The 57,671-nt window shown below is 52.3% G+C and carries 47 protein-coding genes, 3 tRNA genes, 1 pseudogene and 1 CRISPR repeat array; of the genes and pseudogenes, 33 read left to right on the top strand and 18 right to left on the bottom strand.

What is annotated here, in order from left to right; all coding sequences use genetic code 11:
- Positions 1-74 precede the first annotated feature (74 nt).
- A complete protein-coding gene (locus H6F94_RS33355; RefSeq protein WP_313949400.1) occupies positions 75-311 on the bottom strand; it encodes a phosphatidylglycerol lysyltransferase domain-containing protein in 237 nt (78 codons plus the stop codon).
- Entirely contained in the window at positions 269-1,447 is a 1,179-nt protein-coding gene (locus H6F94_RS25410) for a phosphatidylglycerol lysyltransferase domain-containing protein (protein ID WP_242041420.1), read from the bottom strand. Before H6F94_RS25410 ends, H6F94_RS33355 begins: the two co-directional genes overlap by 43 nt.
- 504 nt (positions 1,448-1,951) lie before the next feature.
- Here H6F94_RS25410 and H6F94_RS25405 point away from each other — a divergent pair.
- The 3 genes from H6F94_RS25405 to H6F94_RS25395 all read left to right on the top strand — a co-directional run bounded on the left by H6F94_RS25405 (position 1,952) and on the right by H6F94_RS25395 (position 4,831).
- Entirely contained in the window at positions 1,952-2,329 is a 378-nt protein-coding gene (locus H6F94_RS25405) for a rhodanese-like domain-containing protein (protein WP_190805080.1), read from the top strand.
- 113 nt (positions 2,330-2,442) lie between these two features.
- The gene (locus H6F94_RS25400; RefSeq protein ID WP_190805079.1) at positions 2,443-3,462 is read left to right on the top strand and encodes a sulfate/molybdate ABC transporter ATP-binding protein; all 1,020 of its coding nucleotides are present in this window, start codon (positions 2,443-2,445) and stop codon (positions 3,460-3,462) included.
- A gap of 124 nt (positions 3,463-3,586) precedes the next feature.
- A complete protein-coding gene (locus tag H6F94_RS25395) occupies positions 3,587-4,831 on the top strand; it encodes an esterase-like activity of phytase family protein (protein WP_190805078.1) in 1,245 nt (414 codons plus the stop codon).
- A 245-nt stretch (positions 4,832-5,076) separates the two neighbouring features.
- Here the strand turns inward: H6F94_RS25395 and H6F94_RS25390 are convergent, their stop codons facing one another.
- Positions 5,077-5,631 (bottom strand): response regulator, encoded by a 555-nt coding sequence (locus tag H6F94_RS25390; RefSeq protein WP_190805077.1) that lies wholly within the window; start codon positions 5,629-5,631, stop codon positions 5,077-5,079.
- Positions 5,632-5,922: 291 nt separating this feature from the next.
- Here H6F94_RS25390 and lipA point away from each other — a divergent pair, with 291 nt between their 5' ends.
- Positions 5,923-6,804 carry a lipoyl synthase gene (gene lipA / locus H6F94_RS25385; RefSeq protein ID WP_190805076.1) on the top strand — a complete coding sequence of 294 codons (882 nt, stop codon included), beginning with the start codon at positions 5,923-5,925 and terminating at the stop codon, positions 6,802-6,804.
- A 58-nt stretch (positions 6,805-6,862) separates the two neighbouring features.
- Entirely contained in the window at positions 6,863-8,239 is a 1,377-nt protein-coding gene (locus H6F94_RS25380) for an efflux RND transporter periplasmic adaptor subunit (protein WP_190805075.1), read from the top strand.
- 28 nt (positions 8,240-8,267) lie between these two features.
- Here the strand turns inward: H6F94_RS25380 and H6F94_RS25375 are convergent, their stop codons facing one another.
- On the bottom strand, positions 8,268-8,942 hold the full coding sequence (locus H6F94_RS25375; protein WP_242041419.1) for a polysaccharide deacetylase family protein: 675 nt from the start codon (positions 8,940-8,942) through the stop codon (positions 8,268-8,270).
- A gap of 192 nt (positions 8,943-9,134) precedes the next feature.
- Between H6F94_RS25375 and H6F94_RS25370 the strand changes: the two genes are divergently transcribed.
- Positions 9,135-9,656 (top strand): DUF2062 domain-containing protein, encoded by a 522-nt coding sequence (locus H6F94_RS25370; RefSeq protein WP_313949374.1) that lies wholly within the window; start codon positions 9,135-9,137, stop codon positions 9,654-9,656.
- 142 nt (positions 9,657-9,798) lie between these two features.
- On the opposite strand, the gene H6F94_RS25365 is transcribed toward H6F94_RS25370, so the two are convergent.
- Positions 9,799-10,524, bottom strand: coding sequence for a chromophore lyase CpcT/CpeT (locus H6F94_RS25365; protein ID WP_190805072.1), 726 nt, complete (start codon positions 10,522-10,524; stop codon positions 9,799-9,801).
- A gap of 319 nt (positions 10,525-10,843) precedes the next feature.
- Here H6F94_RS25365 and H6F94_RS25360 point away from each other — a divergent pair, with 319 nt between their 5' ends.
- The 3 genes from H6F94_RS25360 (at position 10,844) to H6F94_RS25350 (ending at position 13,519) form a co-directional block, all read left to right on the top strand.
- Positions 10,844-11,281 (top strand): urease accessory protein UreE, encoded by a 438-nt coding sequence (locus H6F94_RS25360; RefSeq protein ID WP_190805071.1) that lies wholly within the window; start codon positions 10,844-10,846, stop codon positions 11,279-11,281.
- Between the two features lie 112 nt (positions 11,282-11,393).
- Complete coding sequence (locus tag H6F94_RS25355) at positions 11,394-12,218, top strand: Tab2/Atab2 family RNA-binding protein (RefSeq protein WP_190805070.1); 825 nt, start codon at positions 11,394-11,396, stop codon at positions 12,216-12,218.
- The gene (locus tag H6F94_RS25350) at positions 12,215-13,519 is read left to right on the top strand and encodes a TldD/PmbA family protein (protein ID WP_190805069.1); all 1,305 of its coding nucleotides are present in this window, start codon (positions 12,215-12,217) and stop codon (positions 13,517-13,519) included. Before H6F94_RS25355 ends, H6F94_RS25350 begins: the two co-directional genes overlap by 4 nt.
- A gap of 297 nt (positions 13,520-13,816) precedes the next feature.
- Here the strand turns inward: H6F94_RS25350 and H6F94_RS25345 are convergent, their stop codons facing one another.
- A complete protein-coding gene (locus H6F94_RS25345; RefSeq protein WP_190805068.1) occupies positions 13,817-14,458 on the bottom strand; it encodes a TetR/AcrR family transcriptional regulator in 642 nt (213 codons plus the stop codon).
- Between the two features lie 292 nt (positions 14,459-14,750).
- On the opposite strand from H6F94_RS25345, the gene H6F94_RS25340 reads away from it, so the two are divergent.
- Both H6F94_RS25340 and trmD read left to right on the top strand, forming a co-directional pair.
- Positions 14,751-15,191, top strand: a complete 441-nt coding sequence (locus H6F94_RS25340) for a hypothetical protein (RefSeq protein WP_190805067.1) — start codon at positions 14,751-14,753, stop codon at positions 15,189-15,191.
- Between the two features lie 29 nt (positions 15,192-15,220).
- Positions 15,221-15,925, top strand: a complete 705-nt coding sequence (gene trmD, locus H6F94_RS25335; RefSeq protein WP_190805066.1) for a tRNA (guanosine(37)-N1)-methyltransferase TrmD — start codon at positions 15,221-15,223, stop codon at positions 15,923-15,925.
- An 83-nt stretch (positions 15,926-16,008) separates the two neighbouring features.
- Here the strand turns inward: trmD and H6F94_RS25330 are convergent, their stop codons facing one another.
- Complete coding sequence (locus tag H6F94_RS25330) at positions 16,009-16,830, bottom strand: acyl-CoA desaturase (protein ID WP_190805065.1); 822 nt, start codon at positions 16,828-16,830, stop codon at positions 16,009-16,011.
- A gap of 72 nt (positions 16,831-16,902) precedes the next feature.
- On the opposite strand from H6F94_RS25330, the gene H6F94_RS25325 reads away from it, so the two are divergent.
- On the top strand, positions 16,903-18,132 hold the full coding sequence (locus H6F94_RS25325; protein WP_190805064.1) for a methionine gamma-lyase family protein: 1,230 nt from the start codon (positions 16,903-16,905) through the stop codon (positions 18,130-18,132).
- 9 nt (positions 18,133-18,141) lie between these two features.
- A complete protein-coding gene (locus tag H6F94_RS25320) occupies positions 18,142-19,251 on the top strand; it encodes a Gfo/Idh/MocA family protein (RefSeq protein ID WP_190805063.1) in 1,110 nt (369 codons plus the stop codon).
- 42 nt (positions 19,252-19,293) lie between these two features.
- Here H6F94_RS25320 and H6F94_RS25315 read toward each other — a convergent pair whose 3' ends face one another.
- Positions 19,294-19,836: a DUF2854 domain-containing protein gene (locus H6F94_RS25315; protein WP_190805062.1), complete on the bottom strand. Its 543-nt coding sequence runs from the start codon at positions 19,834-19,836 to the stop codon at positions 19,294-19,296.
- A 695-nt stretch (positions 19,837-20,531) separates the two neighbouring features.
- On the opposite strand from H6F94_RS25315, the gene rpoD reads away from it, so the two are divergent.
- Positions 20,532-21,680 (top strand): RNA polymerase sigma factor RpoD, encoded by a 1,149-nt coding sequence (gene rpoD, locus H6F94_RS25310; RefSeq protein WP_190805061.1) that lies wholly within the window; start codon positions 20,532-20,534, stop codon positions 21,678-21,680.
- A gap of 190 nt (positions 21,681-21,870) precedes the next feature.
- Here the strand turns inward: rpoD and H6F94_RS25305 are convergent, their stop codons facing one another.
- Complete coding sequence (locus H6F94_RS25305; RefSeq protein WP_190805060.1) at positions 21,871-22,023, bottom strand: CAB/ELIP/HLIP family chlorophyll-binding protein; 153 nt, start codon at positions 22,021-22,023, stop codon at positions 21,871-21,873.
- Positions 22,024-22,113: 90 nt separating this feature from the next.
- The gene (locus H6F94_RS25300) at positions 22,114-22,599 is read right to left on the bottom strand and encodes a hypothetical protein (protein ID WP_190805059.1); all 486 of its coding nucleotides are present in this window, start codon (positions 22,597-22,599) and stop codon (positions 22,114-22,116) included.
- A gap of 69 nt (positions 22,600-22,668) precedes the next feature.
- Between H6F94_RS25300 and H6F94_RS25295 the strand changes: the two genes are divergently transcribed.
- Positions 22,669-24,105: a phospholipid carrier-dependent glycosyltransferase gene (locus H6F94_RS25295; protein ID WP_190805058.1), complete on the top strand. Its 1,437-nt coding sequence runs from the start codon at positions 22,669-22,671 to the stop codon at positions 24,103-24,105.
- Positions 24,106-24,147: 42 nt separating this feature from the next.
- On the opposite strand, the gene H6F94_RS25290 is transcribed toward H6F94_RS25295, so the two are convergent.
- The gene (locus H6F94_RS25290) at positions 24,148-25,437 is read right to left on the bottom strand and encodes a Glu/Leu/Phe/Val family dehydrogenase (protein WP_190805057.1); all 1,290 of its coding nucleotides are present in this window, start codon (positions 25,435-25,437) and stop codon (positions 24,148-24,150) included.
- A gap of 677 nt (positions 25,438-26,114) precedes the next feature.
- On the opposite strand from H6F94_RS25290, the gene H6F94_RS25285 reads away from it, so the two are divergent.
- Entirely contained in the window at positions 26,115-26,597 is a 483-nt protein-coding gene (locus H6F94_RS25285) for an RNA recognition motif domain-containing protein (RefSeq protein WP_190805056.1), read from the top strand.
- Positions 26,598-26,630: 33 nt separating this feature from the next.
- On the opposite strand, the gene H6F94_RS25280 is transcribed toward H6F94_RS25285, so the two are convergent.
- The gene (locus H6F94_RS25280) at positions 26,631-29,273 is read right to left on the bottom strand and encodes a CBS domain-containing protein (RefSeq protein ID WP_190805055.1); all 2,643 of its coding nucleotides are present in this window, start codon (positions 29,271-29,273) and stop codon (positions 26,631-26,633) included.
- A gap of 84 nt (positions 29,274-29,357) precedes the next feature.
- Between H6F94_RS25280 and psbZ the strand changes: the two genes are divergently transcribed.
- From psbZ to H6F94_RS25265, 3 genes are all read left to right on the top strand, one after another.
- Complete coding sequence (gene psbZ, locus H6F94_RS25275; protein ID WP_190805054.1) at positions 29,358-29,546, top strand: photosystem II reaction center protein PsbZ; 189 nt, start codon at positions 29,358-29,360, stop codon at positions 29,544-29,546.
- Between the two features lie 9 nt (positions 29,547-29,555).
- Positions 29,556-30,128, top strand: a complete 573-nt coding sequence (ribH, locus tag H6F94_RS25270; protein ID WP_190805053.1) for a 6,7-dimethyl-8-ribityllumazine synthase — start codon at positions 29,556-29,558, stop codon at positions 30,126-30,128.
- Positions 30,129-30,175: 47 nt separating this feature from the next.
- Positions 30,176-30,247, top strand: a tRNA-Gly gene (locus H6F94_RS25265).
- On the opposite strand, the gene H6F94_RS25260 is transcribed toward H6F94_RS25265, so the two are convergent.
- Both H6F94_RS25260 and H6F94_RS25255 read right to left on the bottom strand, forming a co-directional pair.
- Entirely contained in the window at positions 30,239-30,859 is a 621-nt protein-coding gene (locus H6F94_RS25260; RefSeq protein WP_190805052.1) for a cytochrome b N-terminal domain-containing protein, read from the bottom strand. The genes H6F94_RS25265 and H6F94_RS25260 overlap by 9 nt on opposite strands.
- An 82-nt stretch (positions 30,860-30,941) precedes the next feature.
- The gene (locus H6F94_RS25255; protein WP_190805051.1) at positions 30,942-32,492 is read right to left on the bottom strand and encodes a YcjF family protein; all 1,551 of its coding nucleotides are present in this window, start codon (positions 32,490-32,492) and stop codon (positions 30,942-30,944) included.
- 173 nt (positions 32,493-32,665) lie between these two features.
- On the opposite strand from H6F94_RS25255, the gene H6F94_RS25250 reads away from it, so the two are divergent.
- From H6F94_RS25250 to H6F94_RS25235, 4 genes are all read left to right on the top strand, one after another.
- Positions 32,666-32,738: transfer RNA gene (locus tag H6F94_RS25250), tRNA-Ala, on the top strand.
- 54 nt (positions 32,739-32,792) lie between these two features.
- Positions 32,793-33,797, top strand: a complete 1,005-nt coding sequence (locus tag H6F94_RS25245) for an esterase-like activity of phytase family protein (protein ID WP_190805050.1) — start codon at positions 32,793-32,795, stop codon at positions 33,795-33,797.
- Between the two features lie 97 nt (positions 33,798-33,894).
- Positions 33,895-35,691: a M61 family metallopeptidase gene (locus H6F94_RS25240; RefSeq protein WP_190805049.1), complete on the top strand. Its 1,797-nt coding sequence runs from the start codon at positions 33,895-33,897 to the stop codon at positions 35,689-35,691.
- A gap of 186 nt (positions 35,692-35,877) precedes the next feature.
- Positions 35,878-35,959: transfer RNA gene (locus H6F94_RS25235), tRNA-Leu, on the top strand.
- 105 nt (positions 35,960-36,064) lie between these two features.
- Here H6F94_RS25235 and H6F94_RS25230 read toward each other — a convergent pair.
- Positions 36,065-36,409: a DUF1815 family protein gene (locus tag H6F94_RS25230; RefSeq protein ID WP_190805048.1), complete on the bottom strand. Its 345-nt coding sequence runs from the start codon at positions 36,407-36,409 to the stop codon at positions 36,065-36,067.
- A 623-nt stretch (positions 36,410-37,032) separates the two neighbouring features.
- Complete coding sequence (gene metK, locus H6F94_RS25225) at positions 37,033-38,295, bottom strand: methionine adenosyltransferase (RefSeq protein WP_190805047.1); 1,263 nt, start codon at positions 38,293-38,295, stop codon at positions 37,033-37,035.
- A 235-nt stretch (positions 38,296-38,530) separates the two neighbouring features.
- Between metK and H6F94_RS25220 the strand changes: the two genes are divergently transcribed.
- Together H6F94_RS25220 and H6F94_RS25215 are read left to right on the top strand one after the other, a co-directional pair.
- Positions 38,531-38,740 (top strand): DDE transposase family protein, encoded by a 210-nt coding sequence (locus H6F94_RS25220; protein WP_190805046.1) that lies wholly within the window; start codon positions 38,531-38,533, stop codon positions 38,738-38,740.
- Between the two features lie 447 nt (positions 38,741-39,187).
- Positions 39,188-41,605, top strand: a complete 2,418-nt coding sequence (locus H6F94_RS25215; protein ID WP_190805045.1) for a sucrose synthase — start codon at positions 39,188-39,190, stop codon at positions 41,603-41,605.
- Between the two features lie 97 nt (positions 41,606-41,702).
- Here the strand turns inward: H6F94_RS25215 and H6F94_RS25210 are convergent, their stop codons facing one another.
- On the bottom strand, positions 41,703-42,959 hold the full coding sequence (locus H6F94_RS25210; protein WP_190805044.1) for a HEAT repeat domain-containing protein: 1,257 nt from the start codon (positions 42,957-42,959) through the stop codon (positions 41,703-41,705).
- Positions 42,960-43,344: 385 nt separating this feature from the next.
- On the opposite strand from H6F94_RS25210, the gene H6F94_RS25205 reads away from it, so the two are divergent.
- From H6F94_RS25205 to H6F94_RS25170, 8 genes are all read left to right on the top strand, one after another.
- A complete protein-coding gene (locus tag H6F94_RS25205; protein WP_190805043.1) occupies positions 43,345-44,865 on the top strand; it encodes a ferredoxin--nitrite reductase in 1,521 nt (506 codons plus the stop codon).
- A 213-nt stretch (positions 44,866-45,078) separates the two neighbouring features.
- Positions 45,079-46,392: a CmpA/NrtA family ABC transporter substrate-binding protein gene (locus tag H6F94_RS25200; RefSeq protein ID WP_190805042.1), complete on the top strand. Its 1,314-nt coding sequence runs from the start codon at positions 45,079-45,081 to the stop codon at positions 46,390-46,392.
- Positions 46,393-46,468: 76 nt separating this feature from the next.
- The gene (gene ntrB / locus H6F94_RS25195; RefSeq protein WP_190805041.1) at positions 46,469-47,308 is read left to right on the top strand and encodes a nitrate ABC transporter permease; all 840 of its coding nucleotides are present in this window, start codon (positions 46,469-46,471) and stop codon (positions 47,306-47,308) included.
- Between the two features lie 68 nt (positions 47,309-47,376).
- On the top strand, positions 47,377-49,389 hold the full coding sequence (locus H6F94_RS25190) for an ABC transporter ATP-binding/substrate-binding protein (RefSeq protein ID WP_190805040.1): 2,013 nt from the start codon (positions 47,377-47,379) through the stop codon (positions 49,387-49,389).
- 85 nt (positions 49,390-49,474) lie between these two features.
- The gene (locus H6F94_RS25185; protein WP_190805039.1) at positions 49,475-50,314 is read left to right on the top strand and encodes a nitrate ABC transporter ATP-binding protein; all 840 of its coding nucleotides are present in this window, start codon (positions 49,475-49,477) and stop codon (positions 50,312-50,314) included.
- 135 nt (positions 50,315-50,449) lie between these two features.
- Positions 50,450-52,654: a molybdopterin oxidoreductase family protein gene (locus H6F94_RS25180; RefSeq protein WP_199320659.1), complete on the top strand. Its 2,205-nt coding sequence runs from the start codon at positions 50,450-50,452 to the stop codon at positions 52,652-52,654.
- A 365-nt stretch (positions 52,655-53,019) separates the two neighbouring features.
- Positions 53,020-54,696, top strand: coding sequence for a ferredoxin--nitrite reductase (locus H6F94_RS25175; RefSeq protein ID WP_190805038.1), 1,677 nt, complete (start codon positions 53,020-53,022; stop codon positions 54,694-54,696).
- 281 nt (positions 54,697-54,977) lie between these two features.
- Entirely contained in the window at positions 54,978-55,430 is a 453-nt protein-coding gene (locus tag H6F94_RS25170) for a nitrate reductase associated protein (RefSeq protein WP_190805037.1), read from the top strand.
- Between the two features lie 68 nt (positions 55,431-55,498).
- A CRISPR array of direct repeats spans positions 55,499-57,558; the repeat unit is 37 nt; unit sequence GTTTCAATCCCTCAAAGGGATTTGCTGTTTTTGCGAC.
- A gap of 7 nt (positions 57,559-57,565) precedes the next feature.
- On the opposite strand, the pseudogene H6F94_RS25165 reads toward H6F94_RS25170, so the two are convergent.
- Positions 57,566-57,671: pseudogene (locus H6F94_RS25165) on the bottom strand (IS630 family transposase); the annotation flags it as partial.

Genomic DNA, 57,671 nt, shown 5'->3' with positions numbered 1-57,671 from the left:
AAATGACTGGCGAGCAGCACACCAAACAAAACAATCAGCCCAATGAGTACAGCTCGGCGCTAGGTGATCATTGGTTAGGAGCCTGGTTTAAAGTAATCAAGTAGCCGATCGCCTGAATCAGCCCGCACCAGCCCAACCACGACATCTGGTAACGCAACCAGGCTAGGATAAACGAGATAGCGAGGCTGCCATTGGGGATGAAATTTTTCTTTAAAGGCATGTAGCCCTTTGAAATTGTAGAACCGGTTTAAATGTTCATAGAGATATTTTAGGACTCTTTCAACTTGGGGGGCTTCCTTCGTGTTACCAATCCCTCTAAACTTAGCCGTGATAACAGCGCATCTGAGATCGGTGGCTCATGAAATTTAATCTCATGACCTAGTTTCTTAAGTCGATTTAAAGGGGTTCTTAAACCCTTGCCTGCTTTGCCCTCTAAAGTAAACTCTTTGAGGTTAACAACCGCTTCTTCCCCAATCTGAAGAGTTTGGAAGCCTAACTCTCGGTATAGGTCCAAATCATCAGGTAGAGTCTGATAAAACGCAGGGTACCAATCGTTGCGCTCACAAAACTGTTGAAAGCCAATAATCGTTTCTCGGCGATCTTCTTCAGGGCCAATGGGATCACCTAAAGCAATGGCACCACGCCCTTTCGGAACATAAGCAATCAGGCTGTGGCCCGCTGGGCTGAAATAATAAGTCTTATCTTCAAATAGAGTCATACGGGCTAAGGAAGAAGGCCTAGACTGCTCCACAATTGCTTGGGCTTGTTGTCTTTCCCCTAGACTGACGACATCACGCCAAAGCACCGGGCGCAATAACATAACCAGCACATAGAGGAACGTTACGCCACCGATCGCGTAGATAGAATCAGCAAAAAACTGCCCAAAACGTGTCGTCGGTACAAGCCCACCACTATCATCAGTGAAGAACATTGCTATTGTTTGAACGATAGCTGCTTGCAGACCGAAATTGACTTTGTAATGGTTATCTAGAAAATAAAAACCGGCTGTTCCGTAGGCTAAGGTAAACAGCAAGGCTCCGATTACGGTTCGGATGCCCTGCGCAACTGAGGGGCGGTCGGAGCGAGCGGTAAAGACCTGGCGCAGGAGCAGCAGTTGAATCAGGAGTACCGTAGAGAGCAGACTTTCCTCGTAATCCAGTCCTTTGAGTAAGTGGCTAACGATTGAGACGACGAGCAGCACAACCGCTAGCCACCAAGCAACTCGTTTGCGCCGCAGAATATTAGTCGCTAAGGTTAGCAATACAAAGCCAGTAATCGCCGCAAACAAGTGTCCACCGGCTCGCACCTCGAATGGCAGAAATTCCCTTAGCCACTCGCTTCGGTTATGTAGGTTGGGGGTCGCTGCCGAGAATAGATTGACCACACCCACTAAGCCAGTTAACAGAGCTGTTAGCCGGAGCCCAAGGCGAGTACGCGGTGTCAACATAGATTCGGGTACGCCGTCTAATAAAGAACACTATCGGTTACTGACTGGAGGTTCGGGACGGAGGTTCAGGCCAGAGGTTCAAAGCTCGCAATTGTGAATTAACATAACGAACTCGAATATCCTCCTCAGCCTTTGAGGCCAGATATCTTGTCCGATCCTCCTCCAGGCAAAAATTGCAGTTAGAAAATTACGGTTGCTCAAAAACCAGGCGAGTGTCTGTCATTAGGGAAAGCCTCATTCGCTATTCATTAGAGCCTAAGGTTTGCCTGTTGCATTACTATGCTGGGCTTGTGGCATGGGTGTGTAGTCTCTGGGCTGTGTAATCTCTATGCTGACGGCAACCACTAATGGCAACCGAGAAGATCTAGCTCAAGGACCAACTTCTGACTGTGCGTTCGTCGTTAAATCAGGCTTAATCTCGGTAGGATCTAGAGTATTGCAGCGAGATGGAGCTCATTCATTGAGTTCAGTCATCTCAGTTCAGTCATTTCAATTCAGTTATCTATGGCCCCCCAACACTCTCCCGCCTTCCTGGCCCTGGTTGAAGATGCTAAAAGCCGGATTCAGGAATGCAGCATTCAGCAGATCCGCGAGCGTCAGCTCCAGGGCGACCCATTCCACTTGGTGGATGTCCGCGAAGAGTCGGAGTGGCAATCAGGTCATATCCCTGGTGCCAACCATTTGGGTAAGGGGGTCATTGAGCGTGATATCGAGGCAGCTATTCCTGATAAAGACAGCCAGATTGTGCTCTACTGTGGGGGTGGCTTCCGCTCCGCTCTAGCTGCCGATGCTTTACAAAAAATGGGCTACACCCAGGTCATCTCAATGGATGCTGGGATGCGGGGTTGGCGCGAGGCGGGTTATCCAGAAGCGAAGCCTTAAGCGGCCTTAAACCGCCTTGGACTATTGATAAACCTTTAAAAGCCTCAAAGTCTACTGGAATAGTGTAGGTTTGAGCTGGAACCCTATTGACCTCAGACCCAGGAGCGGCGTCGGTGAGCATCTCAGTTAAGCAGGTCTCTAAGCAATTCGGTGACTTCAAAGCCCTTGACCAGGTCAGCCTGGAAGTCAAGGAAGGAACCCTAGTGGCGTTGCTTGGGCCATCGGGCTCTGGCAAGTCCACCCTATTGCGAGTCATTGCTGGTCTGGAGAATCCTGACTCAGGTTCAGTGGTGATTAACGACTGTGACACCACGAACCTAGATGCCCGTGACCGTAATATTGGCTTTGTCTTTCAGCACTACGCTCTGTTCAAGCACCTGACCATTCGTCAAAATATTGCCTTTGGTTTGGAGATCCGCAAGCGTCCCCGTACCGAGATCAAGGCCAGGGTGGAAGAACTGCTGGAACTGGTGCAACTGAAGGGACTCGGCAATCGCTATCCTTCCCAACTCTCCGGCGGTCAGCGTCAACGCATTGCCTTGGCACGGGCTCTGGCCGTTCAGCCGCAGGTTTTATTGCTGGATGAACCTTTCGGTGCCTTGGATGCCAAAGTGCGGAAGGACTTGCGAGCCTGGCTGCGCCACCTGCATGATGAGGTTCACGTCACCAGCGTCTTTGTCACCCACGATCAGGAAGAGGCGATGGAAGTGGCTGATGAGATTGTGGTGATGAACCAGGGGCGTATTGAGCAAATTGGCACGCCCGCAGAAGTCTACGACCAGCCGGCAACACCTTTTGTGATGAGCTTTATCGGCCCCGTCAATGTGCTACCCAGTGATGCCCGTCTGTTCCGAGACAGTGGTTTAGAGCCAGTGCACAGCAAGATGTTCATTCGGCCCCACGACATTCAGGTGCAAACTTCAGCCAATGGTGCCACAACGCCAGCTTTGGTTAAACGGGTAATCCATTTGGGCTGGGAAATTCAAGCAGAACTGTCACTGAGTGACGGTCAGATGGTGACTGCTCACATCACACGAGAGCAGTTGTCTGAGTTGAATCTGCAACCAGGGCAAAAAGTCTTTATCAAACCCAAGGATGCCAAGTCATTCCCGCTCATGGACTACTCGATTTGAGCTTGCCTTTAAATGCCTTCAACTTAAGGGTTTCACACTTAAAGGTTTCACAACTGGGCAAGGTCTTAAGGGCACCTTAGCCTGTTGCTGTTAGAGTACGGGGAATTTTAGAGCCCCAAGCCCAATGAAGCGCCAGTTTGCTCAAATCGCTGCCTGGATTTCTGGGCTGTGCTGGTGTAGCGGTCTAGTCACTGTGCTGCTTGCCTCAGCGGTCCAGGCTTCCTCCTTGGTTGGTCTTGATTTCTTGGGACAAGCTCAGTTTGCAACAGGAGCTATTACTGTCCAGGGCACTCAAGTCGGTGGCCTGTCTGGCATTGCTTACGACCCAAGCCGCAATTGCTACTACAGCATTTCCGATGATCGTAGCCAAATCAATCCGGCTCGGTTTTATACCCTCAGCATTGATCTGAGTCAGGGGGGTTTGTCGAGCGACAAGGTCGCCTTTACAGACGTGACCCTGCTGCGTGATCGCAATGGGCAGTTGTTTGCGCCTTTGAGCCTCGACCCCGAGGGCATTGCCCTAACGCGTAACCATACTCTCTGGATCTCCTCAGAAGGAGACGCGAATCGTTCGATCAATCCATTGGTTGGCGAATTTACGCTAACGGGTCAACAACTACGCACTCTGCCCATTCCAGAAAAATTTCTGCCCAGCTCGCCTGCTCAGGGCATTCGCAACAATTTAGCCCTGGAGAGTTTGACCGTTACGCCTAACCAACAGACTCTATGGACTGCAACCGAAAATGCTTTGGTTCAGGATGGGCCAGTCGCCACGTTGGACCTGCGTAGTCCATCTCGCCTGCTGAAATATGACTTGTCAACTGGCAAGCCGGAACAGGAATATCTCTACTTAACTGAGCCGGTCGCAGCAGCAGCCAAACCGACCACTGGCTTGAGTACCACTGGCTTAGCTGACTTACTCGCTTTGGATAACGAGGGCCATTTTCTCAGTTTAGAACGGTCATTTTCCACGGGAGTGGGCAATACAATCCAGCTGTTTGAGATATCTCTAGCGGGTGCAGATGACATCAGTGCGCTCTATAGCTTGAGTGCGCTTGACCTTAGCAAGCTCAAGCCGGTTCACAAGAAGTTGCTACTCAACTTGAATACGCTGAATTTGCCTCTGAATACCTCTCTAGATAATGTTGAGGGCGTCACGTTTGGTCCCCTCTTGCCCGATGGACGCCAGTCTTTGGTATTGGTGAGCGACAACAACTTCAGCTCCACACAATCGACTCAGATTCTGGCGCTGGGTGTGCGCATTCAAGCTACTCGCTCAAGCTCCAGGCCAAATTGGATGGGACCCACTTTGCTGCTGCTTGGTGGGATGCTTCTGCATAAACAGTCTCTTTTTCTGAACGGTGACTAGTGGCTGGCTCTGACAGATGGGATGAATAGTCGCCTCCGTCATCTGCCTTCTCCTGTTCACCGCCGCTCCTGAGCAACTGCCCCTGATCAAGATGGCTGTCCTTTACCCAGGTCGAGAGTGCTGGCGAAAGTGCTAAAACCACGTCTGGTCCTAGATTTGACGGCTCAACGCCAGCCACCTACTGAAGGCCTTCCCGCTCAGCGCCCGGACGACCTTTCAGCACCGAACAATGCTCAAACAGCAGTTTACTGGCCTCGTTTTTCCATTGCCTGTACCTTCTTGTTGAGCTGTGAGACGAACATCAGCAGTTGTTTGACCTGCTTTTGCAGTTCGTCCACCTTGGCATTGAGCGCGACTACGTCACCGCCAGCCCCATTGGCTGAACCATTACTAGCTGTTGCCACAGGTGCCGCTTGAGGACGCTTTTTGGCCTTGATCATGGCCTCTTTGATTGCGCCAACCAGCTCCCGTTGCTCAAAGGGCTTCTCAATAAACTCGAAGTACTCGAAGGGTTCCTGGATCTTCTCAGTAACCTCTTCGCGGCGACCAGACATCAGGACAAGGGGAATATTCTGAAGCTCTGGATGCTCCTGAAGACGCCTAAAGACCTCATAGCCACTCATGCGTGGTAGCAGAAAGTCCAGCATGATAAGGCTTGGGCGCTCCTGCTGGATCAGGTTCAGACCCGAAGTACCGTCAGCGGCTTCTAGAATTTCAAAGTTGCCCTGCGGAAGCATGTCCCGGACCTTCATCCGGATTACCTTGCTGTCGTCAATGACCAGTACCTTATGAGTTGCCAAACCTTAACCCCTCCTAGCACAGTTGCGTTCACGAAATGGACTTTCCAGCCCTGCCGGGTAGACACCCGCCGACTCTAGCCCCTGATGGACAAGATGTAGTGCAGTCATCTTTGCCCAAATCTAAACCCGACTTCACTGAATTTAAATAGATCTTGACTCATCGTTTTTCCCTAGATTCTAGTCTGTCTGGGAGCGCCTGGTATAGGTTCTAAACTGCCTGCCCCTAAACTGACTAGCTTTACACTGAGGGGAAGCGCTTCTGCCCTCGCTCTCCTTCGCTCTAAACCAGGAATGCCTCACGACCCCAAGGACCGGCGGCAATCTAGCCCAGTTTCTCTGCCTGACTGGGTTCGCCGCCCTATCGGTAGAGCCAGTGAACTCTCGACAGTGCAGCAAATTATCAAGCAGCGAGGCATCCACACGATCTGTGAGGAGGGACGCTGCCCCAACCGAGGGGAGTGCTATGCCCAGCAGACAGCGACCTTTTTGCTGATGGGGCCGACCTGCACCCGAGCTTGCGCCTTCTGCCAAGTCGATAAGGGACATGCGCCCCTGCCTTTGGACCCGCAAGAGCCGGAGAAGGTCGCGGAGTCGGTTGTGCTGTTGGGTTTGAAGTATGTGGTGCTCACCTCGGTCGCACGGGATGACCTGCCGGACCAAGGCGCTGGCTGGTTTGCTGCCACGCTTGCGGCAATTCATAGCCGCGCGCCTGAGACTCAAGTTGAGGTGCTGACACCGGACTTCCGGGGTGAATATCAATGCATCAAAACGGTGGTGCAGGCCGGTCCCGTTTGCTACAACCACAACCTGGAAACCGTGCGTCGTCTGCAAGGCCCCGTGCGTCGAGGCGCTAAGTACGAGCGGTCGCTGAACGTGCTGCGCACGGCCAAAGAACTGAATCCCCAGTTGATCACTAAATCGGGCCTGATGGTCGGTCACGGCGAGACTTGGGCTGAGCTAATCGAAACCCTAGGCGATTTGCTGGACGTTGGCTGTGATCGGCTGACCATTGGTCAGTACCTGCGCCCCTCGCTGGACCATCTGCCAGTTCAACGCTATTGGACACCTGCGGAATTTGAGGAGCTAGGTAAGGCAGGGCGCGAGATGGGGTTCGCCCATGTGCGCTCTGGCCCTCTGGTCCGTAGCTCCTATCACGCGGCTGAGATGGTTTAGCTGGTCAGAAAGTCTGCTAGGCTAAGCTGACGCTGATGGGGAAGTCAAGTAATTGCCCATGGAAGGACCGCAACAGGACTCCAAGCCACTGCCCTCGGAGAATCTACCGTTCCCGCACCTTGCCCCTGACGTTGTAACCAATCAGCCAGCAACTCGGCCAGCAACAGAGTCACAGCCTCGTTGGATGATTTGGGGTCTACTCATTGGTGCTGGCATGCTGGCAGTGGGAGCGGGTGCTTTACTGCTCAGCTCCGACCCTCAATCCCAAGCTCAGCAGAGCCAGACTGCTGGCCAAACTACTGGTGCCTCAACGACAGCTTCGTCAGGTGTTGCGCCTGTTGTCAGCGTTGTGCCGGTGCAAACGACTCAGGTTCCCCAGTTGCTAGCGGTCACGGGTTTCGTCAGAGCCGAGGTGTTGCTGCCCGTGGTTGCGCCTCTAACTGGTTTGCGCATTGAGTCTGTAAATGTTGAGAAAGGGGCGACGGTGCTGGCTGGACAAGTGCTGGCGGTCCTAGACACCACATCCCTAAAAACTCAGGTTCAGGAGGCTACTGCTAGCTATCAGAGAGCCGCTGCTGCGGTCGGTCTTCAACAAGCGGCCGTAGAGCAAGCTCAGGCTCGTTTAACTAAGATCCAGGCAGGAGCCCAACGCTACCAACAACTCTTGCAGCAAGGAGCCATCAGCCAGCAGGAAGCTCAAGCTCTAAGTCCCAACCTAGCGTTGCAAGAAGTTCAGATGGCGCGGGCTAACCTCGCTAGTGCTCAGGCTAGTGCGGCCAGCGCAGCTGACCGAGTTCAGCAGCTACAGGCACAGCTCGCCCAGGTCTCAACTGAAGTCCGGGCTCCCGTTGCTGGCACGATTGCTAACAGCTTTGCCAGTATTGGCGCTGTGACTTCAGGCAAGCAGCTTTTTCTGCTTGCCCGTGGCGATCAACTTAAACTCGAGGCTCAAGTCAGTGGCGGCGAGGCTGCCCGTTTACAACCGGGGCAGCCAGTGGAAGTGCGCTCTAGCAGCAATAAAGGACTGGAGATCAACGGCCAGGTCCGAGCCGTTGATTCGGCGGCCAACAGCAGTTCGGGACCGGTAACTGTGCATATTGCCCTACCACCGAACCCGCAGCTTAAGCCAGGCATGACCCTCAATGGCCGAGTGTTATTGGGACAGGCTCAGGGGATGGTGTTGCCGCCTAGTGCTGTTAACGCTCAGCCGGATGGTAGTCACCATGTTTTTGTGGTGGATGAGAGCAATGTGGCGCGGGCTAGAGTCGTCAAGCTGGGCATCCAGTCAACAGGAGCGGTCCAAATCACTGAAGGCGTCCAACCTGGAGATCGAGTGGTGATTTCTGGCGCTAACTTGATCCAGGATGGTGATTCGGTGACGGTTTCGCCGAATAATGCGGTGCCCAACATTGAACCTAATACGACTGTCCCTTAGGTCATCTGTCCGCTAAGTCAGAGTGTAATTAAGTCAGAGCGCGGTTGGCCCAAAGCTGTTCAATGGTGACAAAGCGGTAGCCTTGAGCCAATAGAACCGGCAGGAGCCGGGCGGTGGCGGCAGCAACATCTTGCCCACCACTGGGGCCATCGTGCAACACCAATAGGTCGCCGTTACCGGTTTGGCTCAAAACCCGCTCCACCACAACCTCTACACCGGGTCGCTCCCAATCAACTGGCACCACACTCCACATCACCGTCCTATAACCCCATTGGTTCAGTAGCTTTAGGGTTTGGGGCGTGAATAGACCGTTAGGTGGGCGCACATCTCGCACCTGCTGAGGCGACAGACCACAAACCTGTTCGATGGCTGCTTGGGTCCGCTCTAGGCTGTGACGGAGTTCGACTGGTGAGAGCCCAGGAAAAGAACGATGATCATAGCCATGCAAGCCAATCCAGTGACCCGCCGCAACAGTAGCTCTGGCAGTTGTAGGCGTGTGTTCAACCCAGGAGCCTAACCAGAAGAAGCTTGCAGTGATGTCATAGTGATCTAGAACCCGCAGCAGATCTGGGCTGTGCTCAGGGTGGGGGCCATCATCAAAGGTCAGAGCAATTTCACGTCGCTGAGAATTCCCCAACCACAGGCAGCCGGGAAACACGGGTTTGAGTACCTGATGTAGAAACGGCAATACGGGGGCCAGCATGAGCACACACGGCAGAATTTTCACTGTAGAGCTGAGTCCCAGCATAGGAGCCTGGAAGGCTGACAACTACCCACAAAGGTCAGTTTTTCAGCTGATTACTGCTCGAAAGTCGCTCTAAAATCGGTTTGGGATCAATTTGGTATCTATTGATCACCAGTGAGCCGAGTCTAGCGAGTTTTGTGGATCAGTGCTGTGGCAAAACCGACTCTTGGTTCCTCCTCCAGCCGAAGGCGTTCTAAGCGAGACTGGCGGCGTCAGTTTCGTTACTTTTACTGGCGGTTTGTGCGTCTGCGTTCGACACCAGAGGAAATTGCTCGCGGGCTGGCAGTAGGCGTTTTTGCCGGTTGGTATCCAATTTTTGGTTTGCAGATCGCTGTGGGGATTTTGCTGGCAACCTTAGTGCGTGGCAATCGGTGGGTCGCTGCTGCTGGAACTTGGGTGAGCAATCCTCTAACCTATGTCCCCATTTACGCTTTCAATTACCACGTGGGCCAGTGGCTCCTGGGCAGTAAAAATCAGATCTTTAGCGATGACAGTTTGCTGTCTTGGCAGAAGTTGACGCAGTTGGGAACCGAGTTTTTGACCACCTTGTTTGTAGGTTGCTTTGTAGTAGGTGCAATCTGTGCTTTTTTTAGTTACTTTCTAGGGTTATGGTTGGCCCATCGAGTGCAGCGGCGGCGCCTACAGAGACGAAGAGCGAAGCGGCTAGATTGAGGTCCAGGTAATCATCTCAATCTTGGAATCCTCTTTGGTTCCGCTAGTGGCTTGATGAAGATGAACAAAACTGCGGCGGACCAACTAACCTGAGCCGAATGGTCGGACCTGCCGTTCAGCATTGCCCCAATATGGCATTGACTTAAGGATCCTGAGTCGTTGGGTCAATGCGACGAAATTGGTAAGGACCTGCTTCTGCCCCCCAAACTTGCTTGCCTGTGGCATCAAAGCCTCGGTCCCATGAATCTAAGCCACTTCTAGATAACACAGCCTCAGAGGTTACGGTTGTGGCGCCTCTGTAGTTGTTAGGACAGCCATTGGCCGGGGTGCTGCCCACATAATTCTCGCCGGAGCGGCGGAGAAACACACTGCAGTTGGAACTGCCAATCTCACTCAAGTTGACCGCTCGTTCCGCCTCCGGTTTACCACACAAGCCAACCAGGGAAGTGACGTTAGTGGGCTCAAAGACTGCCGATTCAACTTGAAGACGATCAGCGCTGGGAGCAATACGCAAAAAACGCTGTCGGTAAGGTCGATCTAGAGCAAGAGATAGAGCTTGTTCTTGATAAAGAAAGGTTGCTCCAGAACTGTTAGAACGAGCAGGCATGTCTTCTACTTTGACTTGGCAAACTGTCAGCCGAACGTCTCGATAATCACGGTTTCCGAGCGCTTGGGCAGAGGAGTCCATTACCCCAATTAAGCGAGAGACAACTTCCTGTGCTTGGCTATCAATCGGTATGGCAGCCTGAGCGGTAACAGGCGCACTGATGGAAGTTTTTGCACCAATAACCAGGACGCCAGCAACCAGGATACCAGTAACCAGATTGTAACTGCTGATGATTGATGCCAGTCTGCCTCTGCTTGCCATAACTACTCCTCCCTGCATCTGAGTTGTATTTGAATAGATCTAGTTTTTGCTAAAAGTTCTAAGCAAGTGCATTTGGTGTTGAATTCAACCTATTGATTCATGCTGATTAATGAGGTATTAATGCTCGCAAATATCAAGCACATTTTTTAGTTTCTTAGAAGATCTTCAACAAATTTAAGGACTCCAGGATGAATTTCAGGTTTAGGAAGTTTCAGGCAAAGCCTGAGAACTTCGCCCAATCTTGTCGACGAGATCAGCTTGTGCAGAGCATAAAGCAATCGCGCTTGGTAGTCTGGATTAGCTAAGTTGCCAGACACTCATGCTGATCGTTCACATCCTGGTGAAAGAGCGGGTTGCCTCCGCAATAACCGAAACCGTTACCCTCACTTACGAAGAACGTTGCCGCCATCGTCAGCGGCTTGTTACTGACCAAGGACGAGAGGTGCATCTAGCTCTGCCTCGGGCTACGGTGCTTCGTCACGGAGACGCCCTAATTAGTGTCCCCGAACTGACGGTTGAGGTGGTGGCTGCACCCGAGTCGGTCATTGACATCAAAGCTTCTGATTGGCTGACTAGCGCCCGTGTTGCCCACCAACTCGGCAACTGGCATCGACCAGTGCAAATTTTGTCGGAAGGAATTCTGCGAACCCTGCGCGATGCTCCTTTGCACGACTGGCTCTCACGCTCTGGCATTCGCTTTGAGGAAGCTGAGCGACCTTTTCATCCCAACCTGCTAGGCGCTGGCCATCATCCTTAATCCGACCTAAGCAAACCGCCGAACCAAGTGGCCTGAATTTAAACTTCAATCTAAATCCAATCTAAAAAGGATCCGAGAGATACTAGGAAGGTATGCTGCTCGCTCGTTTTGAATGTCGATCTGGGAACTGGATTTCTACTCACGTCCGATACTGGACGACAACGGTAAAAAAGTATGGGAACTACTGGTTTGCACACCAGATCGCTCCCTAGAATACGCTCAACATTGTCCTGCTGGTCAGGTCAACGCGGCTTGGTTGAAAGCTCAGCTCTCTGAGTTGCTAAGCACCGCGTCTGACCCACCGCAGCGCATTCGCTACTTCCGCAAGGGCATGGCGAGTATTATCAGCCGCGCCTGCACTGACTTAGGGTTGCCGCTGGTGCCTTCGCGGCGCACCTTTGCGCTGTCGCACTGGATCCAAGAGCGCGAGCGTGAGGTTTATCCTCAGCACCCCAATTACCAACTGCCCGGTTTGCCTCCGGTTGCCATGGACCAGGCTAAACCGCAATCCCTGCCAGATGCCCTACTGGGTCAACAGTGGGCTTACGTCACCTTGCGGGCAGGTGACCTCGAAGAGTGGCCCACCGACTTTGGGGAGCAATTCGACCTGTCCCCTTTAGGGCTGGATCCTGACACCATCGTGCCCGGCATTGCCATCTTCTCGCCCCGCGCTATGGCGTTGGCAGCCTGGATGTCAGGGCTGGAACCGGCTTTTGTAGCGTTTGACGGCGGTCAGCGTCCGGGTTGGGTGCTAGAAACGGGCACTGATGAGCGCTGGCTGCTGTCTGCAGTGCGGGATGAAGGCGGCCTTGGGGAGGGCAAAGCCTTCGAAGAAGCCAAAAAACGAGCGCAAAACGTGCATTTCATCGCCGTGCAAGTTAACCCTAACCAGGAACAGCTGGCTGGCTTCTGGCTACTCCAGGAAACAGACTTATGAGTGATTCCGATTTATCTCAACGCGCTCAACAGCTACTAGAACTGGCGCGTCAGCAGGGCGCTGAGGCAGCTGAAGTTTATCTGTCTACCTCTCAGTCCCGTCCGGTCTACTTTGAAGCCAACCGCTTGAAGCAGCTAGAAAGCCTGGAGTCCGAAGGCATTGCCTTGCGCCTATGGAAGCAAGGCCGTCCAGGCTTGGCGGTTGCTTATGGGCCTGTGGAGGCTCAAACTCTAGTGGATAAAGCCCTGGCTTTGAGTGCGCTCAACGAGCCGGAAGACATCGAACTGGCTGAGGCTCGAACCGAGCGCTATCCTGACTTAGGCGAAGCTGTACCCGTAGAAACTCTGCTGGAGTGGGGGCGAGAGTCGATTGAGCGGGTGCGACAGGCCTACCCAGAGGTGGTTTGCTCCTCCCAATGGACCAGTGATCGCGAAACCACTTACCTAATCAATTCCAACGGCTTTGAAGCGGGATATGCCGATATCACGCTCAGCAGCTCGTTGGGAGTGGAGTGGGTGCGGGGTGAAGATTTTTTGGGCATCTACGATGGTCAAACGGATCGACAGCCACTCGACCCCAAAGCCCTAGCTGAATTAATCCTTCAACGCCTGCGTTGGGCCGAAGAAAACACAGCCCCTCCCCAGGGCAAAGTACCGATCCTGCTGACTTCTAAAGCCGTAGACTTACTATTTGGTACGGTTCAATCAGCAATTAACGCTAAGCAGGTCCTGCAGGGAGCTTCCCCTTGGGGAGATCGCCTGGGCGAGTTGGTGGCCTCCGAACAGCTCACTTTGAGTCAAGAGCCCCAAGCTGGCCCTTTTAGTTGCCCTTTCGATGACGAAGGGACTCCCACCCGGTCCCTTAGCTTTCTAGAGCAGGGGGTACTGCAGAACTTTTACACTGACCGCCGCACCGCAAGGGACCTCAAGCAGAGCAGCACTGGCAATGGCTTCCGACCGGGTTTAGGCAGCTATCCCACGCCAGGGCTGTTTAATCTGGTAGTGCAACCGGGCACAGGCAGCTTGGCGGAGCTGATTGCGGGTTTGGAAGATGGCCTGATCGTGGATCAAGTTCTGGGCAATGGTGCCGGAATTTCAGGAGATCTCTCACTCAACGTTGACCTGGGCTATCGCGTCAAACAGGGGCAGATTGTGGGTCGGGTTAAAGACACAATGGTCGCGGGGAATATCTACACTGCCCTCAAGCAGATCCTACGCTTGGGCGGAGATGCCGACTGGAACGGTTCTCTTTACGCGCCTTCCATGGTTGTAGGGGGTCTTTCTGTAACAGGACGTGCTTGAAGTCCTTAGATTAAGTAAATTTGCTTAGCTAAGCTGAGCAACCATAGAAAAGTTAAGTAGATACGCCTAGCCAAACTTAAGAAGTTATTAAGCAGAGATAGTCCGTTCTATCTACTCGCTAATCTGGCTAAACTACCTCCTAACTGCAGGAGACCAAGTACCTCCTAACTGCGTCCTCATCCCCCTGCCAGTCATGGCTTGGGGGATATTTCTATAAACCTTGTTTATGAAAACCTACAAATAGGCTCCTGCTTTGTATGAGTTGCCGCTTGTAACGAGTTCTGATGAGCTAGTCATTCAAGAGGAAGCTAAGGCTTGCTCGGCTCCTTGATTGCAGAGAACCCCATTCAAGAAAATATCTGCTAACCCTTCAGCCATTTCCTGCATCGCTCGGGGCGAAGTATCCCCATCCGTCAAGGTTTCATTGCTGAAGCCCGCCACGGCAAACATGCCCAGAAATACGCGAGCGACAACGCGAGGGTTCATTTTCCGATAGATGCCTCGGTCCATTGCCGTTTGGAAGAATGCCTCTGCCACATCAGTCATTTTCGAGATGACCTCCGCCTGAATGCGGTCCCGCAGATCGGGGTGGAACTGCGCTTCCATAAAACAAACCCGCATTAGATCGGCGTTATAACTCAGATTCATCATGCGTCGTCGCATGATCTGAGCCACTGCTCGATAGCTGGCAAGTTCGCTGAGTTCTGTTAGAAGGTCAGTGAGGATTTCGATCCAGCCCTGAGTGGCGACTTCGATTAATATGGCTTTCTTATTGGAGAAGTGACGGAACAAGGTTCCTTCTGCAACGCCTGCTGCCTCTGCTAAATCCCGCGTAGTTGTTGCGTCATAGCCTTTGCGGGCAAATAGACGCTGGGCCGAAGCCAGAATTTTGGTACGTGTATCTGGTTCAACGGGAGGCTTGGAGTTGAAAAGTTGCATGGAGAGCAAGATCCAATCACAGACTGCAAAACTGGCTTGATTCTTACTGAATTGCCGGGGATTGTCCACTCACAAATCTAATAAGTATTCTTAATAAACTTCGATATCTTCATGCTTTTGCACATCGCGAAATATAAGTTAAGACAATACTGCTCGAATTTCAGCTTGCTCAGGGCCTGGGTCAACTCTGCTCAGCTGTAGGTGGCCTAACTCAGGACCAGGTCTTGCCTGAAAACGGAGATCTTAAGTGGATCCGACTAAAATCAAGGTAACCAAGCATGAATCGTCACCTATGGCTGCTAACGACCCTACCCAATTTTTGCAAAAAGGCTTTCGTGTTGCCCTAGGCGGGGCAACGCTCCTACTAGAAGCGATTCAGGATCCTAGCAAACGGGAGACTAACCTCAGCAAGTTGCAGATGGAGTTTACGGAACTAGCTCAAGAACTAGAGGAAAAGGGGGCTGTAACTGAGCAGGAGGCCCGGACTTTTGTCGATGGTCTGATTGCTCAGCAGCAGGCTCAACGGACCCAAAACAACCCTTACGACCCTTCCTCAACTTCAACTGGCCCAACTGAGATTCCGATTGACTTGGACGACGGGCCATTAGGCTCAGCTACCTCCCCAGTCGATCCGAATGTCCAAGCCGATCTGCAAGAGTTGACCCGCCAGATCTCATCACTACGGACAGAATTAGAGCGGCTGCGCTCAGAGGAATCTGGCGACGGCTTATAGTTAAGCTCATTGCTAAGCCATAGGTCCGCGTGCGCATTGATATCGTGACGTTGTTTCCAGAGTTTTTCGCCTCGCCCCTAAGCAGTGGGCTAATGGGCAAAGCTCTGGAGAAAGGTATCGCTGAAGTTCAGTTCACTAACCCCCGTGACTTTGCAACCGATAAGCACCGTCGAGTAGACGATGAGCCTTACGGAGGCGGTGCTGGCATGCTGCTTAAACCGGAGCCATTGTTTGCTGCCGTAGAGTCATTGCCTTGTCTAGAGCCACGTCAGGTGATTTTACTATCGCCTCAGGGCAAACCACTAAACCAGGCATTACTCAAGGAACTGGCCAGCCAGTATGCCCAACTTGTACTGGTTTGCGGTCACTACGAAGGCGTTGATGAGCGAGTCTGCGAGCAGCTCATTACGCTGGAAGTTTCGTTGGGAGACTTTGTGCTGACCTGTGGCGAAATCCCAGCCCTCGCCTTACTGAATGGCGTGATTCGTCTGCGCCCTGGCACAGTAGGTAAGGAGGCTTCCTTAAAGGCAGAAAGCTTTGAAGAGGATCTGCTGGATTATCCGCAATACACTCGCCCAGCGGAGTTTCGAGGTTGGCGGGTTCCCGAGGTTTTACTATCTGGGCACCATGCCGAAATTGAGCGCTGGCGCAAAAAACAGCAGATCCAGCGGACGCGTGAGCGACGACCAGATCTGCTAGAGCGCTATGAACGGCTTGACGAACCAACGAACTAAAACCAGTTAGCTAAAAAGCCTCAAGCACTCGGGCCAGGTCACTTAAGCAAAAGTAAGCAAAAGTCCCAAGCCCGAACGCTACATCACGCGTTACTGGTTGCGCTATTGGCAAGCCGGACCTTTTTAGCAAGGCCAACTTTTTGCAGTAGCCAAATAGTCATCCAGGTCAGGTCAATTTCCCACCACTGTAGGCCGTGGCGGGCTGACTGTGGAAAAGCATGGTGGTTGTTGTGCCAGCCTTCACCATAGGTTAGGAGAGCCACCCACCAGCAATTGGTCGAGTGATCGCCAGATTGATGGCTTTGATAGCCGAACAAGTGAGTCGCGCTGTTCACAAACCAGGTGCAATGGAATACCAGCACCAAGCGGACAAACACGCCCCAGACCACGAAGGGCCATCCACCTAAGAGATACAGCACGGCTCCCAGAGCCACCTGAATTGGGATAAAGTACTTCTGAAAAAATTGGTACACCGGATCGTCAATAATGTCTTTGACGTACCGGGGAATATCCCCACGGCCTGGTAGCTCATAGAGCATCCAGCCCATATGGCTCCACCAAAAGCCTTGCCTGGAATCGTGCGGATCTTGAAGTTGGTCAGAATAAACGTGATGCATACGGTGTAGCCCGATCCAGTCAATGGGGCCACCCTGGCAAGCGAGAGTGCCGCAGAACACGAAGCAGTACTCTAGCCACTTGGGCGTCTGAAAGCTGCGGTGGGTCACTAGCCGGTGAAAGCCCAGCGTAATGCCCAAGCCTCCCGTTATCCAGTGCAGGAACAGTGCCAGCCCAACTGCGGGCCAGCTAAAGGCAAAGGGAGCGAACAAAGCTCCCAAGTGGATGCCAGCCATAAAGATAATGACTGGCCAGTCCAAGGTGAGTTGTTTTTGAGTAGCAGTTGTCATGCGCTGATTGTATCGGAGTATTAAGCCCTTGTATTGCCCTTTTAGCGTGAGTTAGCAGAGTTAATGATCAAAATGAATACCTCAGAGCCAGTTCAACAAGCCGAGCAAATCTTAGCGCCAGTTTTTGCAAATATCGACCGTCAAGTCAAACATCATCTCAAGCGCATCTTGACGGCTTATCGAGAACACCGCGTTGGCCCCCATCACTTCGCGGGTGTCTCCGGCTACGGCCACGATGATTTGGGGCGTCAGGTGATTGATGAAGTCTTCGCGCAAATCGTAGGCGCAGAGGCGGCGGTCGTCCGGATTCAGTTCGTCTCCGGCACCCACGCGATTGCCTGTGCCCTCTATGGGATTTTGCGTCCAGGTGATGAGTTGCTAGCGGTGGCCGGTCATCCCTATGACACTTTAGAGGAAGTGATTGGCCTGCGAGGCAGTGGCCAAGGGTCACTGCGGGAGTTGGGAGTCAGTTACCAAGAGCTAGACCTCACTCCAGAAGGCCAAGTCGACTGGCATGCGCTTGCTAGTTCGGTTACGGAACGAACGCGGATGGTTACAATCCAGCGCTCCTGTGGTTATTCCTGGCGCTCCAGCCTCTCAATTGCCGAGATCGAGAAGATCGTTCATCTGGTCAAGCAGCAGAATCCTGACACTGTTTGTTTTGTCGATAACTGCTACGGCGAATTCGTTGAGGCCCAAGAACCCACAGCCGTAGGTGCTGACTTGATGGCTGGCTCACTAATGAAAAATCCAGGCGGCACCATTGTGCCCACGGGTGGCTATCTGGCTGGACGGGCCGATTTAGTTGAGGCTGCCGCCTGTCGGCTGACCGCTCCGGGTATTGGCTCGTCCGGGGGCGCCACCTTAGACCAAAACCGGTTGCTATTGCAGGGCTTATTTCTAGCGCCCCAGATGGTTGCTGAGGCAATGAAAGGCAACCACTTAGCCGGTTACGTGTTTCGAGAGCTGGGCTACCGCGTTAATCCAGCCCCAGAAGCTCCCCGCCGAGATGTCATTCAGGCCATTGAATTAGGCAGCGCAGCGAAACTACAAGCATTTTGTCGAGCTTTGCAAGCTTGGTCTCCCATTGGCTCTTACCTCGATCCAATACCCGCCGCCATGCCCGGCTACGAAAGTGACCTGGTAATGGCAGGAGGAAGCTTCATTGATGGCAGCACTTCTGAGCTTTCGGCGGATGGGCCCTTGCGCGAACCTTACATTGTCTTTTTGCAAGGTGGTACTCACTGGACCCATGTCGCTTTAGCCTTAGAAGCGGTTGTGGCAGCAATTGGTCCCGCTTAGGAGACAGCAATGGCAATTGGCGTTGGCGTTCTTGGCACTGGCTTCGGCCAGAAGGTTCACATCCCCGGCTTTCAAGCCCATCCTGATACTCAAGTAGTCGCTGTGTTCAACCCGGACTTGAGCAAGGCACAGACAATTGCCGAGCAGTTCCAAATTCCCCATGCCTGCCAGCGGATCGAGGATTTGCTGGCGCTTCAAGAGGTGGAGGCGGTTAGCATCTCCACGCCGCCGTTTCTGCATTACAACATGGCCTGTGCAGCGATAGAGGCCAGCAAACATGTACTTTGCGAAAAGCCCATGACTCTGAGTGTCACGGAAGCGCGAGACCTCCACTACCTCGCTCAAGGACGCAACCAGATTGCCATGCTGGACTTCGAGTTTCGCTGTCATCCGCAATGGCAGTATTTTCAGGAACTGCTGCAGTCTGGTTGGATTGGGCGTAAACGGTTAATTAACATCAGCTGGCTAGTACAGAGCCGAGCTGACGCCAAGGCAGCCTGGAATTGGTATGCGCGCAAAGACCAGGGTGGCGGTGCCTTGGGCGCAATCGGCTCCCACAGTTTTGACTACATCGCCTGGTTGTTTGGTCCAGTCAAGCGCTTGTGCGCAAGTCTCTCAACTGCTGTGCCTGCGCGTCCTGACCCCAAAACGGGAGAGATGCGTCCGGTCGATGCTGATGACACAGCGACCCTGCTGCTGGAGTTAGCCGATGGCACACCCTGCACCCTCAGCCTCAGTTCTGCAACCTATGCGGGGCGCGGTCATTGGGTCGAGGTTTACGGGGAAGCAGGCAGCCTGATTTTAGGGAGCCGCAACCTCAAAGACTACGGCCACGGCTTCACGGTTTCCGCGGCTCAGGCCGGTCAAGACTTCGTCCCTTTAGAAACGCCAGACTATCTATTGCCCAAACAAACCTACCCGGATGGCAGACTGGCTCCTTTTATCGGCATCGTTGACCGTTTTGTGCAAGCTATTCGGGAGGGTAAGCCGGCGGTGCCTTCGTTCAGGGAAGGTGTTTACTCACAACTGCTAATGGATCTGACCCACCAGTCGCACGAGCAGGGGCGTTGGGTAGAGGTCCCAACGCTGGAGAATTTTCTGATTACTGGACGCTGCTAACCCTTAAGCCAAAGAAGCTCCACGTTTAGAGTGACAGTAACCTCACGGCACCACGATTAGTGATAGGTCTACTGTGTCAGGCGTAGGCTGTTCTAGCTCTGCCCGAATACCAGGACCAAAGAAGCGCTCGATCTTATCCCGGCGTTCCTGCCAACTAGCAAAGTCGATAAGAGGGGAATGTAGGCGCAACACTAAAGTATAGGCTCCCTCTACAATCGTTTCGCCCAGGTGAGTTAAAATCGGGCGTTCTTCATCCGTAGGCTCTAAACCTAAAGGTTTGAGGGACTCTTCTAAATGGGCTTCGCCATAGAGATAGCCCGTCGCCTTTTCACGCACTTTTTTCAGAGTTTCAGTTTGTTGTTTCTGGCGTAGTGCTAGTACTTCTGAGTTGGGCTGCATTAACAGTTGCACCGGCTTTGTTTCTGATGCCTTTAAGGCTGCTCCACCCAACAGAATCGGAATACCATAAAAAAATCCGATCAGGTTCAAAGTTGGATTGCCCCCAAAATAAGCCACGAAGCCCATCAGGGTCAAAATCCCGCCTACCGTCAGGCCCAACGACCCTAGTGAAACTCGACGCAACATAAGCCGCTTAACCGGTTAAGACTGTTTAGATTCTTCATAATTGCGCATTTTAGGCCGCTCTGATGACTACCTGCTGGATCTAGCTCTCAACCTGCGACCGCGGTTCTCGCTACTCTGAATTGAGTGAGGTGACCTCTAAAAACCTCTCGGTAAGCTGGAATCAGCCATTTTGCTGGGAATGCCTCTTCAATACCTGTGCCATCCTGGATGCATCCAGAGCTAACTTGTCATATCAAGTCCATGACATTCAGCTAGTTTTGGTGATAAATGGATGGTAAATGGTAGGTGCGTAAGCACTTGGCTCAGCCAATGCTGTTATTCGCTATTCCGGGCAAGTGTCTAGCTTGCCCTGGTAAGGCTTACTGCAGCTCAGTCCCCTAGGACTGTCAGCCCAGACCAAATTCACAAAATGATTGGGAAAGCGTGCATGTTTTGTGAGAAAGGCTACAATCGGAGGGCATTTGACTCCCTGAATACAGTTTCACATAGACTTGCTGGAAAGGCTGGTCACTGCGCTCCTCTCTAGCTAGACTAGTCAGTCTGGTAAACCCCGGAGTTTATTCGCGATCGCAGTTTAGACATCCCCCAGTTGCTGATAAGCATCGCCCCCATTCGATTCGACCAGTTCAACCACAAAGACGTAATTAGCAGGTAGTTTTCTCCTGTACTGCATTAAGGAGCAAGAGGAACGCGGCATGACCCAGGCCAACAACTTACTCAAGACCATCGGTAAACCTCTGGTTGCAGACCTAGAGCAACTGATTGATGAAGACGTGAGTGTTGTAATTGACGTCTCCGATGAAGGTGACGACATCAGTTCTGATTCTGATGATGATGAGGGAGGACGCTCCGGTAAAGCTCGTGCCTCCCGACGCCGGGGACCCGCGCGCAAAAAGCACTACACCGAGGACTCTATTCGTCTTTATCTCCAAGAAATTGGCCGCATTCGTCTCTTGCGGGCCGATGAGGAGATCGAACTGGCTCGTAAGATCGCTGATCTATTGGAATTAGAGCGGATTCGCGACAGTTTAATGGATCGGCTCGACCGCGAACCTCATGATGGGGAGTGGGCGAATGAAGTTGATATGCCGTTAGGTGCCTTCCGCGAACGCCTGCACAAAGGGCGTCGTGCTAAGGACAAGATGGTCCAATCCAACTTGCGATTGGTTGTCTCCATCGCCAAGAAATACATGAATCGAGGCCTTTCCTTCCAGGACCTAATTCAGGAAGGTTCTCTAGGTCTGATTCGCGCTGCTGAGAAATTCGACCACGAGAAAGGTTATAAGTTCTCAACCTACGCGACTTGGTGGATCCGTCAGGCTATTACAAGGGCAATTGCTGACCAATCGCGTACGATTCGTCTGCCAGTTCACCTGTACGAAACTATCTCCCGTATTAAGAAGACAACCAAGCTATTGTCTCAAGAGCTGGGTCGCAAACCTACGGAAGAGGAAATCGCTACCCGGATGGAGATGACCATTGAGAAGCTTCGCTTCATTGCGAAGTCTGCTCAGCTTCCCATTTCATTAGAAACTCCCATCGGTAAAGAAGAAGATTCCCGTTTGGGTGATTTCATTGAGTCTGATGGTGAAACCCCTGAGGATCAAGTTGCCAAAAACTTGCTAAGGGAAGACCTCGAAAGCGTATTAGATACCCTGAGCCCTCGGGAACGGGATGTTTTAAAGCTGCGCTACGGTCTCGATGATGGTCGGATGAAAACGCTTGAAGAAATTGGTCAGCTATTTAACGTTACGCGTGAGCGTATTCGTCAAATCGAGGCTAAGGCTCTACGCAAATTGCGACATCCCAACCGTAACAGTATCCTCAAAGAGTACATTCGTTAGTACTCCTGTTAGCTCACTATTGAGCCAAGGACAGTGGCCTTTCGCTGGCTTGTAATGCCTCTAACAGCAAACAAAGTTGTTAGAGGCATTAACTTCTAGGCCGCTTTAGTTCTGAGTTCTAAAGAATACTCGTAGCCATCAAAAAGCGGCAGGCGCTTGTCCTGCCGCAAAAACTCAGTCCTGTTGGGGCTTACATCAAACCCAGGAAATGTAAAACACCTTGGCCGGTAGCAAACTCGGTAGCCAGGGCTGCGACGAAGCCAATCATTGCCAGGCGACCATTCCAGTTCTCCGCTCCTGCGGTGAAACCCCAGTTCCAGGCATTGCGGTTTTCGGTTTCCATCGTTCAAGCCCTCTTTGTGTGCTTATGTTAAGCAGTGTAACTGATGCCTTGGGGAGCTGCAACATTGTTTTACATCTTGGGTCCGTGAGTTTAGCCCGCCTGCTCTGATCGGCTTGGAACTTGGGCAGCAGCACTCCAATACCGGCGACAACTCCACAAAAGCGCCACCCCTACAGCAACGTAGACTAGCCCCCGAATTTCGTAGCTGAGGCCTAACCTGCGCAATAGAACCCCCAGCCCCATCATTGCGGCAATCAACAATAGGGTTTTAGTGCCAAACATTTGAATGACACTTTTGAAGGGGTTGGGTTGGCTGAGTTCCTCAACTCGGTCAATGACCCGAGTGGCGGTACGATCCAGAACCAAACGCCCTTTGACCAGCCCAATGCCTAGGGCTAGGACAGCAAAGCTCAGATGTAGCGGATCGGCTAGCCCAGGATAGGAATAGCGCAGCAGAAACACACTGCCCATGGCGAGCAGCCCAGCTCCAACGACGGTCCAGATGCTGGCTGCGATCCAAAGGTGCTGGCGTCGGCTTAGCCCTGTACCAGCACTAGCAGGAGAAGCGTCAGTCATGACTCTGTAGCTCCAGATGTAGAATGCCTGTGCAAACACATCTTAAACCCAGGGGACCGGGGAAATTCTATGGTGAAATATCGCCCATTACCCGGTGGAACGCGAGGCCAGTTTAATCGAGGCAGCGCGCTCTTGCCAGCCTGGTTCTGGTTAGGATTGGCAGGTCTGCTGCTGTTATCAGTCACGCTGCATTTTTGGGACTTAGGCCGCTTTAAAGAACTCGTTTTTGATGAGGTCTACTATCCCAAATACGCCCGCAATTATTTGAAGGGCGAAAAGCTTTTTGACCCTCACCCGCCACTAGGCAAATACATCATTGCTGTGGGACTTTGGGTTGCTGATCGGTTTGGCTGGACTGGTCCAGTAACCTATCGCTGGACCGAAGCCTTCTTCGGCTCAATGCTGCCCTTAGTTGTGGCTGGACTGGCTTGGCAAATTGCTCAGCGACCCGGATTTGCCTTGTTGGCTGGCTTTTTTACCGCTGCCGATGGTTTGCTGCTAGTCGAGTCCCGATTGGGCTTGATCAATATCTTCCTGGTCTTCTTTGGCATTTTGAGTCAATGGTTCTTTCTCCTAGGGTTGAAGGTGGAGGGACGCCAACGTTGGGGCTGGTTAAGCTTGTCCGGCCTTAGCCTAGGAGCGGCCATCTCAGTCAAGTGGAATGGGCTTGGTCTTGCCCTAGCCATGCTGCTGTTGTGGTTGGTTGCTTGGGTATTGCGGCTCCTGCGTTGGGACAGAGGGCAGCGTACCACCAACCTCTCTCGTATAACCGAACTGAGCGCAGCTCAAATCCTGTTCTGCTTTCTGCTGATTCCCATTGGGCTGTATTGGCTGCAATGGATTCCACATATGCAGATCAACCCAGAGCCAGGATTATGGGGTCTTCATCGCCAGATGTTGGAATATCACCAGAGGTTGGGCGAAACGTTAGCCAATGGCAAACCAATACATCCCTATTGTTCACCCTGGTGGTCCTGGCCTCTGCTGCTACGGCCGATGAGCTACTACTACGAGACCCTCAAAGGAACTAATCCTGAGACTGTCTATGCCTTGCACGGCATGGGCAATCCAATTCTCTGGTGGCTCTCTACCTTGGCTCTGTTGGTTTTAACGGCTTCTCTGCTGAGCTGGTTCATCCATCCAGGACGGCGTCGCAAAGATGTAGAAGCGGCACCCTGGGGACCGCTTTACATCCTGCTGGGTTATGCCGCTAACTATCTACCCTGGAGTCTAGTGGGCCGTTGCACGTTTCTTTACCACTACATGTTGGCGTCGATTTTCAGCTTCCTAGCCCTAGCTTGGCTAACCGATTGGAGTTTCAGTCAGCCCCTATTTGGGTCCGGACATTATGAGGCACATCAGCAAAACCGCCGACTGCGAGGCTTGGGCCTAAGCGTTAGCCTCGCAGTCGCTCTGGGTCTGGTATTCTGGCTGCCCATCTTCATGGGTTTGCCCCTGACCTATCAGACCTTCCGCCTGCGCATGTGGTTGACGTCCTGGATTTGAAACGCGCCCCTTAACCCTGGCAGGGTTGGCGGCTCCAGGCTTCTAGGGATAGAGACCTCGATCAGCCAAGGCTTGGGCAACCCGCCCGACGCCCAAGGTGTAGGCGGCCAGACGCAGCGGCACCTGCCGTAATTTTGCCTGGTGAGTGACCTGTCGGTAAGCCTGTACCATCAGCCCCTCCATTTCCTGGTTAACCCGTTCCTCATCCCAAAATACATAGGAAAGCCCCTGGACCCATTCCAAGTAACTGACTACCACGCCACCGGCATTGGCCAGAATGTCAGGCAGTACGGTAACGCCACGAGCTTCTAAAGCTCGGTCAGCAGCCAGGGTCACCGGCCCATTAGCCGCTTCTGCAACGATAGTTGCCTGAACCCGAGCGACGTTTTCTTCGGTAATTTGGTTCTCTAGCGCTGCTGGAATCAGTACATCACAGGGCAGGGTCAGCAACTCAGCATTAGAGATGGCAATGCTACCTGGGAACCCTGCTAGGACTTGCCGGTTCTGAGCTACATAAACGTTTAAGGCTGGAATATCAAGACCAGTTTCACAAAAAATCCCGCCCCGACCATTAGACACGGCTAGAACTTTAGCGCCTGCATCATGGAGCAGTTGGGCCGCAGCACCACCAACATTGCCAAACCCCTGGATAACAACCCGCACACCGGCAAGAGACAGCCCTCGCTCTGCCAATGCTTCCCGAACTACGATCATGACCCCTCGCCCGGTAGCCAGATCACGGCCTCGGGAACCGCCAATGGACAGCGGCTTGCCCGTTACTACACCAGGTACTGCATGACCCACGTTCATGGAGTAGGTGTCCATCATCCAGGCCATTTCCCGTGACGAGGTGCCCATGTCAGGGGCAGGGATATCGACAGCCGGACCGATATCGTTAATCAGTTCGCTAGTGTAGCGGCGGGTAACCCGCTCTAGTTCGCCCACACTGTACTGATTTGGATCTAGCGCGATTCCCCCCTTAGCGCCGCCGTAGGGAATTCCTAAGAGCGCACATTTCCAGGTCATTAGCATCGCCAGCGCTGATACCTCCTGCAAGGTCACCGCAGGATGGTAGCGAGTGCCACCTTTGTAGGGGCCTAGAATATTGCAGTGTTGGACCCGATGCCCTACTAATACTCGGACTTCGCCACTGTCCAACTTCACAGGAACAGACACTGTAACGACTTTGCGTGGGCTGCTTAGGATTGCCAGTAGCCCTGAATCAAGCTGCAACTCTTTGGCGGCTTCCTCTAGATAGCTGCATGCTTGATCAAACGGGCAAATATGCGCTGGGGAGGGGGTTACCAGAGGTAGCAGCGATGGTGACATCATCGGGAGTCTCCTTGCAATTGCAGGAAGGGTATCTATGGGTAGGCTAACTCCCTTGCACAGGTTAGCCCCTGCTTTTGGTAAAACTCGTTACATTTTTTGAGCTCTGTGCTCCAAAAACTAGTGAAGAATTGTTGATAAAAGCTCACTAGTCGTGTTACATTCCTTAACAGGAAAGGCTAGATGGGTTCAGGTGGCGAGGAAAGTTGGCTCTATTTCTTGCTTTTGTGCCTGACCAGCGCCCCAGGCGTTTTTGGGTTTTCCTCCTCCCAACACAGCAAGCAATCGACCAGCCGGAGCCAGCGGCTGGTTTTTATTTAGCGCTGTACCGGACGGGCATGGTAGGGTGGTGAATGGCGTAAATGAGCAGAGAGCTTCTCTCCAGTTCTTTGCAGAGCAGAAGACTACGGCTGCTACAGTGTGAGCCATCCGTTCGCACCGCTTGCTTAAAGTTTTTGCAGTGGTTAGGGCTAGGCCAGAATCTTCACTCAGTTAAGCCCCTAGCAGCATGATTTTGGAGGCGTCAAGGCGAGGATAATAAAACTATGGCAACGTCGACTGCTCGGGCAGCGGGTGGTCCGGCGCTAAGCCTGGAAACATTACGCTTGAGTGTTGCTGCCTAAGTTTTTTAGCTTTGCCTCAAGTCCCGATTCCACACCTACCCTAGAGGTCACTTGCACATGTCTATTCGTCTTTACGTCGGCAATTTGGCTGAAGATGTTGATCGTCAAGCTCTGGAAAATTTGTTTATCCAGGAAGGCGAAAATATCTCGATTAAGCTAATTACAGATCGCAAGACCAATAAGTGCCGAGGCTTTGGCTTTGTTACCGTTAACACGGATGAACAAGCTGACCAGTTAATTGAAAAATTCAATGGCATGGTCTTTGCAGACCAAGCACTGCGGGTAGAGAAGGCTCAACCCCGTGAAAAGGGCAAAGATGAAGTGGCTCCTCCCGCGGCTGCACCTCAGGCCAGCAGTAGTGGGAGTAGTGGTGGTGGTAAGCGCAGTGGTGGCGGCAGCGCTAACAAGTCTCGCCGCTCTAGCTCTGGTACCGCTGGCACAACTTCTACCCCCTCAGAAGCCGCACAACCAGACCCCCGATGGGCGCAGGAACTGGAAAGACTCAAGCAGATGCTGGCGACCCAAACCACCAATTCCTGAGTCTGTGATTCCTCAGTTCTAGTTCAGCAAACTCTAGTTCAAAGGAAAGTTCTCTTTAAGAAAGCTGACAGCCTGCTCGGGTGTTGTCACCTCACCATCCAGTTTGGCTGCCAGCAGTGCGTCCAACATGGTCCTAAAGCTACGACCTGGTCGGTAGCCCAGTTGCTTAAGGTCATCTCCTGTTAAAGGCGGTTGAGCTAGCGACCAAGTCGTTAAATAGCACCAGAGGAAGCGACGCAAGGGAGGTCTAGACCTCGCTAGGAACAGAACTAGCGTGCCGAGATCAACCTCGCGTAGTGCAAAGACAATCTCGCTAGGACGGCTGAGCCTACCCAGGTATTGACAGAGAGTTTGCTCGGTCTGTGCCAGGTTTTCTAGCCGCTCAATACTGTCTGTGGTCAAATGTAGCTTCTGGGCTACATCGCCCCGTTGTTCTGGCTTTAGACTGGCGATTAGCAACTCTAAGATAGTTTGCAAGTGGTTCAGTCGCTGGGGCTTTGTATCGAAGCGCTTGAGCCAGCGCTCGGTGCGAGCAACTTGTTGCCAAAGGGCTGGCGTCATCTGCAACTCTGCATGGATGCATCGTAGAGCTCCTAAATTAGCGAGCAGCTTGAGGGCGGGACGCCAGTAGTCAGCCTCCAAGATGTAGTGCAGTTCACCCTTCAAGCGATCGCCACCCACAGCATCATGAAGCCCACTGTCAACGGCATGCCGGATATAGCCCTCAGTTTGGGGCTCAATCTGAAAGCCCAAGCGAACTGCGAAGCGCACAGCTCGGTATATGCGTGTGGGATCTTCGATAAAGCTGTTGGCATGGAGCACTCGAACCTGAGCGGCTTCCAAGTCGAGCATGCCACCAAAAAAGTCTAGCAACTCTCCTGCCCGTGGCCCGCTCAGGCGCACTGCTAGAGCATTGATGGTGAAATCCCGACGATATAGGTCCTGTTGGATTGAGCTAGCCTCCACTTCTGGATGCGCCGCAGGATAGGGATAGAACTCGGTACGCGCAGTGGCGATGTCAATCCAGACAGGTCCCAAAGTAGATTGTTCTGGCCAGAGCAGCGCCGCGGTCTGGAAGCGACCGTGCACTTGCAGTCTTGCCTCTGGATAGGACGCCTGTAGAACTTGGGCTAGCTCAATGCCTGCACCTTGCTGGAGGGTCCGGTGATCACCATCGACGACGAGGTCTAGGTCAATGACCATCTTTTCCTGACCCAAGAGCACATCCCGCACAGCCCCTCCGACCAGGTAAAGCTGCCAGCCCCGACTATGAGTCTGCTCTGCTGCTGCCTTGAGAATCGTCCATAGAGTTGGATCTAGTGATTGCTCTAGCTGCTTAGCCAAGGAGCGGTGAGTCAGCCCTGGAGGCAGCCCCAAGGGACGGTGAATTGCATGGAGTTGGCGCAAAACGTCGGTGCGCGTCACGATGCCGATCAGCTCAGAGCCATCCAGCACAGGCAGACGCCCAATGTCATAAGTCACCATCAGAGTCTCGATCTCGGGCAGGGGCGTGTCCGGTGTGATCGTGCGGACCTGACTGGTCATATAACCTCGCACCGGTGCATGACCAAAGCCGTGATGTAGCGCGATGTCCAGGTCTCGTCGCGAGATGACGCCCACTAGGGCACCTTGCTCATTCACCACCGAGAGGCCAGAGTGTCCGTAGCGCAATAGAACTCGTTGAGCCTCATCAATGGTGGTATCTGGACGAATCGTCCGTACCGGCGAAGACATGAGATCCTTCGCCTGAAGCGGCGGTGGAATCTGAGCCTTGAGCTGGTCGTAAACGGAGTTCAGGGTCTGTTGCGCATTGACGCCGCGAATACTAGCGGAAGCGGCTCTGGCATGGCCGCCCCCACCCAACGGCGCCAGCAATTCGTTGAGCTGAGTGATGTCTTTGCGGGCACGACCGATCAGGCTCAGTCGGTCTTCATACACTGCGCCCAAGAGCAAGGCATCCAAGTCGGCTAGTTCTTGAATCTGAGCTGCCAAACTGGACAAGCCACCAACGTAGCCCTGAGTGTGCACAAGCAACTGGGCCACGCTATAGCCATGAACCGTCTCAGGTTCCAGGGTCTCTAGAGCTTGGGTTAACAGCTCCTGCACTTGCGGCGATAAGCTCGGTTGCACGTATTCGCCAATCACCGGCAGGCTAGCGCCTTGACCCATCAACCAGACCAATGCCTGAGCATCGCGCAGGGTTGTGTGATCGAAGGTGAGCGAACCCGTGTCGACGTGAATCCCTAAGGCCATTACCGTGGCCTCATAAGGATTCAGCGTGATGTCCTGCTGCTGCAATTGCTCAGCAATCAAGGTAGAAGTGGCTCCTACCGCTTCAATGTGCAGTTCGGTCGCACCCAAATCGGACTCAGCTGCAAGGTGGTGATCGTAGACCCGAATCGGTCGTCCGCGCAGTTGATCTAGCCAAGCTGCACAGTTACCGAGACGGTCCCGTGTTTGAGCATCGACCACCACCAATTGCTGAACTTTCTCCAGATTGACGGAGCGAGCTTCGATTAGAGGATATTCGTCGCGATGAAGTGCTAGAAACTGCTGCACGCCAGGATGGGCACCCCCAGTTAGGACAATTCGGGCCCCTGGGAGCAAGCGTGCGACGCCAACCGCCGCCCCCAAAGTATCGAAGTCCGCAGTTGTGTGGCAAAGGATGAGGTCCATTAATCAAAGGGGGAGATTCCCTGGTAGCTTTATGAGGAGGGGACTGGCCCCATCAAAAGCAGCATTTCAAGGGAGAGGTTTACAATGAGCATTGTGTTTCAGCTGGCCCTGGCAGCGCTGGTTCTATTTTCCTTCGTGATGGTCGTCGCAGTGCCAGTTGCTTACGCGTCGCCCCAAAACTGGGGTCAATCCAAGAGCTTACTGCTGCTGGGCTCCGGGGTCTGGCTAGTGCTCGTGGTTGTGGTTGGTCTGTTGAACTTTTTAGTGGTTTAGAGAGATTGCATGGGGGTTTTTGAGGGGACATTCACTCAAACCGAGGACTTGCGTTTTGCCATCGTAATTGGGCGATTTAATGACCTGATCACTGGCAAGCTACTGGCAGGCACTCAAGACGCACTGAAGCGCCACGGCGTTGATGTTGATCCGTCAGGAACTCAAGTGGACTACGCTTGGGTGCCTGGCAGTTTTGAAGTGCCATTGGTGGCACGGCAATTGGCAGTTTCCGGTCGCTATGACGCGATTATCTGCCTCGGAGCTGTAATCCGAGGCGATACCCCCCATTTTGACTATGTGTCGTCTGAGGTGTCTAAAGGTATTGCTGCGATTGGTTTTCAGACTGGCGTGCCAGTTGTCTTTGGCGTTTTGACCACGGACACCATGCAGCAGGCTTTAGAACGGGCTGGCATTAAGAGCAATAAGGGCTGGGAATATGGCATGAGTGCTATCGAAATGGCAAGCCTCATGCGCAGCATCCGCACTGCCGCTAATCTACCTGGTGGCAATAGCAGTGCAGAGCGTCCGCTGCGGAGCGCTATCGGCGCTAATTTAGCCCTGGATTCGTCACCTGAAGGTTGACAAGCCTGAATTTCTCAGGCATGATGATAAAGCTCGAAAGAGCAAACGCGGGTGTGGCTCAGTGGTAGAGCATCTCCTTGCCAAGGAGAGGGTCGTGAGTTCGAATCTCATCACCCGCTTACTTCAACTTCAGTTCCAACTTCATCAGCGCTTGATTGCTGTTCGCTTCTCTGTCGAACAATGCCTACCAAGTGAATGATTGACAGGAAAACTGCAACAACGGCTAATACATAGCTGTGCAGTGCATACATGCGCTCCACTGTAGCTGTGCCAATAGCGCCCCCACCGGTCAATGTTTCTCTTAAGGTTGGACCGATGAGGGGAATAGATTGAATGGTGCTGAGTTCAATGTTGAAGCGCCAGTAGCCATCCTGGGTCCAGGGCAAAATCATCGCGGTCCAACCTAAACCAATGGCGACCAAAATGAGCAGGATGATGCTGACCCAGGAGCTGAGCCAGCTGGTCCGGAACTGCCTGCTCAAAAACATCACCACCATCTGCACTAAAGCCAGGCCGATCAGCCAGTTCCCCGCCAGGTTGTGCACAGTTTCGACTAACCAACCATAAGGAACTTGATCCGTTAGGCTTTGCAGAGAATTGAAGGCCTCGCCTGCAACCGGTTCGTAGTTGAAAGCCATCAGTACACCGCTTGACGCAGCCGCAAGCATTAGAGTCAGAATCATCAAGGCCAGGACAGTTGCCAGTCGTTGGAGTACCAGCGTGTATTGCATAAAAGCTTTGACAAGAAACTTTACACCCCAATCCTAGTCGGGCTTCCTCTAATCGGCTGGGTTTTCTGTCTTGGGAAAGAGCTTAGCGTCTGCGAGGTGGCGGCTCGGGCGGAGCCTCCGGTTCTGATTCAGACTGTCCAGATAGGGGCCGAATTACGCGGTTGATCGCCTCCTGCACAAAGGACTTCACGAACTGGTCGCGGCGGTTGAGCTGGAACTGACGTTGCACTACTTCAGTAATGCCGCCATCTCCCCAATCCTGGTCGTGACGGAAATATTCAATAAAGCTCTTACCAGCAATTCGAGTTAGGTAAGCGGCACTAACACTCTGAATCGCTGTGCCAACTAGAAAGCCAGCTACGCTCAATTGCAGGGCATCGGTAACTAGCTGAATGGCTCCCTTCACAACGCCAAGACTAGCCAGGGTTTTAGCTAAAGAGAAAGCGAGTTCCCGTCCTCGCTCCAGATTTAACTCACAGCCGTAAACCCGAGCAATTTCGACCACCATCTGCGCATTCACAGCTGCCGTAGCTAACAGGTCAATGCCGGGTAAAGGTGTTGCGCAAATCACTACAGCGCCAATCCACTGAAAGCGCTCCACTACCTTCTCCGCCTGCCTGAGGCGTTGCTCGTCAATCAGACGGCGGGCCTCCTCGCCTAAGCGCTGAGACTGTAGCAGAATATTGTCGGCGACCAGGTCTTCACCTTCAGCTCTCAGCACTGCTGCCATCCGTCGCAGCAGCGGTAGAATTTCTGGATCAGGTTGAAGGATTTCGCCAGTTTCAGTGCGAAAGGCGTTGGGGTTAGCGCAAATTGCTACGACATCTTCAGGGCTGATAAAGCGAGCGACTCGCTCTCGTAAGCGCTCCAAAATCAGTTCGCGGTCAGAGTCGGTGTAGCGGTCAATCTTATTGAGTACCAATAGCGAGCGTTTGCCGATCTCAGCTAGTGCCCGTAGGGGTGTGTATTCCGATTTTTTGAGATCATTGTCGACCACGAATAGCAGCAGATCGGCCTCGGTCGCCAGGTGACGGGCCTCCTGTTCCCGCTCAGTCCCCTCTGCTCCGGCCTCTAAGATGCCAGGACTATCAATGATCAAAATGCGACGTTCTAAACCCTTAAGTTTGAAGCGGTAGGTTTGACCGGTTTTGGTGGTTCCCATCGCGGCACCCACTTGACCCGCCATCCGGCCAATCAGGGCATTGACCAGAGAGGTTTTACCTGCCGAGCCTGTGCCAAAAACCAGAACCTGAATTTCCTTGCGGTTGAAACTCTCCTCGATGTCTTCAGAGCGTTCCAGGAGTGCCCGTCGCGACACCTCATCCTGGATCTGTGCAACTTGCTGGCGCACAGCCCGCAGCGTCTCTTCCGCGGCTTCTGCCTTAATTAACGAAACCTGGGGCTCTGGACGCCGACCTTTAGTAGGACGTTGAAATAGAAACCCATAGTAGACAAAGGCCGCAATCACCAGTGCCAGCAACATGATCAACAGCACCAACAAAATGAAGGCTAAGGGGGGTGCTGTGAATGAAACCTGGATGTAAAGCCGCCAAATAGAATTCACCAACCACAGCATCAGCCCCAAAATCAAGCTGAGACCGGCGATGAACAGCAAAAGGCGGGGCGGACGCATAGGACAGGCAGGCTGCTTATGTTGTGAGTGTAACGCCCTTACTCTGATGGTGTGCTCTGGGAATGGGTGTGAGCTTAAGCCGACGTCTATTCCTAAGCTCAATTGCCCAAACTATTGACAATGATCCGGGTCTAAGGCAGCATAGAATTTGCGCCCAAAAAAGCGCTGAACTCGGGGATATAGCTCAGTTGGTAGAGCACTTCAATGGCATTGAAGGGGTCAGCGGTTCGAATCCGCTTATCTCCATTGATTAACACTGTTATTTGTACGCTGGTTTGGCTGCTGGGGTTCCCTTGTCCGTTGAAAGCTGCACCAATTGTGGAACGGCTAGAGTTTATGGGACGTTACGAATTTCCTACAACTCAGCAGGTTCAGGGTACTGCCTTTGGCGGAATATCAGGTCTCGCCTATGCACCAAGCACCCAACGTTTCTACGGCGTGTCCGATGACCCACACCGCTCGCGCTTGTACCAATTGAGCCTTGATTACAGCTCTGCGGGCTTTAGTGCTGCCAGAGTTGAGGCGGTTGTGCCACTGAGCGTGGACTTGGATGGCGAAGGGATTGCGCTTTCCGGCCCCGATACCGTTTGGATCTCCTCAGAGACTGCGCCCTATCTCAATGCTTTTGACCGTCGGACTGGCAAATTACTGCGCAGCTTGCGTTTACCGGATGCCTTCACGCCTGGCCAGAGTCGAGGTTTGCGCAACAACCGCGCCTTTGAGAGCCTGACTCTGACACCAGATGGGCAACGGCTTTATGTAGCGACTGAACAGGCCCTACAACAAGACGGGCCAAGCTCAGATCTCCAGCAGGGTAGCCGCTGTCGTATTGTCGAGTTTGACCTGCGCACAGGGCAAGCAACCCGGCAATTTGTCTATCAAACTGAGCCGGTACCCAGCCCCAGCAATCCCTTCTTCAACGAGAACGGCTTGGTCGATCTGTTGGCCCTGGATAACGACGGGCACTTTCTCGCCTTAGAGCGCTCTGTTTCTGGTGTAGGCTTTGGCGCCAAGCTGTTCGAGGTCAGTCTAGGCAACGCTGAGGATGTCACTGCTCGGACCAGCCTTAGCGGTCAAGCAGTTGGTTCAGTTCAGAAAACGCTATTGCTCAATCTCAATACTCTGGCAGGCGCAGAGAATTTTATTCTCGATAACCTAGAGGGTATGAGTTTTGGCCCTAGCCAAGCCGATGGCAGTCGTAGCCTAGTTCTGATTAGCGATGACAACTTCAGTCGCCCCTTGCCTCAGCGCACTCAAGTTCTGGCTTTGCGCCTAGTTCTAGCATCAGGACCGCGCCGACCGTAACAGCTCAAGTTTAGTGTTTTCTTCCATACAGACATCACTGTGTCGGTGGGAAACACCCCATAAACTCAGTGAAGACAAAGATCGAATGCATCCTCCTATGACCAATGTCCTCCGGCCTCTCTCGTTCTCGGAACCTGCCACTAGTGTCAGGCTCTCCTATCAGGTTGCAATGCCCGAGCCGCAAAACCACTTGTTTGAAGTGGTACTGGTAGTCGATGGCTGGACAGGCGCACAGTTAGACCTGAAGTTTCCGGTGTGGACACCGGGCTCCTATTTAGTCAGGGAGTATGCCCGTAACCTTCAGGAATTGCGCGTGACGACCTCTGAAGGGCTGCCTCTACCCGCTCGCAAATGCAGCAAGAGCCATTGGCGCATCGAAACCCAGGGACAAACAGAAATCCAGGTTCGCTATCGGGTTTACGCCAACGAGCTCTCGGTACGAACTAATCACCTTGACAGCAGCCACGGCTATTTCAACGGTGCTGCTCTCTTTTTCTACATTCCCGATTATCAAGACCTGCCGATTCGAGTCAGCATTACTCCCCCACCGGGATGGCAAGTCACTACACCCTTGCCCCGAGTGGCAAACACAGAAACTACCTATGAGGCGGTTGACTTTGACACCCTAGTTGACAGTCCGTTCGAAATTGGCACCCATGCTGTCTATCCCTTTAGCGTTCGTGGCAAAGCACATGAACTAGCCGTGTGGGGTCAGGGCAATCTGAATCCCTCCCAGGTCATCCCAGACATTCAAAAAATTATTGAGGTTGAGGCTGATCTCTTTGGGGGCTTGCCCTACGACCGTTACTTATTTCTGTTGCACCTGGCTAGCCAGGGAAATGGCGGTTTGGAGCACAAAGATTGCTGCTCCCTCAACTACCCCCGCTTCGGCTTCCGGGATCGAGACCGCTATTACCGCTTCCTAAATTTGGTTGCCCACGAGTTCTTTCATCTGTGGAATGTCAAACGGATCCGACCCAAAGCCCTAGAGGTGTTTGACTATGACCAGGAAAACTACACCCCCTGCCTCTGGTTCAGTGAAGGCACAACCAGTTACTACGACCAGTTGATTCCGCTACGGGCTGGGATCTACAACGCCAGCCACTATCTCAAACTTCTGGGAGCATCAATCACTCGTGTGCAGGCGACACCTGGTCGCCATGTGCAATCGCTAACAGAGGCAAGCTTCGATGCTTGGATTAAGTACTACCGGCCCGATGCCAACAGTGCTAATGCCCAGGTTTCCTACTATCTCAAGGGCGAAGTTGTATCGCTACTGCTGGACTTGTTGATTCGCAACGCTTCTAACAGTCAGCGCTCACTCGATGATGTCCTACGTTTGCTCTGGCAACAGTTTGGCAAACGTGAAATTGGCTTTACGGCTGAGCAACTTCAAGAAAGCCTAGAAGCTGCTGCTGGCCTTGATCTCAGCACTTTCTTCAACCGCTATGTCGAAGGCACAGATGAGCTGGACTACAACCAGTACCTCGAACCTTTTGGCCTCAAGCTGAAGGAAACTTATGAAGAGCGCGAACGGCCACCTTACCTCGGGTTGCGAGTGAAGGCTGAGAATGGCTCACAGCTGATCAATTTTGTAGAATTCGGCTCTCCTGCTCAACGAGCAGGGATCGACCCTGGTGACGAACTGCTTGCTATCGATGGCCTGCGGGTTAAAGGGGATCGGCTAGCGGATCGCTTGCAGGATTATCAGCCTGGTCAGAGTGTCACTCTAACTGTTTTCCATCAGGACGAGCTGTTTACCCGACGCGTCACCCTGGGTAAGCCCTGTCCCGATGGTTACCAGGTTGTAGGGCTCACCAACCTCTCCGAGGCACAGAAGCGCAACTACCAAGCTTGGTTAGGCGATAGCCCTCAGCCCGGGACTGACAGTTAGGAGCTAGGGGCTAAGAGCTAGAGATTGAGACTTGGGCCACCAGGCAAAAACTACGAGGCCTAAACTGATATCAGTTTAGGCCTCGTAGTTTTTGCTAGATTTCTCTAGATTTCCAGATTTGGGTGAGCACAGTTTGGTATGATGGTTTTCCCAACCTTAATTGGAAGGGAGCTAACGCTAAATCCTGCGGACGTGGCGGAATTGGTAGACGCGCTAGATTTAGGTTCTAGTGAGGTAACTTGTGAGAGTTCGAGTCTCTCCGTCCGCATTGACTGCGCTATCTAGGTAGGGCAATGGCACCTACAGCGACAGCACCAGAAGGCAGCCCTGTTTCACCAGGTGCTGTCTTCGTTTTAGGTGACCCAGAAGGGGGTTAGGAGATCGAGGCGACTGTTGGTCTGGCTTCGGTGACTGGAGTCTTGTACTTCACTAGATTCGCGAGTTCTTGCAGTTGGCTGATTGCTTCAGCGCCCTCTAATTTCATCAGCTCACGATCATCGCGCATCTCCGTCCAGGTGATGCCGTAGTCAGAAACCAAGAAGCGGATCAGGTGGTCGTCGCCCAGGCTAGCCATGAAGGAAGCACTGTTCATTTGGCTGCCACAGGTATAGCAAGAGGCAAGGTAACCACGGCGCTCCAGAACGGTCGCCAGGGCTTGCAGGTCCATGATCAAGTCCTGCACGAATTGTTTGTGTTGCTCAGCAAGTCTTAGGAACATACCCATTCACCAGTCACCACACTATTTAACCACCTTAATGATTTTTTAAGATTCTCGCTACCCGGTTGGAGTCATGGCCTTTTCAACGGGGTCGACCAATGGGGTCAACTATTGATGAAGGAGCGAGTTAAAAACAGAAGAGCTTCCCAATTTTTATATGTTTCTTCAGCTTACCTATCTTTACACGAGGGATAAGCTAAACCCCTGCATAAAGCTTGTATTGATTAATACAAAAGGGTTCTAGGCATTGGAGGCATCAGCTGCGCAAAAAAGCGAGGTTGTGACCTGTGGATAGGTATAGCTGCGTGCATCCAGCGATCCCCAGTTGTTAGTTCGCACTATTGTCAGGGCTAGCATTCATTACGGGGATCAATCAAAGGAGTCAGGAATTGCAATGAAAATATATCAATTAAGGCTCTAAAGATCGGCCTCTGATTCCATGCTGAGGCTTCTCTAGAGCCAAAATGTTGCTCACTCGCGCCAAAAGCCCTGACCAAAAGCTTGGAGATGGGGCAACATTCTGAGGCTGGTTAAGAATCAGTTAAAGCTGTTTTTTTCTTAAAAAGTGTTGACCAAGCCATTACCAACCTGCTGAGAAGGGTTGGTAATGGCTATGAGCAAGATTAAACTGTGGCTGCTGCACGGGCTGTGCTTTGGAGCAAGGCTGCTTTGTCGGTTTGCTCCCAAGGTAGATTCAGATCCGTTCGACCAAAGTGGCCATAAGCCGCAACATCTTGGTAGAAACGTCCACCTCGCTGACCAGGCAATCGCTGCAAATCGAAGGCACGGATAATCGCAGCAGGCCGCAGGTCAAAGTTCTTTTGAACCAACTCCAGCAGGAGATCATCACTGACTTTGCCAGTGCCAAAAGTCTCAAGCATGATGCTGGTTGGGCGGGCTACACCGATGGCGTAACTCAGCTGAACCTCACACTTCTCAGCTAGGCCCGCGGCCACAATATTTTTGGCAACATAGCGGCTGGCGTAGGCTGCGCTGCGGTCAACTTTAGTTGGATCCTTGCCCGAGAAAGCACCACCGCCATGCCGAGAATAACCACCGTAGGTATCGACAATAATCTTGCGGCCAGTCAGACCTGAATCGCCCTGAGGACCACCAATTACAAATTTGCCAGTGGGATTAACCAAGAGACGAGTTTGCTCGTCAGGCTGAATCGCAACATCTGCAAATACTGGCTGAACTACAAAACTCCAGAGGTCTTCCCGGATCCGAGCTTGAATCGTTACCTCATCGCTGACGCCATCGATGCTAGCTGCGTGTTGGGTAGAGATCAAAATGGTGTCAATGCTTACAGGTCGGCCGTCTTCGTAGTGGACGGTCACCTGGGTTTTGCCGTCAGGGCCTAAGTAAGGCAGTTGCCCAGACTTGCGCACAACGCTAAGCTGACGAGCCATGCGGTGGGCCAAGCTGATCGGCAGGGGCATGAGTTCTGGCGTCTCATTGCAGGCAAAACCGAACATGATGCCCTGATCGCCAGCCCCGATCGACTCTAGAGCCGATTCCAACTCGGCGGGATCGCCTTCGCGGCTTTCTAGAGCTACATTGACGCCGCGGGCAATGTCAGGAGATTGCTCATCTAGAGCAACTAGCACCGCACAGCTATCGGCGGAGAAACCATTGCCCGCATTGACGTAGCCGATCTCACGGATTTTTCGGCGAGCGATGTCGGTGTAATTGACCTGAGCCTTGGTTGTGATCTCGCCGGTAATTAGGACCAGACCAGTATTGACGACCACCTCGGCTGCAACGCGACTCGTAGGATCCTGGGCTAGAAGTGTATCCAGGATAGTGTCCGAGATTTGGTCACAGATTTTGTCTGGGTGGCCTTCTGTCACAGATTCAGAGGTAAACAGGTAACGTCGAGCCAAGGTACAGATCCTCTCTGGTGCAGTTTGGGCAGGCAGGCTGGGTGGGAGCTGGCACAGATCTGCAAGGCGGGTTTGGGGGATGTACTCTCTTGCAGTTGGAGATCGTCAGATAGGACCCAGTGAGCCAGCTACTCGGTTTCTGGATCCATTTAAATACTGGCTGAGGCAGTTGACAGCTTACCATCCCCCCATTTGTCTGTCTAAGATTCTGGAAACATATAAGGTGGGAATTTCGATGTCTCAGTCCTCTGATACTGATACCCGTCAGTGGTACATCCTCAAAAGAGCAGAAGGACCTTGCCAGATCGTGGCCTTGGACCCAGCTAGTGAGCCAGTCGCTGACGGCGCTGAGGCGTTAGAGCGTTGGGGTCCCTTCAATTCTCAGGCAGAAGCAATTGCTCGACGGGTTGGCTTGATCCGGGCAGGTAAATGTCAGCCTGTGTGAGGAGGAGTGCAGCACTATACCTAGGTACATATATCTAAACAGCATTGTTTAGGCAGCCTACCTAGACAGCCTGTCAGGGCACTGGGCAACGGCCAACGTTCCTTCTCCAGTACCTACTCTTTCCCCTCGAATACCTAACCCTCAGCTCAATAAGCTCTCGAATACCTAGCCTCTTGAATACCTGAAATGAATGTGCGTGCTGTCTTCCAATTTCCCTGTATCCTGAATGCCCTGGGTCATCATCCATCTGAGCGGCTAGCGAAGATTGAGAGCACAAAGAGGCATCAATGCATCAGTGTTTAGCTCGTCAGCATTTAGCTCGTAACGCTCAGCAATGATTGAGGGGAGCAGAACATCCCTGCCAGGTAGATGACGCTGGTGCACGAGGAGTTCCAAATGTTAGTGATCGTATATCAATGCAGTTGCGCTTAGAAGGTTTTGGCTCAAGTGTCTAATCTGATTCAATCAATCATCGACAACGGTGAACAGGTCGATCTACGGGCGTTCGCTAATAAGTTACGACGACAGGAGAATCGCTATCTACTACGCAATGATATTCAAACTGCCTTCGAAGAATACTGTAACCAGCAGGAGAAGCCCGAAGACTTTCGTCAACAGTCCGCTTTGGGACAACTCATTCACTACACTCAGGAAATCATCCTTGAAGGAGAAGATCTAAATCTGATTATTCGACCGCAGATCGTCACTCGAGAGACTTTCCGGCTGCACATGGAAACACTGACCTTTGAGCCGGTTACTGACCGAGAATTACTCGCCTTGCGCGACCGTCTGACTGATCATTACCACCCCAATGAAGGCCGTCTTCTGGAACTAGATTTCGGGCCGTTTTATGATTATTCCCCTCAGATTCGAGATCCAAAAAATATTGGCAAAGGCGGACAGTTCCTCAGCCGCTATCTGTCGAGCCAGTTATTTCAAAGCCCTCAGGAATGGCTGGAAAGCTTATTCAACTTCTTGCGTCTGCACAAAATTGACAATCAGCAATTGCTGATCAATGAGCGCATTCGCACTCGGCAACAGCTTTCGGAACGTATTAAGCAAGCTCTCAGTTTTTTGGGTGGTCGGCCTGCTGAACAACCCTTTAGTGAATTCAAATTTGACTTACAAAACCTAGGCTTTGAGCCGGGCTGGGGCAATACAGTTCGTCGAGTGCAAGAGACGCTCGAAATCCTCGACCACCTGATCGACTCACCAGATCACCAGGCACTAGAGGAATTTATCTCCCGCATTCCCATGATCTTCAAGATCGTGCTGGTGTCGCCCCACGGTTGGTTTGGTCAGGAGAATGTTTTGGGCCGTCCAGATACAGGGGGACAAGTTGTCTACGTCCTTGACCAGGCCAAGAGTCTAGAGCAGCAGTTACAAGAAGATATTCATCTGGCGGGGCTAGATTATAAGCCCAAGGTGATTATTCTCACGCGCCTAATTCCTAATAATGATGGCACCCGTTCTAATGAGCGCTTAGAAAAAGTCCATGCCACAGACAACGCTTGGATTTTGCGCGTTCCTTTCCGGGAATTCAACCCACGCTACAGCCAAAGCTGGATGTCGCGCTTTGAAATCTGGCCTTATCTAGAGACCTTTGCGATTGATGCTGAGCGGGAACTTTTGAGCGAGTTTCTAGGCGTACCCGATCTCATTGTTGGCAACTATTCCGACGGTAATCTAGTCGCTTTTCTGCTCGCCCGTAGCCTGGGGGTGACCCAGTGTAATATCGCTCATGCCTTGGAGAAATCGAAATACCTGTTCAGCAATCTTTACTGGCAAGAATCTGAGGACAATTATCATTTCTCGCTGCAATTTACGGCGGACTTAATCGCCATGAACGCAGCTAACTTCATCATCAGCAGCACCTATCAGGAGATTGTGGGTACAACTGAGAGCACGGGGCAATATGAGTCCTACGATTGCTTTACCATGCCAGATTTGTACCACGTGCTCGATGGCATTGACTTGTTCAATCCCAAGTTCAACGTTGTGCCACCGGGCGTCAACGAAAACTTCTACTTTCCCCACACGGCAACTGAGCGTCGCTTACCCAGTGAAACAGAACGCCTGGAGCAGCTGCTCTTCAGTGAAACCGATCCGCTACACGTGCTTGGTTCGCTGAAAGAACCCCAAAAGCGGCCACTGTTCACAATGGCCCGTCTGGATCGCATTAAAAATATCACAGGTTTGGTGGAGTGCTTCGGCCGCTGCCCTGAGTTACAGGAACACTGCAACCTCATCGTCATTGCTGGGAAGTTGCGGACTGAAGACTCGCAGGATTACGAAGAAGCTGACGAAATTCAAAAGATGTACCATCTGATCGATCAGTACGACCTACATGGCAAGATTCGCTGGTTAGGAGTGCGGCTGTCGAAAGATGATTCAGGCGAAATCTATCGCATTATTGCTGATCGTCAGGGCATCTTTGTTCAGCCAGCTTTATTTGAGGCGTTTGGTCTGACGATTTTGGAGGCTATGATTTCAGGACTGCCTGTCTTTGGCACTTGCTTTGGTGGGCCGTTAGAGATCATTCAAGACAAGGTGAATGGCTTCTACATCAACCCAACTCATGTCGAAGAAATGGGGCAACTGATGCTCGACTTCGTCAGCAAGCTAGACCACTATCCTGAGCAGTGGCAAGAAATTTCTAAGCGAGCCATTGAGCGAGTTTACAGCAGCTATACCTGGAAGATCCACACTTCCCGTCTGTTGCGCTTAGCCAAAACTTACGGATTCTGGAATTACTCTTCTCAGGAGAACCGCGAAGACCTGCTGCGCTATTTGGAGTCGCTGTTCTACCTGCTTTATAAGCCTCGGGCCAAAGCCCTGTTAGACAAGCATATGCAGGCCGGTTAGGGTCTAGGCAACCTGGGAAAAGCGCTCGATTAGGTAGCTTAGGTTCCATAAATTCCATAAAGTAGGGCAAGACTGACCTTGCCCTACTAGTCTCTTCTTAGCTTCCCGATGCTCTAAGTTCTCGGTCTAGCTCTTCGCGCAAGAAAGCTTGCAAGCCTTCCTGCCAGATTGGGTCCAAGCCTTCCTGACGCAGACGCTGCTCGATCATTTGCTGCGCCCCGGTTCGATCAATCTTTTCTAGCGCCGCAATAATATGGAGTCGGACAGCCGGTTCGGGCTCAGCTAGGCATTGCACCAAGGGCTCCACCGCTGCTGGGTCATCAATTTGTGCCAGTCCGATGGCGGCTAGCTTTTTAACTTCTAAATCGGGGTGTTGCAAGGCTTTCAGCAGCACTGGCGTAACTTGGCTACAGACCAGCGAGTTGGGTCCGTCTTGAGCCATGCTGGCTCCCAAACGTCCCAAGACTGATATACCCTCACGCACAACTGCAACCGAGCGGCTATCTGCTGCTTGCTCCAAGTAGGTTATGGCTTCGGAGCTAGCAATTCTGCCTAAAGCCCGTAGGATTTCGCGTTGCACCGGCAAGGCAGCTCGTTCTAGGTGCGCTGCTAGGCGAGCTGCGGCAATATTACCCATCCGGCCTAAGGCCGTGGCAGCACAGCAGCTCACCTCCAAAGCTGGATCAGATAACGCTTCGGTAAATAAGTCCAGCAAATCCAGTTCCAGCGCCAAATCACTGCGCAAGCTCAAGCCAGTTACCGCTTCGGTTCGTACCTGAACATCTGGATCCTGGCTAGCTTGCACTAAAACTGCCGGGATTCGGGAGTCATGGAAGCTGCTGAGGGCTTCAATCGCACAGGCGCGAACCTGCGGATCCTCTGCCTGCACCACCCTGAGCAAAGGCTCAACGATTGCCCGAGTGCGGATTTGCGCCAGTGCCTTAACTACTGCCAATTGCCAGGGTCCATCCAGTAACTGCGTCAGAGGAGCTACAGCCTGATCGCCTAAGTTGGTGAGAGCTGCCGCCGCCATCTCCTGCAAATCGGAGTTGCCGCTACTACATAGCAGTTCAACCAGGGGTGGAATCACCTCTGGGCATTCCAGTTCCCCCAAAGTTCGAGCAGCCATCCAACGCAGTTCCAGATCGTGGTCGTCGTCCTGCATCAGCGCCACCAACGGTCTAATGGCAGGGGCACCAATCTCGCACAGCACTCGCCCGACCTCCCATTGCAACTGGAAATCGCCGTTCTCAAAGGCTTGCATCATCAGGTCGAGCACTGCCGCTCGCTGTTCCGGCTCCGTTTGAAAGACCTGGAGCAGGGAGGCGCAGTCAGTCAGAGATGAAGAAGTCATGGAACTTTGGGTAAGAAGTGCAGATGGCGCGGTGTCATTAGATGGGCAGCTTTTGTCTGGCCTTGGTTTGGCCTAGGTATCTGCCTGGTGTTTGGCCTGATTATTGGGCCTTTTTCTACTGTGTCACGGGTTCTCTAGGTTGTTTAACCCGGAGCGTTCCCTACTCTAGGACTCAATCCCAACCAAATACAAGCTGCGTATGGGTTCAATACGAAAACTACATAGCTTGCAATATTTGGTAATGCTCTATACGGTTCGGCACTGGTGAGTTGACTAACGTGACGGAATCAACAGCTTGATTCAATTTGTCAAGAGACTTAAGCCAAAATTTTGGGTTTCTCAAGTTGGCAGTTTGAGCAAGTTCATGTAGAGAAGGGCTCTCGCCATGGCTAACAAGTTTGAGGAATTCAAAGCCGCTAAAGATGGCTTGAAAATCAAAGAGGAGCTAGAGCGCTTTGCCAGTGAAGGTTGGGAAGGCATTGACGAAGATAACTTGCACCGGCTGAAGTGGATGGGTTTGTTCTTTCGTAAGATCACGCCTGGTCGGTTCATGCTACGTCTGCGTTTACCGAATGGCATCCTTACCAGCGGTCAGATGCGAGTTCTCGCTGAGATTGTGCAAAGCTACGGTACGGATGGGGTCGCTGATGTAACGACGCGTCAGAACTTGCAATTGCGGGGCATTCGGATTGAGGATGTGCCTGAAATCTTTCGTCGTTTCAAACAAGCCGGTCTGACTAGTGTGCAGTCAGGCATGGATAACGTGCGCAATATTACAGGTTCGCCTCTGGCTGGTATCGATGCCGATGAACTAATCGATACGCGAGGCCTAGTGCGCAAGGTCCAGGACATGATCACCAACAATGGTGAGGGAAACCCTAGTTTTAGTAATCTACCGCGCAAATTCAATATTGCCATCGCCGGTTGCCGAGACAATTCTGTCCATGCAGAGATCAACGATGTTGCTTTTGTCCCGGCTTACAAAGGAGGGATATTAGGCTTCAATATCCTGGTGGGCGGTTTCTTCTCGGCCAAGCGTTGTGCAGCTGCAGTTCCCCTCAATGCCTGGGTCGATCCACGCGATGTTCTCCCTCTTTGTGAGGCGATCTTAGTTGTTTATCGAGACCACGGCCCGCGCCTTAATCGGCAGAAAGCTCGCTTAATGTGGCTAATCGATGAATGGGGGCTTGATAAATTCCGGGTTGAAGTCGAGAAGCAATTGGGCTTCCCTCTAGCAACAGCTGCGGCCAAAGATGAGATCTGCTGGGAAAAGCGGGATCACATTGGCATTCATCCCCAAAAGCAAACGGGTTTGAACTTCGTTGGTTTGCATGTGCCTGTAGGCCGTTTGTACGCCGACGACTTATTCGACCTAGCTCGAATGGCAGATGTTTACGGTTCTGGCGAAATTCGTCTGACTGTTGAACAAAATGTGATCATTCCGAACATTCCTGATTCACGCCTAGAAGTATTTTTGCAGGAGCCGTTGTTGAAGCGATTCAGCACGGAGCCAGGCAGCTTAATGCGAGGCTTGGTGTCTTGCACAGGCAGTCAATTTTGCAACTTCGCGCTGATTGAAACCAAGAGTCGGGGATTGGAAATGATCCGGGAGTTGGAGCAAGAGTTATACCTCACGAGACCGATCCGTATTCACTGGACGGGTTGCCCTAACTCCTGTGGCCAGCCCCAAGTCGCTGACATTGGTTTTTTAGGAACCAAAAGTCGCAAGAACGGCAAGGTTGTTGAGGCTGTTGACATCTATATGGGTGGCAAAGTCGGGCGAGATGCACACCTGGGCGAATGTGTAATGCAAAGTATCCCTTGTGATGACCTAAAACCAATTCTACAACAGTTGCTCATTGAGCATTTTGGAGCACGGGTCCGTCAACAAGCAGCTCTAGTTTAGTGGCCCTAATTTAGTCCCGTTGGTTTTAGTACGGCCATAGGCCAGCGTTTTACCGCTCAAGTTTTGTCTCCTAGATCTTCTATTTCAGCTCAGATCTGATGTCTAGGCAGGACGCTCGGTTTCAGCTTGGAGGCTCTCTTATGGCTCCAAGTAGCTGTAAGTTTGCCAACCATCAATCACTAATCACGACTATCGACTGAGAATTGAGGAGCCATGACCAAATTTTCGAGACGGCAGTTCATCATCACCACAGGCATGACCGCAGCCGGTACCCTGTTAGCTCACGGTTGCAGTTCCGGTTCCAGTTCCACCGCTGCTAGTAATGCAACTCCAGCGGTCAATGTGGCTCCTGGTGACGCTCCAGAGGTGACAACCGCCAAACTCGGGTTTATTGCGCTGACCGATGCTGCACCTCTGATCATCGCCAAAGAAAAGGGCCTATTTGCCAAGTATGGCATGCCTGATGTTGAGGTGGTGAAGCAAGCTTCTTGGCCTGTCACCCGAGACAACATTGTGCTCGGTTCTGATGGCGGTGGCATTGATGGGGCTCACATCCTAACTCCTATGCCCTATCTGATTTCTACAGGCAAGGTCACCAAGGGCAATAAAGTGCCGATGTACATTTTGGCCCGTCTCAATACAGATGGTCAGTGTATTTCAATTGCCAATACCTACAAAGACTTAAAAGTTGGCACAGACAGCTCGGTTCTTAAAGATGTCTTTGCCAAGTCCAAAGCTTCTGGTAAAGATATCAAAGCTGCTGTGACTTTCCCTGGCGGAAATCATGACTTGTGGATGCGTTACTGGTTAGCAGCAGGCGGTATTGACCCTGATAAAGACATCTCCACAGTGCCAGTTCCCCCACCTCAAATGGTCGCCAATATGAAGGTTGGCAACATGGAAGCCTTCTGTGTGGGTGAGCCGTGGAATGCGCAATTGGTCAATCAAGAATTTGGTTATACCGCTCTCACAACGGGCGAACTTTGGAACAACCATCCCGAGAAAGCATTTTCCATGCGGGCTGATTGGGTTGATAAAAATCCCAAAGCCGCGAAAGCGCTACTGATGGCTGTGCAAGAAGCCCAAGTCTGGTGTGACCAGATGGAAAACAAGGAGGAGATGTGCAAAATCGTCTCCAAACGGGAATGGTTCAAAGTGCCAGATAAAGACATTGTGGAACGGGCCAAGGGCACCATTAACTACGGCACGGGCAAGGTGGTTGAAAATAGCCCTCACCTGATGAAGTTCTGGGCAGAAAACGCGTCATATCCCTATAAGAGCCACGATCTGTGGTTCTTGACTGAGGATATTCGTTGGGGCTATTTGCCTGCCGATACCGACACCAAAGCCCTAGTGGATGCGGTCAATCGAGAGGACCTCTGGAAAGAGGCGGCCAAAGCAATTGGTCAAGAAGCTGCGATTCCGGCCAGTAGCTCCCGTGGGGTTGAAACCTTCTTTGATGGCGTCAAATTCGATCCTGCCGATCCAAGCGCTTACTTGAAGAGCCTCAAAATCAAAAAGGTTTAGTCCTGTTGTAAACGGTTAGGGCTTGCCACCAAGCCCTAATCCCCTTTCGATCTCATAAGCCAAGGAGAGTTAGAGCATGACCGCAAGGCTAGACCGCCGTTTCAGCAGCAGGAACATCCAACAGATCGGCACTGGCGCTGTTCAGCAACTAAAAAAACTGATTCCTTCTGCTATTGCGCTGGCTGTTTTTCTAGGCATTTGGCAATTGCTGTGTTCTAGCCCAGATTCATTTTTGCCAGGGCCCTTGCAAGTTTTTACTGACACCTGGGACCCTCTGATCATCGATCCATTTTTCGATAATGGCGGAACAGATAAGGGTCTGGGACTGCAAATCTTCGCCAGCTTGCAACGGGTGGCAATTGGTTACTCGCTCTCAGCTCTAATCGGCATTGGTTTGGGGATTTTGATTGGCACTACACCAATCATGTATCAGGCGCTAGATCCCCTATTTCAAGTATTACGCACGATTCCACCGCTAGCCTGGCTGCCCATTGCCCTGGCTCTATTTCGTCAAGCCAACCCCAGCGCGATTTTCGTCATCTTCATCACGGCTATCTGGCCGATCCTGATCAACACAGCGGTTGGCGTTCAGCAAATTCCTCAGGACTATAACAACGTTGCCAAAGTGCTGCGTCTCTCGCGGCAGGATTACTTTTTCAAAATTCTGCTGCCTGCTGCCGTTCCTTACATTTTTACGGGTTTGCGCATCGCTGTGGGTCTGGCCTGGTTAGCCATTGTTGCCGCTGAGATGCTAACAGGAGGTGTTGGCATTGGCTTCTTTATCTGGGATGCCTACAACAGTTCTGCCTTGAGCGAAATTATTGTCGCTCTGGTTTATGTCGGGGTTGTAGGTCTGCTGCTGGATCGGTTAGTCGCCTTAGTTGCAGATCGAGTCGTTCCCGAAGAACGGAAATAGAAACTGCTTCGCGCTAGCCCTAGCGCAAACCTATCCCCTAACCGCTTGTCCTGCTACCGGTTACTGCCATGCCACCCTTTGTTGAAGTTGATCATATTGACCGGGTTTTCTCGCTACCCAACGGTGGTGAATACGTCGCCCTCAGAAACATTGAACTCAAAATCCAACAGGGTGAATTCATCTCGTTGATCGGCCACTCCGGCTGTGGTAAATCGACACTGCTCAATATCGTCGCTGGCCTAGATCAACCCACAAAAGGGGGGGTGATTTTGCAGGGGCGGCAGGTGACGGAGGCGGGCCCAGACCGTATGGTCGTATTCCAGAATTACTCCCTGCTGCCCTGGCTGACGGTCTACGATAATATCGCTTTAGCCGTCAATGGCGTGATGTCAGATCGGCCTAAAGCCGAGCGTAAAGAGATCATTGAACACCACATCAACCTGGTGGGTCTAAAGGCAGCTGCTGCTAAGAAGCCGAGCCAGCTTTCAGGCGGGATGAAACAGCGAGTTGCGATTGCGCGGGCGCTGGCGATTCGGCCTAAGCTGCTGCTGCTGGATGAGCCATTTGGGGCCCTAGATGCGCTAACGCGTGGCGGACTGCAAGAGCAGTTGATGCAGATCTGCGAAGAAAGTCAGGTCACCTGCATTATGGTCACGCACGATGTGGATGAGGCGCTGTTATTGTCAGACCGGATCGTGATGCTGACCAACGGTCCAGAGTCCTACATCGGCCAAATTCTTGAGGTTCCTTTCCCTCGGGCTCGTAAGCGTCTAGAGGTCGTAAATCACCCCAGCTATTATGGTTTGCGCGGCGAGATTGTTTATTTCCTCAATCAGCAGAAGCGAGACAAGAAGCGCAAGCTCAAGCAAACTGTGGCTGTTGCCCGCAATGGTCTGGAAAAGGTCAATTTAGAGATCGGTTTCATCCCTCTAACTGACTGTGCGCCCCTGGTTGTTGCTAAAGAAAAGGGCTTCTTCACACGACATGGTTTGGAACCGGTCACCCTGTCGCGAGAGCCAAACTGGAAAGCGATTGCCCAAGGCGTTGTTACGGGCCGCCTAGATGCAGCTCAAATGGTTGCAGGAATGCCCCTGTCCATGACCTTGGGTATGGGCGGCAATGCACCCGTGCCTATCGTCACCGCCCTGACTATCGCTCGCAATGGCAACGCGATTACGCTGAGCAAGCAGCTTTTCGACCAGGGTGTGCGCAGCCTCGCCGACCTCAAGGCCGTCATGGCTCAAACCCCAGGCAAGCGCTACACCCTGGGGGTAGTTCATCCTTCCTCAATGCACAACCTGATGCTGCGCTATTGGCTGGCTTCCGGTGGCATTGATCCAGATCTGGATGTCAGTTTGGTCGTGATTCCGCCAGCTCAAATGGTGGCAAACCTCAAAGCTGGCAACATTGACGGCTTCTGTGTCGGTGAGCCTTGGAATTCGCGAGCGGTTCATGAAGGGCTAGGCTTTGTCATTGCCACCGATTTAGAGATTTGGTCCGGGCATTTAGAGAAAGTTTTGGGAGTGCGCGAAGACTGGGCCAACCGCTATCCTCAAACCCATATTGCCTTGGTCAAAGCGCTGCTGGAAGCCTGCGAATATTGCGATGACCGTCGCCATCGCGAAGAGATTGTGCAGCTACTGTCCAAGCCTGAGTATGTCGGCACTGACCCGATCTATACCCGTCCTGGTTTCATTGATCCTTATGCGCGTGGCACAGGAGAAGAAGCCCAAGCCTTACCGCATTACAACCAGTTTTTCGTTGACAGAACCAACTTCCCCGACCGGGTTGAGGGGCTCTGGATTATGACTCAGCTTGCCCGCTGGGGTCTGATTGCGTTTCCTAAAAACTGGATTGAAGTTCTAGATCGGGTCCGTCGTCCGGAAGTGTTTGGAGCCGCCGCCCGGGAATTGGAGTTGCTGGATATTGGCCGGGATCGCGGTCCTATCCGTTTAGCAGACGGGACTGTTTTCAATCCCGATGATCCCATTGGCTATCTCAATAGCCTGAGCATCAAGCGCGAAGTGCGCATTGAAGAGGTCGTGATTGGTATGGATTCACCTGTGACCGAAGCAGCCTAGACAGACTTACATCCGGGTTGACACCGGACTAAATCAAGGCAATCGATCCGTCTCACGCTGTTATCCTCTATTTCTCCGTTGGACTATGCAAACGCTTAGCAATAGCAGCTCCGAGCAAACCCAATCAGTTGACCGCGCTCCTTACTTGGAGATCAAGGATGTCTCCAAGGTTTATCCCACAGACACCGGCTCCTACACAGTTCTAGAAGGTGTAAACCTCACGGTTTACGAAGGCGAATTCATCTGTGTAATCGGGCACTCGGGTTGTGGCAAATCCACTTTACTAGACATGGTTTCGGGCTTTCGTAAGCCCAGCAGTGGCGAGGTGCGCTTGCAGTCAGAACCGATTGCTGAACCTGGCCCAGACCGCATGGTGGTTTTTCAAAACTACTCGCTGCTGCCCTGGATGAGTGCCTTCGAGAACATTTATCTTGCTGTCAAGTCAGTTTGGCCCGATAAAACTAAGGCAGAGAAAGAAGCAATCGTTAACGAGCATTTAGCCTTAGTGGGTTTAACGGAAGCGGCTCAGAAGCGACCCGGTGAACTCTCAGGCGGCATGAAGCAACGGGTTTCGATTGCCCGTGCCTTAGCGATTCGGCCCAAGGTCCTGATTTTAGACGAGCCGTTTGGGGCTCTAGATGCGATTACCAAAGAGGAATTGCAGGAAGAGTTACTCAAAATCTGGAGCGATCATCGAGCCACAGTGTTGATGATTACCCACGACATTGATGAAGCTTTATTCTTAGCCGATCGCTTAGTGATGATGACCAATGGTCCGGCGGCTCAGATTGGTGAAGTCCTCACCATTCCCTTTGCTCGCCCGCGCGATCGCACCCGCATTATGGAAGACCCAGAATATTACAACCTGCGCAATTACGCCTTGGACTTCCTCTATCGACGCTTTGCCCACGATGACGTGGAGTAGAGCATTTGGCACGCAGCTTACATACATTTGGCCTGAATTATTTGGCCTACATTTGGCACGCGTTTCGCATAAAGGCAACGGTGCTTGTCTGGCAGATTCAATGGCTGTCGATCATGCAGTGTCTCCCTAGGAGAAATGGTGACAGATAGTATCAAGACGCTCTGCCCCTACTGTGGCGTAGGTTGTGGTTTAGAAGCATTGCCGCCAGCTCAAATGGGCCAAGCGACCCACCGGGATGAGCAGGGCAAACCGAGTTGGAAAATTCGGGGCAATCGAGCCCATCCCTCCAGCCAGGGCATGGTGTGCGTTAAGGGTGCCACGATCATCGAATCGATTGATCAAGACCGCCTGTTGCACCCAATGGTGCGTGATTCTTTAGATGAGCCCTTCCGCCAAACGACTTGGGATGATGCCCTAGATCGCATCGTCAATCGTATCCAAACGGTGCGCTATCGACAGGGGGCTGATGCCCTATGTCTCTACGGCTCAGGTCAATTTGTGACCGAAGATTATTACACGGCCCAAAAGTTATTCAAGGGCTGCCTCGGCACTAACAACTTCGATGCCAACTCACGCCTATGCATGTCTTCAGCCGTCGCTGGTTACTTGCAGAGCTTCGGTGCCGATGGTCCTCCCTGCTGTTATGACGACCTAGAGTTGACCGATTGCGCCTTTCTCATTGGCACGAACACAGCCGAATGCCACCCGATTATCTTCAACCGTCTGCGTAAGCATCACAAGGCCAACCGTCAGGTCAAACTGATCGTCGTTGATCCCCGGCGAACCAGCACCGCAGAGGCAGCAGATTTACATCTGGCGATTCAGCCAGGAACCGATATTGATTTGCTCAATGGCATTGCTCACCTACTGCTGCAATGGGGCTGTGTCAATTACGAATTCATCGACGAATGCACCTCAGGTTTTCCGGCTCTAGCTGAGTTGGTGCAGCACTATCCGCCCTCGGTTGTGGCTCAACGCTGTGGCATTTCAGAGCGCGATCTAGAAACAGCCGCTCGCTATTGGGCGCAATCAAAACGCACTTTGTCCCTCTGGTCGATGGGGGTGAATCAATCGACCGAAGGCACCGCTAAGGTGCGCAGCCTGATCAACTTGCATTTACTGACTGGGCAAATTGGCAAACCGGGGGCGGGTCCCTTCTCCCTCACCGGCCAGCCCAACGCGATGGGCGGACGGGAAGCAGGCGGGCTGGCCCATCTCCTGCCGGGCTATCGCTCAGTCAGCAACCCTCAACACCGAGCCGAGGTCGAGCAGTTCTGGGGACTGCCACCCGGCCAAATCTCGTCTGAACCTGGACGTACTGTCTGGGATATGGTCACCGGTCTGGAAAAGGACGAGGTGGGGTTCCTCTGGATTGCCGCCACCAACCCTGCCGTCAGCATGCCTGACCTGGAGCGCACCAAAGCGGCTCTGCGCCGTTCTCCCTTCACCGTTTACCAGGAAGCCTACTACCCTACCGAAACCTCTGCCTTCGCCCATGTTCTGCTCCCTGCGACCCAGTGGAGCGAGAAAAGCGGCACCATGACCAACTCCGAGCGCCGGGTCACCCTTTGCCCTGCCTTTCAGCCCCGCCAGGGCGAAGTCCGAGAAGACTGGGCGATCTTTGCGGAAGTCGGTCGTCGCCTTGGTTTTACTGAGCAGTTCGCCTTCCGCAGCAGTGCCGAGGTCTATGCCGAGTTCGTGCAACTGACCAAAGGTCGCCCCTGCGACATGAGTGGCCTGAGCCATGAGCGCCTGAGCCGAGAAGGCCCCTTGCAATGGCCCTGCCGCGATTCTGGCTCTACCCAGCCGGGCGAACCTGCCCGGCTCTACACGGACTTGCGCTTCCACACGCCAGATCGACGGGCTCGCTTTGGCGCTTATCACTCTCGCGGTTTGGCAGAGCCGCCGGATGAGCGCTACCCCTACGTCTTGACCACGGGGCGGCTGTATGGCCACTGGCACACGCAGACACGGACAGGACGGACAGAGAAGCTGCGGCAGATGTATCCCCATCCCTTGCTTGAGGTGCATCCACGAGATGCCCGAGCGCTGGGGGTGAAGGATCAGGACTGGCTGGAGGTGCGCTCGCGCCGGGGAGTTGCTCGGTTTCGGGTGCTGGTCACTAAAGCGATTGCACCGGGAACCGTGTTTGTGCCAATGCATTGGGGGGCACTGTGGGCGGAGCAGGCGGAAGCTAATGCCCTGACTCATGCTGAAGCCTGTCCCGACTCCCAGCAGCCAGAGCTGAAAGCCTGCGCCGTGCAACTAGTGCCGGTTACTGCTGAGCAGAACAAATTAGCGTTGCAAGAGAAACCGAATCACCTGGCCCAGATTAGATAGCTCGGCTCAGATAGCCCAGATTCAGATAGTCCAGGTCAGTGAGCAGTAATGAGCAAATTAACTGCTTAGCTCTGCTGTAAGCAAACACTGTGCAGCCTACAGCAGAGCTAAGCAAGAAGATTGTGCTGAATTTGAGAGAGGAAGAGCAAGTGAATAGAAGATACCTCTTAAGAAAGACTGAGCGATTGTAAAACCTTCCAGAAGAAAGGTTTGTAGATCAAGTTGCAGTTTGTGTAACAAACTTGACGGCTTTAATGGGCCAGGTCTTTTAGCTTGTCAGGAAAAGTGTTTTTAGGTTGCCAATCTAGCCCCGATTTAAGTGCTCACAGCTTCAATTCACCCGTAATCTTAGCGGAGGTCGATCCATGACGGACGCGAGCCAGGCCAATAGAGTTGCCAGTGCAACCGAGGATCTGACGGACACAGAGGTTGTTAACAAATTCGAGAATTTGACAACGGCAGGCGAGAATGCAGGCCCTCTGAACAAATTTGAAAAGATTAAAGCAGAGAAAGATGGTTTAGTTCTGAAACAGGAGCTAGACCACTTGGCTCAGGTGGGCTGGGAAGCAATGAATGAAGCCGACCGTGACTTCCGGCTCAGGGTTTTGGGCTTGTTTTACCGCTCGGTCACACCAGGCAAGTTTATGCTGCGGCTGCGGCTGGCGAATGGCGTAATCACCAGTAGCCAAATGCAGGTTCTAGCCGAAATTGTGCAGCTCTACGGCGAGCAAGGCAATGCCGATATCACCACTCGACAAAACATTCAGTTGCGGGGAATTCGGATTGAGGATGTCCCGGATATCTTTCGCAAATTGGAGCGAGTGGGTCTCACCTCGGTTCAGTCTGGCGTAGACAATGTTCGCAATATCACCGGTTCGCCTTTGGCAGGAATTGACCCGGATGAACTGATTGACACACGCGGCCTGTGTCGCATGGTTCAGGACATGATCACTAACCTGGGTAAGGGCAATCCTGCATTTACCAACTTGCCGCGTAAGTTCAATATTGCCATTGCCGGTTGCCGGGATAACTCTATCCACGCCGAACTCAATGACCTTGCCTTTATTCCTGCCTATAAAAATGGTGTCCTTGGCTTCAATGTCATTGTGGGTGGCATGTTCTCTCCCAAGCGCTATGAGGCAGCAGTTCCTCTCAATGCTTGGGTGGTTCCTGACGATGTTGTTGAGCTGAGCAAGGCCGTTCTGCTGGTCTATCGCAATCATGGGTTGCGGGCAAATCGGCAAAAGTCGCGGTTGATGTATCTGATTGACCAGTGGGGAATCGAGAAATTCCGGGATGAAGTGGCAAACCAATTGGGAAAACCACTGGAAACTGCGGCTGAAAAGGACGAGTTTTGCTGGGATAAGCACGACCACATTGGAGTCTATCCGCAGAAGCAACCCGGTTTGAACTTCGCAGGTCTGCATATCCCCATTGGCCGTCTGTACGCTCAAGACATGTTTGACTTAGCGCGTCTGGCAGAGGTCTATGGCACGGGTGAGCTGCGCCTGACGGTTGAGCAAAACCTGATCATTCCCAATATCCCGAATTCTCGTCTGGAGCCTTTTTTGAGGGAACCGCCTCTGGCGCATTTTTCGGTCAAGCCGAACAACTTGGTGCGGAGCTTGGTTTCCTGCACGGGCAGTCAATTTTGCGGCTTTGCCCTGATTGAAACTAAAAATCGGGCTCTGGCCATGATTCAGGCCTTAGAAGCAGAGCTATCTGTGCCTAAACCTGTGCGTATTCACTGGACGGGCTGTCCTAATTCCTGTGGTCAACCGCAGGTGGCCGATATTGGCTTGATGGGTACGAAAGGGCGCAAGAATGGCAAGGTTGTTGAAGCGGTAGATATCTGGATAGGTGGCAAGGTGGGCCATGAGCCGGAACTCGGTACCCGGATTATGAAGGGCATTCCTTGTGATGATCTGATGCCGGTGCTGCGAGATTTGCTGGTTGAACACTTTGGCGGCACACCTCACTCTAGAGATGAGGAGACGGAGTATTTCGTTCCTCCTGCTCTCATGGCTCAGCCAGAGCATTGAACTGGCTCTAATCCACGCTCTCCGCTGAGGCACCTTGAGGAGCTTTATACCCATTCTCTAAATGAGAGTGACCAATCAGAACCCCACGGCCTACGGCACCTCCCCTTGGCAAGGGGAGGTTAGGAGGGGTCAATGTGTAGCAATTAAAAAGTGAGTTGGTGTTAGGGGTTGCTACAGCCTCCAGTTCCTGGTGCCTTTTTCAGCTTGAAGCTCCTCCGAGGTAAGCTAATTGCTGAATTTTGTGCAATTCTGTTTGAGCTTGCTGGTCTTTGCTATCGATTATGGCAACTTACTTTCAATTCGAAGCTGATTTTGTGGAGTCTCTGCGCTGCATTCCCATGCAGGTCCGTTTCAAGCTGGATACCTGCGGCATTAAGCTGAAGCTGAATCAGTGGAATCGCTTCAATCAACAGGAGCGTGAATCTCTGGTGGATCTGCCTTGTGCTAGTGAGTCAGAGATTCTGGCTTATCGGCAATTTCTATGTGAGCTGATCGAGAAGCATACAGGCAGCACAGCTACAAATCTGCCGGTTGAGCCTCAGCCAGCTTGGTTAGAAGCGGAGGTGATTCCCGATAGTGTTCTGGCAAAGGGGCAGGTGGCAGGGGTGGCAATATCGACTGAACAATGGGCTGAACTCACGCCGTTGCAGCGTTTTGCTCTGCTAAAACTCAGCCGCTCTGGACACGAGAATCACAATTTTTTGCCTGCACTGCAAGAGTTTCAGCTGGCCTAGTTGGGAGTTTAGTTCAACTCGTTGGTGTTTTTGAATTTGACTTTTTGAGGTTGATAGAAGTTCCTTTGGTTGCAATCCCTCAAAGGGATTCACCGTTTTCGCGACCATCTATCCAGCAGCAAGAAGGGCAGTCTCAATGGTTTCAATCCCTTAAAGGGATTTGCTGTTTTCGCGGCCTGTTAGCGCAGCTACCGGGCTGTCCGTAGCCGCGTTTCAATCCCTCAAAGGGATTTGCTGTTTTTGCGACTCCAGCTCGTTCGGAATGCGCCGAAGTAGAGGCGTAGGTTTCAATCCCTCAAAGGGATTTGCTGTTTTTGCGACACTCTATGTGTGTGGCTTCAGCCTCCCTCATGAGTGGTTTCAATCCCTCAAAGGGATTTGCTGTTTTTGCGACCCAAATCCACCTGCGCCAATCGGGACTGGTTCGATGTTTCAATCCCTCAAAGGGATTTGCTGTTTTTGCGACATCATGAGAGTTTCCAGTTCACTTCTTTGATTTCACGTTTCAATCCCTCAAAGGGATTTGCTGTTTTTGCGACTCCATACAGGTTCCCCTCGGAACAATCACAGAGGAGTTTCAATCCCTCAAAGGGATTTGCTGTTTTTGCGACCCTTTCCTTTTGCCAACCGTAATTTCATCAGTTAAAGTTTCAATCCCTCAAAGGGATTTGCTGTTTTTGCGACATTGAGGTTGAGATCTTCCGTTCCGGGTTGATTCCGGTTTCAATCCCTCAAAGGGATTTGCTGTTTTTGCGACAAGGGTATTCAATAAATACAGGGTTGGCTGCAGTGGTTTCAATCCCTCAAAGGGATTTGCTGTTTTTGCGACGGCAGTTTCTTAGCCAGCACCCCTATCCCCAAGCTGTTTCAATCCCTCAAAGGGATTTGCTGTTTTTGCGACTTGATGCCAATGGTCTCCCCATTGAATTGCCCGTTGTTTCAATCCCTCAAAGGGATTTGCTGTTTTTGCGACAGGCTTCAACCTCAAAGTTCCCTGGCAGGGCAAACGGTTTCAATCCCTCAAAGGGATTTGCTGTTTTTGCGACCCGTTATAGCGGCCCAAGGGGTCGAGCGGAAGCTGTTTCAATCCCTCAAAGGGATTTGCTGTTTTTGCGACCTGATGGGTCCGGGCGTGCTTTCGAGCTAATACGTTTCAATCCCTCAAAGGGATTTGCTGTTTTTGCGACCTACAGCATTCTGGTGCAATGCCGCCGCTTCAACCGTTTCAATCCCTCAAAGGGATTTGCTGTTTTTGCGACGGCTAAGCCTGATTATCCTGAGCGGATGGTAATTCGTTTCAATCCCTCAAAGGGATTTGCTGTTTTTGCGACCAGCCTGAGCCCTCGACGTTTACGCGGGGTTTTTGTTTCAATCCCTCAAAGGGATTTGCTGTTTTTGCGACATGCAGTCGCCTTTAATCTCAACGATAAATCTACCTGTTTCAATCCCTCAAAGGGATTTGCTGTTTTTGCGACGATAACAGCAGCTCTGGAGCCAGCGAGGACAGCGTGTTTCAATCCCTCAAAGGGATTTGCTGTTTTTGCGACTCTGCCCCGTTCATTAGTGATAAAGCCCATGTCAAAGTTTCAATCCCTCAAAGGGATTTGCTGTTTTTGCGACCTAAGCGCTCAAAAGCGGCTAACAAAGCGGCTGAGTTTCAATCCCTCAAAGGGATTTGCTGTTTTTGCGACCTGGATCACTCAGGGCTGGAAGACTCATCCAGCGGGTTTCAATCCCTCAAAGGGATTTGCTGTTTTTGCGACATCCAGTTGCATTGTGCCATCACTTCTCTCCCTCCTTGTTTCAATCCCTCAAAGGGATTTGCTGTTTTTGCGACAAGTTGAGGAAGAAGTAATCCAGGATGAAGGGCGAGTTTCAATCCCTCAAAGGGATTTGCTGTTTTTGCGACTCATGAAGAAGAACATGGGCGAAAGGGCAATTGGCCCGTTTCAATCCCTCAAAGGGATTTGCTGTTTTTGCGACTTCCCAGTTCCCTGCCCCGTTCTTAGCCCTCACAATGTTTCAATCCCTCAAAGGGATTTGCTGTTTTTGCGACTCCTTCCCTCTAAGCTCCGGTTCCAGCCGTTTCAGGTTTCAATCCCTCAAAGGGATTTGCTGTTTTTGCGACTATAGCTCTACGCGCATACGTTAGGACATTGCTTGAACGCAGCATCCACACAATCTCGAAAGTTCTCAAACTCATCCAATCGCTGTCGCATCCAATTCTTCAGCACAAACCAC

It is taken from the genome of Leptolyngbya sp. FACHB-261, assembly GCF_014696065.1.
Lineage (GTDB): Bacteria > Cyanobacteriota > Cyanobacteriia > FACHB-261 > FACHB-261 > FACHB-261.
This window is presented reverse-complemented; position numbering and strand designations above follow the sequence as displayed.

Excerpts from the sequence above, each read along its gene's own strand:
- H6F94_RS25315 (WP_190805062.1), bottom strand. The coding sequence starts at position 19,836 with ATGTTGCGTCGAGTTTCACTAGGGTCGTTGGGCCTGACGGTAGGCGGG.
- H6F94_RS25175 (WP_190805038.1), top strand. The coding sequence starts at position 53,020 with ATGACGGACGCGAGCCAGGCCAATAGAGTTGCCAGTGCAACCGAGGAT.
- H6F94_RS25205 (WP_190805043.1), top strand. The coding sequence starts at position 43,345 with ATGGCTAACAAGTTTGAGGAATTCAAAGCCGCTAAAGATGGCTTGAAA.
- rpoD (WP_190805061.1), top strand. The coding sequence starts at position 20,532 with ATGACCCAGGCCAACAACTTACTCAAGACCATCGGTAAACCTCTGGTT.
- H6F94_RS25300 (WP_190805059.1), bottom strand. The coding sequence starts at position 22,599 with ATGACTGACGCTTCTCCTGCTAGTGCTGGTACAGGGCTAAGCCGACGC.
- H6F94_RS25185 (WP_190805039.1), top strand. The coding sequence starts at position 49,475 with ATGCAAACGCTTAGCAATAGCAGCTCCGAGCAAACCCAATCAGTTGAC.
- H6F94_RS25210 (WP_190805044.1), bottom strand. The coding sequence starts at position 42,959 with ATGACTTCTTCATCTCTGACTGACTGCGCCTCCCTGCTCCAGGTCTTT.
- H6F94_RS25240 (WP_190805049.1), top strand. The coding sequence starts at position 33,895 with ATGACCAATGTCCTCCGGCCTCTCTCGTTCTCGGAACCTGCCACTAGT.
- H6F94_RS25230 (WP_190805048.1), bottom strand. The coding sequence starts at position 36,409 with ATGTTCCTAAGACTTGCTGAGCAACACAAACAATTCGTGCAGGACTTG.
- H6F94_RS25170 (WP_190805037.1), top strand. The coding sequence starts at position 54,978 with ATGGCAACTTACTTTCAATTCGAAGCTGATTTTGTGGAGTCTCTGCGC.
- H6F94_RS25190 (WP_190805040.1), top strand. The coding sequence starts at position 47,377 with ATGCCACCCTTTGTTGAAGTTGATCATATTGACCGGGTTTTCTCGCTA.
- H6F94_RS25255 (WP_190805051.1), bottom strand. The coding sequence starts at position 32,492 with ATGCGTCCGCCCCGCCTTTTGCTGTTCATCGCCGGTCTCAGCTTGATT.
- H6F94_RS25280 (WP_190805055.1), bottom strand. The coding sequence starts at position 29,273 with ATGGACCTCATCCTTTGCCACACAACTGCGGACTTCGATACTTTGGGG.
- lipA (WP_190805076.1), top strand. The coding sequence starts at position 5,923 with ATGCCTCACGACCCCAAGGACCGGCGGCAATCTAGCCCAGTTTCTCTG.
- H6F94_RS25285 (WP_190805056.1), top strand. The coding sequence starts at position 26,115 with ATGTCTATTCGTCTTTACGTCGGCAATTTGGCTGAAGATGTTGATCGT.
- H6F94_RS25305 (WP_190805060.1), bottom strand. The coding sequence starts at position 22,023 with ATGGAAACCGAAAACCGCAATGCCTGGAACTGGGGTTTCACCGCAGGA.
- H6F94_RS25380 (WP_190805075.1), top strand. The coding sequence starts at position 6,863 with ATGGAAGGACCGCAACAGGACTCCAAGCCACTGCCCTCGGAGAATCTA.
- H6F94_RS25355 (WP_190805070.1), top strand. The coding sequence starts at position 11,394 with ATGTCGATCTGGGAACTGGATTTCTACTCACGTCCGATACTGGACGAC.
- H6F94_RS25180 (WP_199320659.1), top strand. The coding sequence starts at position 50,450 with ATGGTGACAGATAGTATCAAGACGCTCTGCCCCTACTGTGGCGTAGGT.
- psbZ (WP_190805054.1), top strand. The coding sequence starts at position 29,358 with ATGAGCATTGTGTTTCAGCTGGCCCTGGCAGCGCTGGTTCTATTTTCC.
- H6F94_RS25290 (WP_190805057.1), bottom strand. The coding sequence starts at position 25,437 with ATGATGTCACCATCGCTGCTACCTCTGGTAACCCCCTCCCCAGCGCAT.
- H6F94_RS25260 (WP_190805052.1), bottom strand. The coding sequence starts at position 30,859 with ATGCAATACACGCTGGTACTCCAACGACTGGCAACTGTCCTGGCCTTG.
- H6F94_RS25345 (WP_190805068.1), bottom strand. The coding sequence starts at position 14,458 with ATGCAACTTTTCAACTCCAAGCCTCCCGTTGAACCAGATACACGTACC.
- H6F94_RS25320 (WP_190805063.1), top strand. The coding sequence starts at position 18,142 with ATGGCAATTGGCGTTGGCGTTCTTGGCACTGGCTTCGGCCAGAAGGTT.
- H6F94_RS25375 (WP_242041419.1), bottom strand. The coding sequence starts at position 8,942 with ATGCTGGCCCCCGTATTGCCGTTTCTACATCAGGTACTCAAACCCGTG.
- H6F94_RS25340 (WP_190805067.1), top strand. The coding sequence starts at position 14,751 with ATGGCTGCTAACGACCCTACCCAATTTTTGCAAAAAGGCTTTCGTGTT.
- H6F94_RS25365 (WP_190805072.1), bottom strand. The coding sequence starts at position 10,524 with ATGGCAAGCAGAGGCAGACTGGCATCAATCATCAGCAGTTACAATCTG.
- H6F94_RS25220 (WP_190805046.1), top strand. The coding sequence starts at position 38,531 with ATGTCTCAGTCCTCTGATACTGATACCCGTCAGTGGTACATCCTCAAA.
- H6F94_RS25405 (WP_190805080.1), top strand. The coding sequence starts at position 1,952 with ATGGCCCCCCAACACTCTCCCGCCTTCCTGGCCCTGGTTGAAGATGCT.
- H6F94_RS25350 (WP_190805069.1), top strand. The coding sequence starts at position 12,215 with ATGAGTGATTCCGATTTATCTCAACGCGCTCAACAGCTACTAGAACTG.
- H6F94_RS25200 (WP_190805042.1), top strand. The coding sequence starts at position 45,079 with ATGACCAAATTTTCGAGACGGCAGTTCATCATCACCACAGGCATGACC.
- ntrB (WP_190805041.1), top strand. The coding sequence starts at position 46,469 with ATGACCGCAAGGCTAGACCGCCGTTTCAGCAGCAGGAACATCCAACAG.
- H6F94_RS25360 (WP_190805071.1), top strand. The coding sequence starts at position 10,844 with ATGCTGATCGTTCACATCCTGGTGAAAGAGCGGGTTGCCTCCGCAATA.
- ribH (WP_190805053.1), top strand. The coding sequence starts at position 29,556 with ATGGGGGTTTTTGAGGGGACATTCACTCAAACCGAGGACTTGCGTTTT.
- H6F94_RS25325 (WP_190805064.1), top strand. The coding sequence starts at position 16,903 with ATGAATACCTCAGAGCCAGTTCAACAAGCCGAGCAAATCTTAGCGCCA.
- H6F94_RS25330 (WP_190805065.1), bottom strand. The coding sequence starts at position 16,830 with ATGACAACTGCTACTCAAAAACAACTCACCTTGGACTGGCCAGTCATT.
- H6F94_RS25410 (WP_242041420.1), bottom strand. The coding sequence starts at position 1,447 with ATGTTGACACCGCGTACTCGCCTTGGGCTCCGGCTAACAGCTCTGTTA.
- H6F94_RS25295 (WP_190805058.1), top strand. The coding sequence starts at position 22,669 with ATGGTGAAATATCGCCCATTACCCGGTGGAACGCGAGGCCAGTTTAAT.
- H6F94_RS25395 (WP_190805078.1), top strand. The coding sequence starts at position 3,587 with ATGAAGCGCCAGTTTGCTCAAATCGCTGCCTGGATTTCTGGGCTGTGC.